The sequence below is a fragment of the Methylobacterium sp. 391_Methyba4 genome, assembly GCF_029691625.1.
GTDB classification, from domain to species: domain Bacteria; phylum Pseudomonadota; class Alphaproteobacteria; order Rhizobiales; family Beijerinckiaceae; genus Methylobacterium; species Methylobacterium fujisawaense.
In genome coordinates this window covers 2,977,501-3,035,171 of sequence record NZ_CP121475.1, presented here as the reverse complement: position 1 = coordinate 3,035,171, position 57,671 = coordinate 2,977,501, and the positions used below count along the sequence as shown (strand labels likewise).

43 protein-coding genes and 1 tRNA gene (1 of these 44 running past the window's edge) are annotated in these 57,671 nt (G+C 70.8%); 24 read left to right on the top strand and 20 right to left on the bottom strand.

The window, feature by feature from the left end; all coding sequences use genetic code 11:
- The 4 genes from P9K36_RS14070 to P9K36_RS14055 all read right to left on the bottom strand — a co-directional run.
- Positions 1 to 3,197, bottom strand: the 5' portion of a protein-coding gene (locus P9K36_RS14070) for a multidrug efflux RND transporter permease subunit (protein ID WP_043380596.1). 1 nt of this gene lie to the left of the window's left edge; only the first 3,197 of its 3,198 coding nucleotides appear in the window; it begins with the start codon at positions 3,195 to 3,197; the stop codon is cut by the window's left edge — 2 of its three bases fall inside, at positions 1 to 2.
- 107 nt (positions 3,198 to 3,304) lie between these two features.
- Entirely contained in the window at positions 3,305 to 4,459 is a 1,155-nt protein-coding gene (locus tag P9K36_RS14065) for an efflux RND transporter periplasmic adaptor subunit (RefSeq protein ID WP_043380594.1), read from the bottom strand.
- Between the two features lie 145 nt (positions 4,460 to 4,604).
- On the bottom strand, positions 4,605 to 4,925 hold the full coding sequence (locus tag P9K36_RS14060; protein WP_043380592.1) for a rhodanese-like domain-containing protein: 321 nt from the start codon (positions 4,923 to 4,925) through the stop codon (positions 4,605 to 4,607).
- Between the two features lie 138 nt (positions 4,926 to 5,063).
- The gene (locus P9K36_RS14055; protein ID WP_043757710.1) at positions 5,064 to 6,344 is read right to left on the bottom strand and encodes a glycosyltransferase family 1 protein; all 1,281 of its coding nucleotides are present in this window, start codon (positions 6,342 to 6,344) and stop codon (positions 5,064 to 5,066) included.
- A 152-nt stretch (positions 6,345 to 6,496) separates the two neighbouring features.
- Here P9K36_RS14055 and P9K36_RS14050 point away from each other — a divergent pair.
- Positions 6,497 to 6,573: transfer RNA gene (locus P9K36_RS14050), tRNA-Pro, on the top strand.
- A 515-nt stretch (positions 6,574 to 7,088) separates the two neighbouring features.
- Here the strand turns inward: P9K36_RS14050 and P9K36_RS14045 are convergent.
- Positions 7,089 to 7,235: a hypothetical protein gene (locus P9K36_RS14045; RefSeq protein WP_278307151.1), complete on the bottom strand. Its 147-nt coding sequence runs from the start codon at positions 7,233 to 7,235 to the stop codon at positions 7,089 to 7,091.
- A 560-nt stretch (positions 7,236 to 7,795) separates the two neighbouring features.
- Between P9K36_RS14045 and P9K36_RS14040 the strand changes: the two genes are divergently transcribed.
- The 6 genes from P9K36_RS14040 to P9K36_RS14015 all read left to right on the top strand — a co-directional run bounded on the left by P9K36_RS14040 (position 7,796) and on the right by P9K36_RS14015 (position 13,378).
- Positions 7,796 to 8,227 carry a helix-turn-helix transcriptional regulator gene (locus P9K36_RS14040; protein WP_043353136.1) on the top strand — a complete coding sequence of 144 codons (432 nt, stop codon included), beginning with the start codon at positions 7,796 to 7,798 and terminating at the stop codon, positions 8,225 to 8,227.
- Positions 8,228 to 8,482: 255 nt separating this feature from the next.
- Positions 8,483 to 10,054 (top strand): EAL domain-containing protein, encoded by a 1,572-nt coding sequence (locus tag P9K36_RS14035; RefSeq protein WP_043761188.1) that lies wholly within the window; start codon positions 8,483 to 8,485, stop codon positions 10,052 to 10,054.
- Between the two features lie 254 nt (positions 10,055 to 10,308).
- Entirely contained in the window at positions 10,309 to 10,974 is a 666-nt protein-coding gene (locus tag P9K36_RS14030; protein WP_043757708.1) for an SCO family protein, read from the top strand.
- An 88-nt stretch (positions 10,975 to 11,062) separates the two neighbouring features.
- The gene (locus tag P9K36_RS14025; protein WP_043757706.1) at positions 11,063 to 12,652 is read left to right on the top strand and encodes a glucan biosynthesis protein; all 1,590 of its coding nucleotides are present in this window, start codon (positions 11,063 to 11,065) and stop codon (positions 12,650 to 12,652) included.
- A gap of 119 nt (positions 12,653 to 12,771) precedes the next feature.
- Positions 12,772 to 13,002: a hypothetical protein gene (locus tag P9K36_RS14020; RefSeq protein ID WP_043353127.1), complete on the top strand. Its 231-nt coding sequence runs from the start codon at positions 12,772 to 12,774 to the stop codon at positions 13,000 to 13,002.
- Positions 13,003 to 13,006: 4 nt separating this feature from the next.
- Positions 13,007 to 13,378, top strand: a complete 372-nt coding sequence (locus tag P9K36_RS14015) for a hypothetical protein (protein WP_043757702.1) — start codon at positions 13,007 to 13,009, stop codon at positions 13,376 to 13,378.
- 559 nt (positions 13,379 to 13,937) lie between these two features.
- Here P9K36_RS14015 and P9K36_RS14010 read toward each other — a convergent pair.
- Entirely contained in the window at positions 13,938 to 14,657 is a 720-nt protein-coding gene (locus P9K36_RS14010) for a Crp/Fnr family transcriptional regulator (RefSeq protein WP_043757700.1), read from the bottom strand.
- A 427-nt stretch (positions 14,658 to 15,084) separates the two neighbouring features.
- Between P9K36_RS14010 and rpoN the strand changes: the two genes are divergently transcribed.
- The 4 genes from rpoN to P9K36_RS13990 all read left to right on the top strand — a co-directional run bounded on the left by rpoN (position 15,085) and on the right by P9K36_RS13990 (position 21,404).
- Entirely contained in the window at positions 15,085 to 16,659 is a 1,575-nt protein-coding gene (rpoN, locus tag P9K36_RS14005) for an RNA polymerase factor sigma-54 (RefSeq protein WP_043353120.1), read from the top strand.
- A 74-nt stretch (positions 16,660 to 16,733) separates the two neighbouring features.
- The gene (gene glmU / locus P9K36_RS14000) at positions 16,734 to 18,110 is read left to right on the top strand and encodes a bifunctional UDP-N-acetylglucosamine diphosphorylase/glucosamine-1-phosphate N-acetyltransferase GlmU (protein WP_274927224.1); all 1,377 of its coding nucleotides are present in this window, start codon (positions 16,734 to 16,736) and stop codon (positions 18,108 to 18,110) included.
- Positions 18,111 to 18,257: 147 nt separating this feature from the next.
- On the top strand, positions 18,258 to 20,084 hold the full coding sequence (glmS, locus tag P9K36_RS13995; RefSeq protein ID WP_278307150.1) for a glutamine--fructose-6-phosphate transaminase (isomerizing): 1,827 nt from the start codon (positions 18,258 to 18,260) through the stop codon (positions 20,082 to 20,084).
- A 168-nt stretch (positions 20,085 to 20,252) separates the two neighbouring features.
- A complete protein-coding gene (locus tag P9K36_RS13990) occupies positions 20,253 to 21,404 on the top strand; it encodes a M20 family metallopeptidase (RefSeq protein ID WP_043757692.1) in 1,152 nt (383 codons plus the stop codon).
- A 195-nt stretch (positions 21,405 to 21,599) separates the two neighbouring features.
- Here the strand turns inward: P9K36_RS13990 and P9K36_RS13985 are convergent, their stop codons facing one another.
- The 5 genes from P9K36_RS13985 to P9K36_RS13965 form a co-directional block, all read right to left on the bottom strand.
- On the bottom strand, positions 21,600 to 22,730 hold the full coding sequence (locus P9K36_RS13985; RefSeq protein ID WP_043380573.1) for a serine hydrolase: 1,131 nt from the start codon (positions 22,728 to 22,730) through the stop codon (positions 21,600 to 21,602).
- Positions 22,731 to 22,874: 144 nt separating this feature from the next.
- Positions 22,875 to 23,852, bottom strand: a complete 978-nt coding sequence (locus tag P9K36_RS13980; protein WP_111474371.1) for an FAD:protein FMN transferase — start codon at positions 23,850 to 23,852, stop codon at positions 22,875 to 22,877.
- Positions 23,849 to 26,002 (bottom strand): 4Fe-4S binding protein, encoded by a 2,154-nt coding sequence (locus tag P9K36_RS13975; RefSeq protein ID WP_347568055.1) that lies wholly within the window; start codon positions 26,000 to 26,002, stop codon positions 23,849 to 23,851. The genes P9K36_RS13980 and P9K36_RS13975 overlap by 4 nt, the downstream gene beginning before the upstream one ends.
- 340 nt (positions 26,003 to 26,342) lie before the next feature.
- Positions 26,343 to 27,350, bottom strand: a complete 1,008-nt coding sequence (locus P9K36_RS13970) for a YVTN family beta-propeller repeat protein (protein WP_043757686.1) — start codon at positions 27,348 to 27,350, stop codon at positions 26,343 to 26,345.
- On the bottom strand, positions 27,347 to 28,582 hold the full coding sequence (locus P9K36_RS13965) for an ABC transporter substrate-binding protein (protein WP_043757682.1): 1,236 nt from the start codon (positions 28,580 to 28,582) through the stop codon (positions 27,347 to 27,349). Before P9K36_RS13965 ends, P9K36_RS13970 begins: the two co-directional genes overlap by 4 nt.
- A 218-nt stretch (positions 28,583 to 28,800) precedes the next feature.
- On the opposite strand from P9K36_RS13965, the gene pedF reads away from it, so the two are divergent.
- From pedF to P9K36_RS13920, 9 genes are all read left to right on the top strand, one after another.
- Positions 28,801 to 29,229, top strand: coding sequence for a cytochrome c-550 PedF (gene pedF, locus P9K36_RS13960; RefSeq protein ID WP_236961383.1), 429 nt, complete (start codon positions 28,801 to 28,803; stop codon positions 29,227 to 29,229).
- Positions 29,219 to 30,079, top strand: coding sequence for a transporter substrate-binding domain-containing protein (locus P9K36_RS13955; protein WP_043757677.1), 861 nt, complete (start codon positions 29,219 to 29,221; stop codon positions 30,077 to 30,079). The genes pedF and P9K36_RS13955 overlap by 11 nt, the downstream gene beginning before the upstream one ends.
- Positions 30,080 to 30,572: 493 nt before the next feature.
- Positions 30,573 to 32,342 carry a PQQ-dependent methanol/ethanol family dehydrogenase gene (locus P9K36_RS13950; protein ID WP_043757674.1) on the top strand — a complete coding sequence of 590 codons (1,770 nt, stop codon included), beginning with the start codon at positions 30,573 to 30,575 and terminating at the stop codon, positions 32,340 to 32,342.
- 175 nt (positions 32,343 to 32,517) lie between these two features.
- Positions 32,518 to 33,177 carry a response regulator transcription factor gene (locus P9K36_RS13945; protein WP_043757671.1) on the top strand — a complete coding sequence of 220 codons (660 nt, stop codon included), beginning with the start codon at positions 32,518 to 32,520 and terminating at the stop codon, positions 33,175 to 33,177.
- A 391-nt stretch (positions 33,178 to 33,568) separates the two neighbouring features.
- Positions 33,569 to 34,060 carry a MarR family transcriptional regulator gene (locus tag P9K36_RS13940; RefSeq protein WP_052083846.1) on the top strand — a complete coding sequence of 164 codons (492 nt, stop codon included), beginning with the start codon at positions 33,569 to 33,571 and terminating at the stop codon, positions 34,058 to 34,060.
- The gene (locus tag P9K36_RS13935; RefSeq protein ID WP_043757668.1) at positions 34,057 to 36,108 is read left to right on the top strand and encodes an FUSC family protein; all 2,052 of its coding nucleotides are present in this window, start codon (positions 34,057 to 34,059) and stop codon (positions 36,106 to 36,108) included. Before P9K36_RS13940 ends, P9K36_RS13935 begins: the two co-directional genes overlap by 4 nt.
- Entirely contained in the window at positions 36,105 to 36,314 is a 210-nt protein-coding gene (locus P9K36_RS13930) for a DUF1656 domain-containing protein (protein WP_043355775.1), read from the top strand. Before P9K36_RS13935 ends, P9K36_RS13930 begins: the two co-directional genes overlap by 4 nt.
- Positions 36,311 to 37,237 (top strand): HlyD family secretion protein, encoded by a 927-nt coding sequence (locus P9K36_RS13925; protein ID WP_043387973.1) that lies wholly within the window; start codon positions 36,311 to 36,313, stop codon positions 37,235 to 37,237. Before P9K36_RS13930 ends, P9K36_RS13925 begins: the two co-directional genes overlap by 4 nt.
- Before the next feature lie 66 nt (positions 37,238 to 37,303).
- Positions 37,304 to 37,591: a hypothetical protein gene (locus P9K36_RS13920; RefSeq protein ID WP_043757663.1), complete on the top strand. Its 288-nt coding sequence runs from the start codon at positions 37,304 to 37,306 to the stop codon at positions 37,589 to 37,591.
- 76 nt (positions 37,592 to 37,667) lie between these two features.
- Here P9K36_RS13920 and P9K36_RS13915 read toward each other — a convergent pair whose 3' ends face one another.
- The 6 genes from P9K36_RS13915 to P9K36_RS13890 form a co-directional block, all read right to left on the bottom strand.
- Entirely contained in the window at positions 37,668 to 39,140 is a 1,473-nt protein-coding gene (locus tag P9K36_RS13915; protein ID WP_052083619.1) for an NAD-dependent succinate-semialdehyde dehydrogenase, read from the bottom strand.
- On the bottom strand, positions 39,133 to 41,145 hold the full coding sequence (locus tag P9K36_RS13910; protein ID WP_278307149.1) for a CoA-transferase: 2,013 nt from the start codon (positions 41,143 to 41,145) through the stop codon (positions 39,133 to 39,135). The genes P9K36_RS13915 and P9K36_RS13910 overlap by 8 nt, the downstream gene beginning before the upstream one ends.
- A 375-nt stretch (positions 41,146 to 41,520) precedes the next feature.
- The gene (gene phaC, locus P9K36_RS13905) at positions 41,521 to 42,651 is read right to left on the bottom strand and encodes a class III poly(R)-hydroxyalkanoic acid synthase subunit PhaC (RefSeq protein ID WP_051045109.1); all 1,131 of its coding nucleotides are present in this window, start codon (positions 42,649 to 42,651) and stop codon (positions 41,521 to 41,523) included.
- Positions 42,644 to 43,474, bottom strand: coding sequence for a poly(R)-hydroxyalkanoic acid synthase subunit PhaE (locus P9K36_RS13900; protein ID WP_043757659.1), 831 nt, complete (start codon positions 43,472 to 43,474; stop codon positions 42,644 to 42,646). Before P9K36_RS13900 ends, phaC begins: the two co-directional genes overlap by 8 nt.
- Positions 43,475 to 43,653: 179 nt before the next feature.
- Positions 43,654 to 44,829: an iron-containing alcohol dehydrogenase gene (locus P9K36_RS13895; protein ID WP_278307148.1), complete on the bottom strand. Its 1,176-nt coding sequence runs from the start codon at positions 44,827 to 44,829 to the stop codon at positions 43,654 to 43,656.
- Between the two features lie 43 nt (positions 44,830 to 44,872).
- Positions 44,873 to 46,525 (bottom strand): acetolactate synthase large subunit, encoded by a 1,653-nt coding sequence (locus tag P9K36_RS13890; protein ID WP_053610259.1) that lies wholly within the window; start codon positions 46,523 to 46,525, stop codon positions 44,873 to 44,875.
- Between the two features lie 263 nt (positions 46,526 to 46,788).
- Between P9K36_RS13890 and P9K36_RS13885 the strand changes: the two genes are divergently transcribed.
- Positions 46,789 to 48,273: a DUF2252 domain-containing protein gene (locus P9K36_RS13885; RefSeq protein WP_081948867.1), complete on the top strand. Its 1,485-nt coding sequence runs from the start codon at positions 46,789 to 46,791 to the stop codon at positions 48,271 to 48,273.
- A gap of 23 nt (positions 48,274 to 48,296) precedes the next feature.
- Here the strand turns inward: P9K36_RS13885 and P9K36_RS13880 are convergent, their stop codons facing one another.
- Together P9K36_RS13880 and P9K36_RS13875 are read right to left on the bottom strand one after the other, a co-directional pair.
- Positions 48,297 to 49,235, bottom strand: a complete 939-nt coding sequence (locus P9K36_RS13880) for a LysR family transcriptional regulator (RefSeq protein ID WP_043357345.1) — start codon at positions 49,233 to 49,235, stop codon at positions 48,297 to 48,299.
- A gap of 971 nt (positions 49,236 to 50,206) precedes the next feature.
- Positions 50,207 to 51,850 (bottom strand): GMC family oxidoreductase, encoded by a 1,644-nt coding sequence (locus P9K36_RS13875; protein WP_278307147.1) that lies wholly within the window; start codon positions 51,848 to 51,850, stop codon positions 50,207 to 50,209.
- Between the two features lie 198 nt (positions 51,851 to 52,048).
- Between P9K36_RS13875 and P9K36_RS13870 the strand changes: the two genes are divergently transcribed.
- Genes P9K36_RS13870 through gluQRS form a run of 3 tightly spaced genes read left to right on the top strand, consistent with a single transcriptional unit; the run spans position 52,049 to position 55,321 of the window.
- Positions 52,049 to 54,079 (top strand): ATP-binding protein, encoded by a 2,031-nt coding sequence (locus tag P9K36_RS13870; RefSeq protein WP_278307146.1) that lies wholly within the window; start codon positions 52,049 to 52,051, stop codon positions 54,077 to 54,079.
- Between the two features lie 46 nt (positions 54,080 to 54,125).
- Entirely contained in the window at positions 54,126 to 54,407 is a 282-nt protein-coding gene (locus P9K36_RS13865; protein ID WP_043388232.1) for a hypothetical protein, read from the top strand.
- Positions 54,383 to 55,321, top strand: coding sequence for a tRNA glutamyl-Q(34) synthetase GluQRS (gene gluQRS, locus P9K36_RS13860; protein ID WP_100793959.1), 939 nt, complete (start codon positions 54,383 to 54,385; stop codon positions 55,319 to 55,321). Before P9K36_RS13865 ends, gluQRS begins: the two co-directional genes overlap by 25 nt.
- Before the next feature lie 9 nt (positions 55,322 to 55,330).
- On the opposite strand, the gene P9K36_RS13855 is transcribed toward gluQRS, so the two are convergent.
- On the bottom strand, positions 55,331 to 57,355 hold the full coding sequence (locus P9K36_RS13855) for a M23 family metallopeptidase (RefSeq protein WP_043757645.1): 2,025 nt from the start codon (positions 57,353 to 57,355) through the stop codon (positions 55,331 to 55,333).
- Positions 57,356 to 57,671 lie beyond the last annotated feature (316 nt).

Sequence of the window (57,671 nt, the reverse complement as noted above, 5' to 3'; positions counted from 1 at the left end):
CAGCCGTGGGCGGGCGCGGCGCCGCCGGAATCACCGTGGGTGTGCTTCTTCCGGAACCGCCCGATCCAGAGCGAGAAGTGGCGGATCACCACGTAGAAGACCGGCGTGAGGAACAGGCCGAAGAAGGTCGCGCCGATCATCCCGAAGAACACCGCCGTGCCGAGCGCCTGACGCATCTCGGCGCCGGGGCCGGTGGCGATCACCAGCGGCAGGGTGCCCAGGATGAACGCGAAGGCGGTCATCAGGATCGGGCGCAGGCGCAGGCGGCAGGCTTCCACCGCCGCCTCCACCGGGCCGCGATGCTCCCGCTGCTCGATGTCGTGGGCGAACTCGACGATCAGGATCGCGTTCTTCGCCGCGAGGCCGATGAGCACGATCAGGCCGATCTGGGTCAGGATGTTGTTGTCCTGGCCGCGGAACTGCACGCCCGCGAGCGCCGCCAGCACCCCGGTCGGCACCACCAGCAGGATCGCCAGCGGCAGCGCCCAGGATTCGTACTGCGCGGCGAGGACGAGGAAGACCAGCAGCACGCCGAGGGCGAAGACCGCGCCCGCGGTGCCACTCGCGGCCTTCTGCTGGTAGGCGATCTCGGTCCAGTCGTAGGAGTAGCCGTCGGGCAAAGCCTTCTTGGCGATCTCCTCCATGGCGGTCAGCGCCTGACCGGTCGAGACGCCCGGCTTGGCCACGCCCTGGACCGGGACCGAGTAGTAGAGGTTGAACCGCTGCACGATTTGCGGACCGGTCACGTCCCGCACCGAGGCGAGGGTGCCCATGGGCACCAGCGCGCCGGTGGAGGAGCGCACCTTGATCTGCGAGATGTCCTGCACCGAGGTGCGGAACGCCGCGTCGCCCTGCAGGCGCACCTGATAGATGCGGCCCAGCGTGTTGAAGTCGTTGACGTAGGTGCCGCCGAGATCCGCCTGGACCGACGAGAACACGTTCGCCAGCGGCACGTTCAGCATCCGGGCGATGGTGCGGTCGATGTCGAGGAACAGCTGCGGCGTCGAGTTGTCGAAGGTCGTGAAGACGCGCTGCACGTCCGCGCTCTGGTTGGCCTGAGCGATCACCTCGCCGGCCGCGGCCATGAGCGGGCCGATATCCGACGACTGGCGGCTCTCGATCTGCATCTTGAAGCCGCCGCCGTTGCCGAGGCCGCGGACGGGCGGCGGCGGGATCACGATGACCCGCGCCTCCTGGATGTCCGAGGTGGCCTTCAGCACGTCTCCGGTGATGACGGCCGCGCTTCGACCGACCTCCGCGCGCTCCTTCGCCCCCTTGAGGGTCAGGAACATCACGCCGGCATTGGTCGTGTTGGTGAAGGTCGCGCCGTCGAAGCCCGCGATGATCACCGCGTTGGCCACGCCGTCGACGGTCCGGGCCTGCTTGGCGGCGCGCAGACACACCTCCGTGGTGCGGTCGAGGGACGAGCCGGACGGGAGCTGGACGACGCCGATCAGGTAACCCTGGTCCTGGTCCGGGATGAAGCCCGTGGGCGTCGTCTGCGCCAGATGGAGCGTCCCGGCGATCACGGCCGCGTAGACCAGCAGCATCACGCCCAGGCCGACGATGCCGCCGGTCAGGACGCGGATCGTCCGGCCGTAGGCGTTCGACGTCGCGTCGAAGGCGCGGTTGAAGCCGTTCGCCAGCCAGTTCACGAACCGCGTCAGGAAGAACTTGGGCTCCTTGCGCGCATGATGCGGGACCAGCAGCAGCTTGCAGAGCGCCGGCGACAGGGTCAGCGAGTTGAAGGCCGAGATCAGCGTCGAGGCCGCGATGGTCAGCGCGAACTGCTTGTAGAACTGGCCCGAGATGCCCGGGATGAACGCCGTGGGCACGAACACCGCGGCGAGCACCAGCGCGATGGCGATGACCGCGCCGCCGACCTCGTCCATCGTCTTGTGGGCGGCGTCCCCCGGCGACAGGCCCTCGGCCATGTTGCGCTCGACGTTCTCCACCACCACGATGGCGTCGTCGACCACGATGCCGATGGCGAGAACCAGCCCGAACAGGGTCAGGTTGTTCAGCGAGAAGCCGAAGGCCGCCATCGCCGCGAAGGTGCCGATCAGCGACACGGGAATCGCGATCACCGGAATCAGCGCGGTGCGCCAGCTCTGGAGGAAGACCAGCACCACGATGACGACGAGGCCGACGGCCTCGAACAGGGTCTTGTAGACCTCGTGGATCGATTCCTCGATGAACTCCGTCGGGTTGTAGGCGATGCGGTACTCGACGTCCGGCGGGAATTTCTTCTTGACCTCCTCCATCACCTTCTTGACCGACGCCGCCGCGTCCAGGGCGTTCGTGCCCGGCCGCTGGAAGGCGCCGATGCCCACCGCGGGCGTGTCGTTGAGGAACGAGTTGGTCGTGTAGTCCTTCTGGCCCATCTCGACGCGGGCGATGTCCTTCACCCGGACGAGGCGCCCGTCCTGCGCCTTGATGATCACCTCGGCGAACTGCTCGGGCGTCTTGAACCGCGCCTGCGACTGAACGACGAGCTGGAACGCCTCGCTCTTGGCCGCGGGCGGACCGTTGAGTTGGCCGGCCGCCACCTGGACGTTCTGTTCCTGCAGGGCCGTGGTGACGTCGGTGACCGACAGGCCGTAGGCGGCGAGCTTGTTGGGATCGACCCAGATGCGCTCGGCATACTCGTTGCCGCCGAAGATCGTGATGTCGCCGACGCCGTCGAGGCGCAGCAGCTCGTCGCGGATGTTCAGGTAGATGTAGTTGGCGAGGTAGTTCTGGTCGTAGGTCTTGTTCGGCGAGAGCAGGTGCACGACCAGCATCAGGTCGGGGGAGGCCTTGCGCACCGTGACGCCGAGGTTGCGCACGTCCGGCGGCAGGCGCGGCTGCGCCACCGAGAGCCGGTTCTGCACCAGCACGTTGGCGATATCGAGGTTGGTGCCGACCTTGAAGGTCACGGTCAGCAGCATGTTGCCGTCGTTGGTCGACAACGACGTCATGTAGAGCATGTTGTCGACGCCGTTGACCTCCTGCTCGATCGGCGTCGCGATCGTGGCGGCCACGGTCTCGGCATTGGCGCCCGGATAGGAGGCACGCACCGTCACGGTCGGCGGCACGATCTCGGGATACTGCGAGACCGGGAGGCTCTCGTAGGCCACGAAGCCGAGGATCAGGAACACGATCGACGTGACGGACGCGAAGATCGGCCTGTCGACGAAGAAATGGGCGAAACGCATCGGTCAAACCTCTGAGGCCCGCCGGTCTCCCGGACGGGGCCCTGCGTCGTCGGTGCGGGGCGCACCCTGGGGCGCGCACGAAGGCATTCGTGACGAGCCGCGCGGGCTCAGGTCTTGCTCGGCGGCAACTCGACGGTCTCGGGCGTGACCTTCGCCCCCGGCCGCACCCGGGCGAGGCCGTTGACCACGATGGTCTCGTCGCCCTTCAGCCCCGACTGGATCACCCGGTAGCCGTCGACCTTCGGTCCCAGCACGACATCCTTCTGCTGGATGACGTTCTCGGGCCCCACCACGTAGACGATGCGCTTGTCCTGGTTGGCGGCAACCGCCTCGTCGGGGACCAGCACGCCCTGGAAGGGCTTCGTCGCCGGCATCGCGACGATGCCGAACAGGCCGGGCTTGATGAACAGGTCCGCGTTCGGGACGGTGGCGCGCAGCAGGATCGTGCCGGTGGCGTTGTCGACGCGGTTGTCGACGAAGTCGAGGGTGCCCTTGCGGGTCGGCTTCGCCTCGCCGGACAGCGAGATCAGGATCGGCACGCCCTTGCCCTGCTGGGTCTGGCCCATCCCGATGCCGAGGCTGTTCTGGTACTTGAGGAACGCCTTCTCATCGACCGTGTAGCTGAAATAAATCGGATCGAGCGAGACGATCGTGGTCAGCATCGTCTGGTCGGCGCTGACGATGTTGCCCTCGGTCACGAGGCGCCGGCTGATGCGGCCGTTGATGGGCGCCTTCACCTCGCTGAAATCGTAGTTCAGCTGGGCGTTGTTGAGGGCGGCCTGCGCGCTGTCGACGTCGGCCTGGGCCGTCTGGGAGGCCTGCCGGCGCTGGTCGGTCACCTGTTCGGAGATGTTGCCGCTGCGGGACAGGGTCTGCGCGCGCTCGAGATCCGTCTGCGAGAAGGACTGGCGCGCCTTGGCCGAGGCCAGCGCGGCCTGGGCCTGCTCCAGGGCCGCCTTGTAGGGGCGCCGGTCGATGACGAACAGCACATCCCCCTTCTTCACCGTCTGGCCGTCGACGAAGTTGATCTTCTCGAGATATCCGGTGACGCGGGCTCGGACCTCGACGTAATCGATCGCGTCGAAGCGACCGGTATACTGGTCCTGCTCGACGATCTGGCGCACCACGGGCTTGGCCACGGTGACCTTCGGCGGCGGCCCGCCCGGCGCCTGGGCGCGGGCCGCCGGGGTGAGGGGACCTGCCGCGAGACCCGCGACGAGGGCTGACAAGAGGGTGAGAAGGCTGGGAAGCCGGCTGCGCATCGGGTCCTGCTGTCCGTTGGCTGACCGTGCGGTCGCGCCGAGCTTGACGATTGTTCCGCCGCGGGTGCGGCCTAACCCGCGCGCCACGCTGTTGCTTGTGCGCGAGCGCACATCACGGTCTCGTGTACCGGATTGAATCTGCAGGTCAGGCGATCGTCTCACCTGCGCTGTACCAGTCCTTGAACCCGCCTTTGTAGTGTTCGGCGAGATCGAGTCCGGCATTCTGCACGGCCATCAGCGCGTGGATCGAGCGGACGCCCGAGCCGCACGAGAAGACCGCGCGCCGACCATCGGCGGCCACGAGATCCGCCACCGCCTGCGGATCGAAGCTGGAGAGCGGATGCGAGACGGAACCGGGAATGTGCCCGGCCTCGAATTCGTGCGGCTCACGCACATCGATGATCAGCATCGAGCCGTCGCTGAGCCCGCGCTTGACCGTGTCTCGATCGAGGTCGACCACCCGCATCGGCAGGATCTCCGTTCCGCCCGCTCTCGGCCAGGCTGGTTGACTGACGCTTTTCCTTATTCGTCAGACCCGAGCGGCGCAACTTGTGCGGCCGGGCGCGCAGGCGGCGCGACCGGACATCGGACCGGAACGGCTCGGTCAGAGCATGGCCAGGGTGGGGGTCACGGCGGCGAAATGCGCGGGCCAGTCCGGCGGTCGATATCCGTCCAGACGTCCCGCCAGTTCGGCGCGCAGGGACGCGGCGGGCTGCGCAAGCGCCTCGATCGCTTCGATCCAGCCCGGCCCGTCCAGAGGGTCGCGGAACAGGGCGAACCCGTCGGCGATCTCCCGATGGACGGGGATGTCGGAGGCGATGACCGGCAGACCCGAAGCCGCGGCCTCGACCACGGGGATGCCGTAGCCCTCCGTGAAGGACGGCATCAGCAATCCCGTGCAGCTGCGCATCAGCGCGGCCAGCCCGTGCGTGGACAATCCCGACGCCTCGATGACATGGGCCTGCACGCCAGGGCAGCGTTCGAGCATGTCGATCGCGCTCTCGGCCTCCCAGCCCCGGCGCCCGACGACGATGAGCCGGGGCGTGGCAGCCCCGTGCCGCTCGGCCAAGTGCCGCCAGATCTGGAACAGCAGCAGGTGGTTCTTGCGCGATTCGATGGTGCCGCAGACCAGGAATGTCGGCCGGTCCGGCCTGAACCGCGGTCCCGTGCGCCCGAAGGCGGGCTCGACCCCGAGATGACCCACGGCCACCGGCGGCCGGCCGAACCCCTCGGCGGCGAGATGCGCGAGGGTGCGCCGGCCGGTATCCTCCGAATTCACCAGGATCGCGGCGGCGTGCCGGCCGATCGTGCGCAGGCGCGCCCGGTGGCGGTCGGCTTCGCCGGACCGGCCGTATTCGGGATGGGTGATCGGGATCAGATCGTGGACGAAGAAGGCGGCCCGCACGTCCCGCCGCGTGTAGAGCCAGTCGAACCGCCGCGGATCGTCGAGGCGCAGATGCGAGGTGTGGAGGTAGAGCGCATCCCGGGGCAGCGTGGCGACCGACCGGCCGCGCAGGGCGATGTCGAGCGTCTTCCGCGCCTGGATCCGCCGCCGGTCGGCGGTGTTGGCCGGCGTCTTCGAGAGGGCTGCCGGTCCCGCGGCCGGATCCCCGCAGAGGGCGGCGAGCCGCCGATAGACCGGGTCCGAGGCGGCGTCCCGGTCCTCGACCCAGCCGGCCGCCACCGCCTCGACGATCTCCAGAGCCTGCGCGCGATCGAGAATGCGCGGTCCGACGGCTGTGGAGACGACGCCGACACCTGTCTCGGCCGAGCCGAGGAAGGCGCGGGCGTAGGCGAGGTCGACGCGGTCGATCCCGGACGGGCTGGCGTGACGCAGGCGCGTGACGAGGCGCGTGAGATCGAAGGCGATCGGTCGGTCCGTCATGATCCTCTGGCAATCGTCGGGGCGGGGGCTCCCCGTAGCGGTCCTGATCCGCAAGTGCCAGCATCTGCCGGCCTCGCGGCGCGGAACCCGGATGCCGGAAGGGGTTGCGCGGGCGCTGCGCGGAGGCTAAGAGCCGCGAGCCTAAGCGGCGTCGGAGTGTAGCGCAGCCCGGTAGCGCACCTGTCTGGGGGACAGGGGGTCGTCGGTTCAAGTCCGGCCACTCCGACCATTTTTTCTGCGACGCTCAGCCGGTCGCGGACTTTCTGTAGCGGCCGCCGTGCCCGCAGGCTCCCTCCATCAAGCCCGACCGAAGTGACGCAGGACGAGCGGCTCGCTCCGGGAGAGCGGAACGCCGCGCGGCTGCGATCGGACCGTGCGTCCGGCGGCGAGGGCAATGCCGACCAGGCCGACCGATCCGGTCATCGCCACGGCTACGCACCACCAGAAGGCGACATCAAGCATGGCTGCTCATTAAGCTCCGACTGAGTTCGGAACTCTCGAGCCGCAGGGTAAACGGACGCTTAAACATCTGCTCAACCGAGGATTGTTTATCCCGGTGACCGCCGGGCCGCACGACCGAACCCTCGTCACGGGTTGGGCGGCCCGGATTCAACGGGACGCGAGCCATGAGGGTCGCGACGCGACATCCCCGCTCCGGTCAGCCTCCGCGCCCCGCCTGCAGGGTTGAGGCAGAGGGTCGCAGGGGCGCACGCGCCGGCGCCCAGGCGGGCACCCGGGACGCACTCAGCCGATCCGCCGCGTCGACGTGGCCGCAGCGAGTTTTCGCAGGATTCGCCGGATATGGGCGCGCAGGGCCGAGATCTCGGCCATCGCATCGGCCCGGAGGACGGAATCGGCAGTCTCCGAGAGGGTGGTCAGAGAGTCGGTCATCGACGCGGGCGCTGTGAATGGACGGCGAACCTACCGCTGGGGTCGGTCAATGAATACATCATTTCATAGATTTCTTTATCTCAAATTTAAAGTGTTCATCCCGCCACATAGGGAAAATCCCGACACCGGCACGGTCCTTGAGCGCGGCTTCAGCGGGCTCATGATCCTCCTGCCGCACCATTAAAGTCCTGAGACGGCACGGTCGGCACCATCCCGGCTACGTCGCCGGCAGTTTCCGCGCCTGATCGGCCCGGTCCTACGCAATTCAACATCTCAGTACTCTTCATCGCTTCCGATTTCCGCTAAATCGTCGCCCGAATAGACTCAGAGTCTCGGTCGATAGCCTTTCGAGGCTGATCTGAACCGCTATTCATTGGAGCCGACAACGCGCCGTGCGCGCGACGAATGGCCCAGCCGCGCCCGGCCAATGGCCAAGGTATGCGTCCCACGCAGACTTGGCACGCGCAACTTGTTGGTGCACTAAGCATTTCTCGGTTGTGTTTTTCGCCGCCACGGCGAGTTAACTCGCGATCAATCCACCACGCCGAAAGCTCTCATCCATGTCATCCTCCCCGAAGCCCAAATCCGCCACCGACGCCGACCGCACGATCGGCGGACGCATCGCGGCGCTCCGGGTGGCGCAGGGGCTGAGCCAGACGAATCTCGGCCAAGCGATCGGCGTCAGCTTCCAGCAGGTTCAGAAGTACGAGAAGGGCCGCAACCGCATCGGTGCCGGCCGTCTCCAGGCCATCGCCGACCTGCTGAAGGTGCCGGTGGATACCTTCTTCGCCGATCTGCAGGAGAGCGGACGGGATAAGGCCGGACCTGCGGCCCTGTTCGATGATCCGAAGGTGCTCGAACTGGTCCTGGCCTTCACCAGCATCCCCGACGAGACGACCCGCAGCGGCATCCTGTCGATCGTCAAGGCGGCGGCCGCCCTTCAGGAGAGCCGCGCGAGTGCGCAGCGCGCGGAAGCCGCGGCCCGGGAGTGAGGGCGGCGGTCCGACACCCCGAACCGGCGGAACGTCCGGACGATCGCCGTTCGGGCCGCCAGCGGGATCCAGAGATGGCGGCGACCCTGCCGACGGCATGATTTGACAGGCGCGATAGAGATGCGCGCCTTAATTCAAATTAAACCAAGACCTTCGCGCGCAACGATGTAAATAGCCGACCACATTGGACATGACATTTACGCCGCCTTAGCGGACAGCATGCTTCAAGATCGTTTCGGGAACCGGGTCCAGAACATGCCGATCGAGACGCCGACCACGTGGGGTCGCGGCGAGCTTTACGAGACCCTGTGCCTGCTCGTCATCGGCGTCGGGATCTGGTTCGTCGGCGTCACCCTCGGGACCTTCGACTACCTCAACGGTCTCGTTGCCGCCTACAACCTCACCGACCTCCTGCTGCTGGCCGCCTGCATGGGCGTCGCCCAATGCGGCGCCAGCATCCGCAAGTCGATCATCCTCCGCCGGCTGATGCTCGAACGCGCCGCCGCCGCCGCGCAGGCCGAAGCGATCGCTCGACATGACGGGCTGACGGGCCTCGCGAACCGTCGCCGCTTCATCGATGCCGTGGAGCGCGCGCATGCCTCGGCTACCGAGGATTCGGCGGTGCTGCTGATCGATCTCGACCGGTTCAAGCCGGTCAACGATCTCTACGGCCATGCGGCGGGCAACGCCGTCCTGTGCGCCGTGGCCGAGCGTCTCCAGCAGCTCGTCCCGCCGGGCGGCCTCGCGGCTCGGCTGGGCGGCGACGAATTCGCCATGCTGGTCCCGCTGCGCTACGAGAGCGAGGGGCTGAGGCGCCTCGCCCAGACTGTCATCGCGCGGATCGCCGAGCCGGTGACGTGGAACCAGAACGACCTCAAGGTCGGCGCGACGGTCGGGGTCGCCGCGGTATCGGCCGACCATGGGGATGCCGACGCGGTGCTGCATGCGGCCGACCTCGCGATGTACCAGGGCAAGAAGGACGGGCGCGGTAAATTCCGGTTCTTCCGCAGCGCCATGGACGCGGAGCTGCGGGCCCGGGCCCGCATGGAGACGGAACTCCGCAGCGCCATCGAGACCGGGGCGATCGAACCCTTCTACCAGCCGGTGGTGTCCTTGCCCGAGCGGGAGATCGTCGGCGTCGAGGTGCTGGCGCGCTGGCGCCATCCGACGCGCGGACTGGTCGCCCCCAGCGAGTTCATCCCGGTGGCGGAGGAGACCGGGATGATCGGCGATCTCAGCTACAACCTGATCCGTCGCGCCTGCCTGGATGCCCGGGCTTGGCCGCCCCACCTGATCCTGGCGGTCAACATCGCTCCGCAGCAGTTCCAGGACGCGTGGCTCGCCCAGCGGATCCTGGGGATCCTGACCGAGACCGGCTTCCCACCGCAGCGCCTCGAGGTCGAGATCACCGAGAGCGCCCTGATCCAGGACCTGGAAGCGACCCGGATGACCCTGCTGTCGCTGCGTGAACTCGGGGTGCGCATCGCGCTGGACGATTTCGGCACCGGCTATTCGAGCCTGTACCACCTGCGTGAATTGAAGTTCGACAAGCTGAAGATCGACCGCAGCTACGTCGACGCGATCACGATGAGCGATGAGCGGGCCAAGCTGGTCGATGCCATCATCAAGCTCGGGGCGAGCCTCGGCCTCTCCACCACCGCCGAGGGGATCGAGACGGACGCGAGTTTCGACTGGCTGTCCGACCAGGGCTGCCAATTCGGCCAGGGCTACCTGTTCGGTCACGCCATGCCGAAATCCGAGATGGACGAGATCCTCGCCACCGCGCAATCCGCGCTCCCGCTTCGGCCTCTAGCGCAGGCCTCGTAAGGGCAGTTGGCCGTCCGAGCGTCGCGGCCTCCCGTCGGCTGGCCCGAGCGGGTGGTCCGCGGGACGGACAGGTTTCGGGGCGGCGCTCCGGCCCCTGCGACGCGCGGCCTCGCGCCGCTCCGGGTGGCCGACCGGAGCCTGGCCAACCGGCTCGGCCCGGACGTAAGACTGGCGCGGCACGGCGCGCCGCGGCCTCACGCCGGTCGACACGAACCCCATATGGGCAGCATCGACGCGCCGTCGCAGGTCACAGCATGGCACCGAGCCCCCTCGCACTCATCGCCTCCGCCGCCCTCGTCGCCGTGGTCGCCACCGGAACCGGGGCGATCGTCCTGCAGCAGGGCTCGCGGTTCAGCCATCCCCGAAAGGTGGGCGGCCCGTTCACGATGGCGGATCTCGAGGGCCGCCCGGTGACCGAGGCCGACCTCCGCGGCAAACCGGCCGTCCTGTTCTTCGGCTTCACCCACTGCCCGGATGTCTGCCCGACGACGCTCGCCACCCTGTCGACCGCCCTCGGCCGGATGGGCCGCGATGCGGATCGCCTCAACGTCGTCTTCGTCACCCTGGACCCGGAGCGCGACACGCCCGACACCCTGCGGGACTATCTCGCCTCCTTCGATCCGCGCATCCGCGGCTTCGTCGGCACGCCCGAGCAGGTCGCCCGCATGGCCGACGCCTATCACGTCGCCTACAAGCGCGTGCCGACCAAGGACGGCGACTACACGATGGAGCATTCCGCCACCGTGGCGCTGTTCGACAAGACCGGCCGCATGGTCGGCGAGATCGGCTACGGCGAGGACGAGGCCAGCGCCTTCGCCAAGCTGATCACCCTGGCGCTGCCGGGCCAATGCCCGCCGGGGGGCGGCGCCAATCTCTGGGCCACCGACGGCAGCACCGGCAGCTGCGGCCCGCGGAGCTGAGCTGCAGCCCGGGAAATTGCGCCGTGGCGCCCGCGTGGCTAGAGGGCGGCGCGGGTCGCGAGGCCCGGCCGAATCCGGGGGTCCCAGCTTGATCACGCGCCGCGTCCTGACTGCCATCGGGCTCCTTGCTCTCGCGCCGTTCCCCGGCCTCGCCAGGGCCGCCTCCGGGGGGCCGCGCCTCGCGCCGCCGGAACCCATGGATCTCGACCGGCTGAACGCTCTCGCCCGGACGTTGCGGGACCGGCCCTATGCGCCGCCGCCCGAAGCCCCGGCCTCGGCCGCCCTCGACGCCCTGACCTACGGACCGCTCCAGGAGATCCGCTACCCGCCGGGCCACGCGCTGTTCGCCGAGAGCCCGTACCCGGTGACGTTCTTCCACCTCGGCAACTTCTTCCGCCACCCCGTGAAGGTCTATGCCCTGGAGGGCGGACAGGCGCGCGAAGTGCTCTACGCCCACGACCTGTTCACCTATCCGGCCGGCAACCCGGCCAAGGACGTCCCGGACGGGGCGGGCTTCGCGGGGTTCCGCTTCCAGAAGGCGCCCGCCGGACAGCCCGGCGACGACGGCGACTGGCTGGCCTTTCTGGGGGCCTCCTACTTCCGCGCCGCCGGAGACGGCGCGCAGTACGGCGCCTCGGCCCGGGGCATCGCCATCGACACCGCGCCGGCACCGGGCAGAACCGAGGAATTCCCGGTCTTCACGCGCTTCTACGTGAGCCCGGCCGCGGACGGCGCCGTGACCGTGCTGGCGCTCCTCGAAGGTCCGAGCTTGACGGGCGCCTACCGCTTCGTCGCCCGGAAGGAGCCGCATGTCGTCATCGACGTCGCCTGTACGGTCTACATGCGCAAGTCGGTGGAGCGGTTCGGCATGGCGCCCCTGACCTCGATGCTCTGGTACTCGGAGGGCATGAGCCGCTTCCTCGCGAGCGACTGGCGGCCCGAGGTGCATGATTCCGACGGTCTGCTGATGCAGACCGGGGCCGGCGAGCTGATCTGGCGGCCGCTCAACAACCCGCACCGCCTCAGCGTCAGCGCCTTCGCGGACCACGCTCCGAAGGGCTTCGGCCTGCTCCAGCGCGACCGCGCGTACGAGAATTACATCGACGACGGCTTCGAGGAGAACAGGCCCGACATCTGGGTCGAGCCGCAGGGCGACTGGGGCCGGGGCAGCGTCCAGCTCGTGGAGATCCCGACCCATCAGGAAACCGACGACAACATCGTCGCCCTCTGGGTACCGGACGACCCGCCTCAGGCCGGATCCGACCGCAGCTTCGCCTACCGGCTGCGCTGGACCGTGGAGGAACCGGTCGCCACCGATCTCGCCCGCTGCGTCGCCACACGGGCCACCAAGGCCGCGTGGCTCGCGGACGGGGACCGGCGCCCGGGCCGCGCCAATCTCGTGCGGCAATTCGTGCTGGAATTCGCGGGTGCGGCCCTGTCGGGCCTCAATCCCGAGACGGCCACGGTGGCGTTGACCCTGTCGCGCGGCAGCGCCGAGGAGGTCGGCGCCACCTGGGCGCCCTACGGCAAGCCGAGCCCCTGGCGGGTCTTCTTCAAGGTCTATGCCGAGGGCTTGGAGCCCGTGGAGATGCGTCTGCAGCTCAAGTCCGGAGACCGGCTGCTCTCCGAAACCTGGGCCTACCGGTACGACCCGCAGGCGCCCGGCACGGTGCTGTGAGCCGGGCGCGGCGGATGCGGGATGCGGCGCGTGGGTCTTGAGGGCCGCAGGGCCTGCGCCCATGTCCGTCTGCGTGCCGCTTCGCCCCGCACAGGCCCCCCGCCGCATCCGAGACCGTCATGACCGGTGAGGGACCGCCAGGCCCGCATCTCCCGGAGGCGCTGACGCGGCTCCTCAAGGCGCCCAGAGCAGCGATCTGGCCGACGCCGGAGGACCGCCATCGCCTGCGCCCCGGCCGGCCGCGCCCCCGCCAGCCGAGCCGCGCCGTGCTGGGTGTCTGGATCTGGGCAATCCTCTACAACGTCCTCGGCTTCGCGATCCTCGCGGCCCTGTGGTGGACGATGCGCTGACCCGATGAGCCGATTTGCCCTGATTACCCGCCGGACGGTCGTCGCGGCGGCCCTGCTGCTCGGCCCGGGCGTCCGGCCCGGCGCGGCACAGAGCCCGGGCGATGCGCTCAACGCCGATGACGGCACCGGGGCGGTCAAGGTCTGCTCGCCTGTGGCGATGCCGCGCTGGCGCTCCATGACCCCGGTGCCCAAGACCTGGACGTTCCTGGACTGCATGGGCTTCTCGGGCGAGATGGGCGCGACGCACTTCCAGCTCGGCTGCCTCTTCGCCAACGTCACGCCCCACGCCCAGAAATACGCCTGGGGCGCGATGGTGCCGATCGAGAAGTCGGCGATGGCCAAGGCCCAGCCCCCGGTCCCGAACTGCGGCTGGTAGAGCCAGGTCGCGCCCGTCGACATCCAAGCCGATCCGGCGTGCGGGCGGGTCATTGCGGAAGAGGATGCCACCGAGCGGGCTTCCGGGCCCGCGTCGCCTGCACCGCGCCGTCCTCTCCGACGGCAGGCCGGTCAGCCTTGAGGCGGAGCCGGGCCTGCCCGGTTTCGCCCGGCACTGCCGCCGCCGCGCGACAGGCCTGGTGACAATCGCCGAATCGCGGCCCTTCCGCGGGGCGGAACAGCCGGCCCTGGCGGCGTCTCGTGCAAGCGCGCCTGGAGGTCCGAGGGGCATGGACCGGTCTGAGGCCGGCGCCTGCCCGGCCCGGTCCAAGCCGGTCCGACGCGGATTTCGGGGCAGAGACGGCGATCGCGGTGCGGACAGGGCCGCGTGTCCCTGACAGCGGGCCACCGCCTGCGCGGCGGGACGCGGCGCATCGGCACCGATACCCGGCCGGCCTCTCTCCGGTGGGGACGTGACCGGCGCGTCGGCACGCCACGGACCTGGCGTTCGGATACGGTCGGGATCACCGATGAACCGGCCTCGTCGGCGCAGAGGTGCCTTACGCCGGCGAATCCTCAGACCGCCGCAGCGGGCCGATCAGGCGCTCGTATTCGGTTTCGGCCGGCCCGTAGGTCTGGCCGGCGGCCTCCTGCAGACGGGCGCGGCTCAAAACCCGGATCCGGCCGCGCCGAGCCCGGATCAGGCCGGCCCCCTCCAGCGTGTGGATCGCCACCGTGACGGTCGGGCGACGCACACCCAGCATGATCGACAGGAACTCGTGCGTCACGGACAGGTCGTCGCCGTCCTGACGGTCGTGATACATCAGCAGCCACCGCGCGAGCCTTTCCTCGGCAGGCGCCCCCGCGTTGGCGATGGCGGTCTGGGCCACCTGAACCAGGAAGGTCTGGACGTAGCGCAGAAAAAGAGTGCGCAGCGAAGCGCTGGCTTTCACCGCGTCGCGCAGCGCCGGCACCGCGATCCGGTGCCCGTGACCGGCAACCTGCATGAAAAGTTGGTACGGGATCGTGTCCGTCCCCAGCAGCAGCGCCGGCGTCGCCATGCCGTCGCGGCCCACCAGGCCGACCTCGATGCGCCCGCCCTGGTCGAGCGTCGACACCATGGAGCACAGGCCGGTGTCGATGAAGATCGCGTACGGGATCTCGGCCGCCGGTTCGACGAGCACATGGCCCAATGGGAGGTCGATCGCCTCGAGATGCGGTCCGAGCAGCGCGCCATCCGCCTCGGATAGGGCAGCCAGAAGACGGTTTTGGTGTCGCATCGGCCGCAAGCGTACGCAGAATTCGGCATTGGCACGCCAGCTCAAGTCCGCGAGCCATTGTGCCCAGGGAGCCATGCTCGGATCATCGGACAATAGCGAGCGGATATCGCATCCCGTCGCGGAACCGTCCGCAACCGAACAAAGCAACGCGCAGCTTAGTCGGACATCTCGGCAGACACGCCGGGATAAAGGGGAACACAGCAGCCCCCGAGACCTGCTCTCAGACTGACCGTGGCCTCCTGGCGATGGAGCGGGAGCGCCACACCCCCGGAACTGCAGTGCAGTTGCCAACACGCCTGTGCAAGGCCGCGCTTTGACCCGCGCCACGGATCGGGCTAGAGAAGGCCTGGCGGAGCAAGCAAGAACCATGCCGTGAGCAGCGTGGCTCAGGCTGGCGAACCGCGCCGGAAGGGCATCGAGGCCTCACATGAGTTTGGTGCAACGGCTGGAAGTGCGTCAGGGCCAGGCCCTGGTGATGACGCCGCAGCTTCTGCAAGCGATCAAACTCCTGCAATTGTCGCAGCTCGATCTCGCGGCCTATGTCGAGGCCGAGCTGGAACGCAATCCGCTGCTGGAGCGCGCCGAGCCGGAACTGCCCGGCCCCGGCGAGACCTCCGAATCGAGCGGCCATTCGGACGATGCCTCCTCCGACGGCCTGGAGGTCACGGAACCCGAATCATGGCTGTCCACCGACCTTAACCCGAGCCGCGGCGAGATCGAGAGCGATTTCGACACGCGCCTCGACAACGTCTTCCCGGACGAGACACCGGTCCAGGCGCGCGAGGCGGGCGGGGGCGACATGCTCTCGCTGACGCCGCCGCCCTACGGCAGCACCGGGGGAAGCTTCGACGCCGAGGCGCCCGATTTCGAGGCGACCCTCACGGCCGAGACCTCGCTGCGCGATCACCTCGCGGGCCAGCTCGATCTCGCGACCCGCGATCCCGCCGAGCGGCTGATCGGCGGCTTCCTGATCGACGCCGTCGACGAGGCCGGCTACCTGCGCGAGACCGTGGAGGACGTGGCCGAGCGGCTCGGCGCCGACCCCGCCCTCGTCGGCCGGATGCTGGCGCTGGTGCAGACCTTCGATCCGCCCGGGATCGCGGCCCGCGACCTCGCCGAATGCCTCGCGATCCAGCTGCGCGAGCGCGACCGGTTCGACCCGGCGATGCAGGCGCTGGTCTCGCGTCTGGACCTCGTCGCCAAGCGCGATTTCGCGGCTTTGCGCCGGCTCTGCGGCGTCGACGACGAGGACCTCGTCGACATGCTGGGCGAGATCCGCCGCCTGGATCCGAAGCCGGGCCGCGCCTTCGGATCGAGCGCCGTCGAGGTTCTGGTTCCGGACGTGTTCGTGCGCGCCGCGCCGGACGGGTCCTGGCTGGTCGAGCTCAACAGCGAGGCGCTCCCCCGGGTCCTGGTGAACCAGAGCTACTACGCCCGCGTCTCGCGCAATGCCGCCGCGGAGGGCGACAAGGCCTTCCTGTCCGAGGCCCTGCAGAACGCCAATTGGCTGACCCGCTCGCTGGAGCAGCGGGCCCGCACCATCCTCAAGGTCGCCACCGAGATCGTCCGCCAGCAGGACGGGTTCTTCGTCCACGGCGTCTCCCACCTGCGGCCCCTGAACCTCAAGACCGTGGCGGAGGCGATCGGCATGCACGAATCGACCGTCTCGCGAGTCACCTCCAACAAGGCCATCGGCACGAGCCGGGGGACCCTGGAGATGAAGTACTTCTTCACCGCGGCGATCCCCGGTGCGGCCGGCGCGGCCGCGCATTCCTCCGAGGCGGTGCGCCACCGCATCAAGCAGCTGGTCGACGGCGAGACGCCGGACGACGTGCTGTCCGACGACGCGCTGGTGCAGAAGCTGCGCGGGGAGGGCGTCGACATCGCCCGACGCACGGTGGCGAAATACCGGGAATCCCTGCGGATCCCGAGCTCGATCGAGCGCCGCCGCGAGCATTTCGCCCACGGTTCGGGCCAACACGCCGCCCTGGCGCTGCGCTGATCGCCCGGATGGGGTTGCGCCGGGCGCGCGTCCGGCCCATCCGTCGTGCCGTTTGCTCGACGCCTGGACCTGCGATGACCCCGACCGGAACGCCCCCGCGCAGCCTCACCGCCATCGTGCTCGCGGCCGGGAAGGGCACGCGGATGCGCTCGGACCTGCCGAAGGTCCTGCATCGGATCGCCGGGCGCAGCATGCTCGGCCATGTCCTGGCCGCCGTACAGGCGGCGGGGGCGGGCCGGATCGCCGTGGTGGCCGAGCCCGGCCGCGACGACGTCGCCGCCGAGATCGCGCGGGCGGCCCCCGGCGCCCGGGTCTTCCCGCAGGCCGAGCGCCTCGGCACCGCCCACGCGGTCCTGGCCGCCCGGGAGATCCTGGCCGAGCCCGACGACGACGTGGTGATCGCCTTCGGCGACACGCCCCTCGTCTCGGCCGAGACCTTCCTGCGCCTCCGGGCGCCCCTGGCCGACGGCGCCGCGGTGGCGGTGCTGGCCTTCGAGACGGCGACGCCCACCGGCTATGGACGGGTTCTGACCGAGGGCGACCGCGTCCTGGCGATCCGCGAGGAGAAGGACGCCAGCGCCGCAGAGCGGGCCGTGACCCTGTGCAATGCCGGGCTGATGGCGCTCGCCGGACGGCACGCCCTGGCGCTGCTCGCCCGCATCGGCAACGACAACGCGGCCGGCGAGTACTACCTGCCCGACGCGGTGGCGCTGGCGGTGGCCGACGGGCTTCCGGTCACGGTCGTGCCGGTGGACGAGGCCGAGGCGCAGGGCGTCAACGACCGGGTGCAGCTCAGTGTTGCGGAAGCCGCCTTCCAGGCGCAGCTGCGTCGCACCGCCATGCTGGGCGGCGCCACGCTGATCGCCCCCGAGACGGTGTTCCTCAGCCACGACACGGTGTTGGGGCGCGACGTGATCGTGGAGCCGAACGTGGTGTTCGGGCCGGGCGTGCGGGTGGCGGACGGGTGCACCGTGCGCGCCTTCGCGCATCTCACCGAGACCAGCCTGGAGGCGGGGGTGAAGATCGGGCCGTTCGTCCGGTTGCGCGGTCACGCCGTGCTGGAGGCCGGCGCGGAGCTCGGCAATTTCGTGGAGCTGAAGAACGCCCGGATGGGTGCCGGCGCCAAGGCCGCGCATCTCACCTATCTCGGCGACGCGGAGATTGGGGCCAAGGCCAATATCGGCGCTGGCACGATCACCTGCAATTACGACGGCGTCCTCAAGCACAAGACCACGATCGGCGCGGGCGCGTTCATTGGCTCGAACTCGGCGCTGGTGGCCCCCGTCACGGTGGGGGAGGGCGCCTACGTGGCTTCGGGCTCGGTGATCACCAACGACGTGCCGGCGGACGCCATGGCGGTGGCCCGCGGCCGGCAGGCGGTGAAACCGGGCTGGGCCGGGAAGAAGCGCGCGGCGCTGCAGGCCGAGAAGGCGCGACGCGGGAAGAGCTGAGGCCCGACGGACCGAACGGGCCGGGGCTGGCCCTGCGCCGCCCCGATCCGGTACAAGTCGCGTTTGGCCCCGCATGAAGCGGGGCGGCCTGGACCTTGCGCAAGACCCTCGCGCGGCCAGCCGGGCACGACAGCGAGAGACACACCCATGTGCGGCATCGTCGGCATCGTCGGGCGCGACGCGGTGGCGGGACAGGTGATCGAGGCCCTGCGCCGGCTCGAATACCGCGGCTACGACTCCGCCGGCATCGCCAGCCTGGAGCACGGCCGGCTGGCGCGCCGCCGGGCCTCGGGCAAGCTCGTCAACCTGGAGGCCAAGCTCGCTGAGGAGCCGCTCACCGGCACGCTCGGCATCGGCCACACCCGCTGGGCGACCCACGGCCGGCCCAACGAGACCAACGCCCACCCCCACGCCACCGCGCGTCTGGCCGTCGTCCATAACGGCATCATCGAGAATTTCCGCGAGCTGAAGCAGGAGCTCGAGGCCGACGGCGTCGTGTTCGAGACCGAGACCGACACCGAGGTCGTCGCCCAGCTCGTCAGCCGCAACATGGACCGGCAGATGGGCCCGGTCGAGGCCGTGGCCGCCGCCCTGCCGCGGCTGCGCGGCGCCTTTGCACTGGCCTTCATCTTCGCCGGCGAGGAGAACCTGCTGATCGGCGCCCGCCACGGCGCGCCGCTGGCGGTCGGCTTCGGCCAGGGCGAGACCTATCTCGGCTCCGACGCCCTGGCGCTCGCCCCCTTCACGGACGCCATCACCTATCTCGACGAGGGCGACTGGGCGATCCTGAACCGGGCGGGCGCCGAGATCCGGGACGCCTCGGGCGCCACGGTGGAGCGGCCCCGACAAAAGATTGCCACGCAGGCCTACCGGATCGACAAGGGCGAGTACCGCCACTTCATGGCCAAGGAGATCCACGAGCAGCCCGAGGTCGTGGGCCGCACGCTCGCCCACTACGTCGACATGGCGCAGGGCCGGGTCGTGCTGCCCGAGGCGCTGCCCTTCGACTTCGCCAAGCTCAGCCGCGTCTACATCACCGCCTGCGGCACCGCCTTCTACGCCGGCCTCGTCGCCCGGTACTGGTTCGAGCAGGTGGCCCGCCTGCCGGTGGAGATCGACGTCGCCTCCGAGGCCCGCTACCGCGAGGCGCCCCTGGAGAAGGACGGGCTGACGCTGGTGATCTCGCAATCGGGCGAGACCGCCGACACCCTGGCCTCCCTGCGCTATGCCAAGAGCCAGGGCCAGCACACGCTGAGCGTCGTCAACGTGCCGACCTCGACCATCGCGCGGGAATCCTCCGTGGTGATGCCGACGCTGGCCGGGCCGGAGATCGGCGTCGCCTCGACCAAGGCGTTCTCGTGCCAGCTCACCGTGCTGCTGTGCCTCGCCATCGCGGCGGGCCGCGCCCGCGGCACCCTCGACGCGGCGGGCGAGCGTCGGCTGGTCGACGCGCTGATCAAGGCGCCGGGCCTGATGGCGGAGGCGCTGACCCACGAGGCGGCGATCGAGGGCCTGGCCCGCGAGGTCTCCAAGGCGCGGGACGTGCTCTATCTCGGCCGCGGCACCAGCTACCCGATGGCGCTGGAGGGCGCGCTGAAGCTGAAGGAGATCAGCTACATCCACGCGGAGGGCTACGCGGCGGGCGAGCTGAAGCACGGCCCGATCGCCCTGATCGACGAGAGCGTGCCGGTGATCGTGATCGCCCCGCACGACGCGGTGTTCGAGAAGACCGTCTCGAACATGCAGGAGGTGGCCGCGCGCGGCGGCCGCATCGTGCTGATCGGCGACGCGAAGGGCGCGGCCGAGCACGGCCTCGACACGCTGGCGACCTTCACCATGCCGGCGGTCAACGCCACCGTGGCGCCGATCGTGTACGCGGTGCCGATCCAGCTGCTCGCCTACCACACGGCGGTGTTCATGGGGAAAGACGTCGACCAGCCCCGGAACCTCGCCAAGTCGGTCACGGTGGAATAAGCGCACCGCCCCCCGTCCGGGCTACGGATGCGCGGCGCCGTCCTTGCTTACCCGGCGAGGCACCTTCGCCGCGGGAAACCGGGGCTCGCTCGAAGCCGGCCCGCAACACACCGCGCACGCTGGCGGGCGCGGCGACCGGGTCCCATCACCCTTGCCCAGGATCGATCCATGACCGCACGCGACGCCGACGTTCTCCAGTGGCTCGACGGGCAGGAGGGCGCGATGCTGTCGCTCCTCGAGGAGCTGGTGAACATCGATTCCGGCTCCTACGACAAGCCGGGCGTCGACGCGGTCGGCATCCGCATCGCGGAGTTCCTCGCCGGCCACGGCATCCCGGTCACGACGATCCCGGTGGAGGGCTACGGCGACGCGGTGAAGGCGAGCGTGGCCGGGTCCGGCGGCGGCAACCGGCCGGTCGTGCTCATGGGCCATCGCGACACCGTCTTCCCGAAAGGGGAGCCGACGCGGCGGCCGTTCCGGGTCGCCGACGGCCGCGCCTACGGGCCCGGCGTCGCCGACATGAAGGCGGGCCTCGTGATGAACGCCTTCGTGCTCGCCGCCTACCACCGGGCCGGCGGCGCGCCGGTGCCGCTCGTCGGCCTGTTCACCAGCGACGAGGAGATCGGCTCGCCGGCCTGCCGCCCGATCATCGAGGAGACCGCCCGGGGCGCCCGCGCGGTGCTGAATTCCGAGCCGGGGCGGCCGACCGGCAACGTCGTCACCGGCCGCAAGGGCGGGGTGTTCATGCATCTCGAGGTGCTCGGCAAGGCGGCCCATTCCGGCGGCAACTACGCCGACGGGCGCAGCGCCATCCTGGAGCTCGCCCACAAGACCGTCGCGTTCCACGCCCTCACCGACCTCGACCGCGGCACCACGGTGAATGTCGGCCTGATCGCCGGTGGCCAGTCGGTGAACACCGTGGCGCCCCGGGCGACCTGCGAGATCGACCTGCGCTACGTGACCCCGCCCGACCGCGAGGCGGCCATGGGCCGGATCGCCGCGATCGTGGCCGGATCGACGGTGCCGGACACCACCGCCCATCTTACCATCAAGGGCGAGTTCCTACCGCTCGTGCAGGACGAGGCCTCGCGGGCGCTGTTCGAGACCTATGCCCGGGTGAGCGCGCAGGGCGGCAATCCCGTCACCGGCGAGTTCGCCGGCGGCTGCGCCGATTCGGGCTTCACCGCCAGCGTCGGCTGTCCCACCCTCTGCGCGGTGGGCCCGGTGGGCGGCAAGGCCCACTCGCCCGAGGAGTACCTGGAGGTGGGAAGCCTCGTGCCGCGGGCGCGCGCGATGGCCGAGACCATCGCGGCGCTCTGACGATTCAGAGGCCGACCGTCGCCAGCCCGGCCGCGCCGCGGCGGTCGCCGTCTCCGGGCGGACGCCGCGGCGCCGGACGCGCCTGTCCGTTCGAGGCGCGGGCGGCGGCCAGGATATCGCGGCCGGCCGCCAGATGCGGCCGGTGCTCAGGAGCTTCGGCGATCACGTCCGGGGCCGCTAGCGCCGCCGGCGCGCCTACGGGCGCAGGGCCGCCACGAGGCGCAGCAGGAACCCGTCGAGGGCCGCCTTGTCGATCCAGCGCAGCACCGCGACGAGGTCATGCTCGGGATCGCACCAGATCACGTTGTTGCCCGCCCCGAGGGCGCTGAAGGCCGAGGCCGGCAGTTGCGGCCTGGCGGCCGCGCCGCGGTTCAGCCACCAGAGGTAGCCGTAGCTGTCCAGCGTCGGGGACGGCGTCAGCATGGCGCGGATCCAGCGCTCCGAGAGGAGCTGCCGCCCGTTCCAGGCGCCGCCGCGGGCGACGAGGAGGCCGAAGCGGGCGTGGTCGTCGGCCCCGATGAACAGGCCGCCGCCCCAGTGGCCGCCGCCGGGGACCGACTGGACCCGCGCGCCCGCGACCTCGACCCAGGCCGTGTCGTAGCCGTGCCACGCCCAGTCGCGGGAGGCGCCGATCGGATCCATGATCCGCTCGCGGAGCACCTCCGGGAGGGCCCGGCCGAAGCGGCGCATCAGGCCGTACGACAGCAGGTTCACCCGGACGTCGTTGTACTCGTAGTAGGTGCCCGGGCGCCGCAGCGCGCGGGCCTCGCCCTTGCGGCTGTTGTCGGCGCCGGGGCCGATCTGCCGGAAATGGTCGACCTGATCGGACTTGCCGAACAGCGTGCCCTGCCACTCGCTCGATTGCTGCAGGAGGTGGCGCCACGTGATCGCGCCATTGTGCGGGCCGTCGAGCAGCGGGTCGGGGACGCTGTCCCGCACCGGCGCGTCGACGTCGGGGATCAGTCCGTCGTCGTGGGCGAGGCCGGCCAGCACCGCGAGGTAGCTCTTGGCGATCGAGAAGGTCATGTCCGGGCGGGCGGTGTCCCCCCAGGCGGCGACGCGCCGGCCGCCCTTCAGGATCACGCCAGCCGGGCCGCCCCGCGGACGCACCGGCCCGTCGATGGCGCTCCAGGGCCCCGTCTCGTTCCACTCGACGATCCCGACGTAGCGCCCGTCGGGATAGTACAGGCTGCGCGGCCACGCGCTCTCGTGGGCCTCCGCGAAGGCGACCGCGTCCGCGAGCCGCCCGGCATCGAGCCCCGCCGCACCCGGGTCCTGCTCGGCCCAGTCCTGCGTCGGCCAGTACGGCCCGGTCGCTTCGGTCACGCGCGTTCTCCCGACGGTCCTCTCCGGTGCGGACGCATGCAGGGCCTGCGCCGCGGATCGGACCATCCGTAGAGCCATCGCCCCCGCGGGGGCAGAGCGCGTGGCGCAGTTCGGGCCTCGCCCCGCGCACCGGAGCCGGATGTGTCAGCCCTTGCCGGTGAAGCGCACGGCGCAGCCCGGACGGGCCGCGACGAGGCCCGCGCCGCGCGCGCGGCCGAGGACCATGCAGGCGGTCGACAGCCCGTCGGCGGCGAGCCCCGTCGGCGCGGTCACCGTTACGGACGACAGGGCGCGCGGCGACCGGCCGGTGGCCGGATCGAAGATGTGATGGTCGGCGCGGTCGTCCGAGAAGCTCATGTTGTAGTCGCCCGAGGTCGCGGCGAAGCCCGTGAACGGGGCGATGACGGCGGCGACCGCGCCGGGATGGCGGGGATCGGCCAGCCCGAGGCGCCAGGGCGTGCCGTCGGGATGCGCGCCGGCGGCGCCGAACTCGCCGGTATCCACGAAGGCATCCGCGATCCCGCGCGCCCGGAGCGCCGCCATGACCTGGTCGGCGGCATAGCCCTGGACCAGGGCGTTCAGGGTCAGGGCCGTCCCGGGCTCCAGGACGACGCGGTCCGTCCCCACCTGCACTCGCTGCCAGCCGACCCGCGCCAGGGCCGCGCGCAGGGCTTCCGCCCCGGGGCGCTCGCCGCGGGCGGCGGCCTGGGCCCAGACCGGCCAGAGCGGCTGGACTGTCGGGTCGAAAGCGCCGCCGGTCTCGGCCGCGAGGGCGAGGGCGAACCGCAGCAGGACGACGAGGTGCGGGTCGGGGGCCTCGAGAACGCCATCGCGATTGAGCCGCGCCAGGGCGCTGTCGGACCGGAACAGGCTGGCCGCGTCCTCCACGGCGCGCATCGCCGCGAACCCGTCGCTCAGCGCCGCCTCGATGGCGGATAAGTCGGGCCCCGCGGCGGTCAACGCCACGGTGGTGCCGAAGGCGAGGCCGGCGCGGGTGCGCAGCGCCAGCCCCCTTGACGCCGCGGAGGCGCGGAACGCCGCGACGCCGCCGAGCGCGGCCAGCCCCGCGGCACCGACGAGCAGCCGGCGCCGGCCGTGCGCGAAGCGGACCGGCGCGCTCATCCGACGGTCACCGGCCGGGGCGCGGCGCGGCGGCCCCGCTTGCGCGCCACCACCTGCGGCACGCACTGCCCGGGATCGTGGATGATCGTCACGCACTCCATGCACTGGAAGCACTCGGCGTAATCGACGCGGCCGGAGGGCGCGATGGCACCGTAGCGGCAGCGGACCTTGCAGAGCTGGCAGGGCGAGCCGCACTCCGCCCGGCGCGGGATCCAGTCGAGGATCCGGACCCGCCCGAGGAGGGCGAGGCCGGCGCCGAGCGGGCACAGGTAGCGGCAGAAGCCCTTGAAGACGAACAGGTTGAGGACCAGCAGCCCGGCCGCGTAGGCGACGAACGGCCATGCCCGGACGAAATACAGGGTGATGGCGGTCTTGAACGGCTCGACCTCGGACAAGGTGTCGGCGAGGGGCGACCCCGCCGCGGCCGCGCCGAGGATGCCGGCGAGGACGACGTATTTCAGCGACCGCAGTGCCCGGTCGAGGCCGGGCGGCACCGCGACCGGGCGGATGCGCAGCGGCCGGGCCAGCAGCGCGACGAATTCCTGGAGCGCGCCGAAGGGGCAGAGCCAGCCGCAGAACGTGCCGCGCCCCCAGGCGACCAGGGCGGCCAGCGCGAAGGCCCAGAGCACCAGCGAGGGCGGATCGTAGAGCAGGAAGGCGAGGTCGTGGGTCACGGTGGCGGCCCGCACGAGGCCGACGAGGGTCACGATCGACAGCTGCGCCTGCGCGAACCAGCCGACGAAGCCGAGGGTCAGCGCCAGGAAGGCGAGGCGGAAGAGGGCGAAGCGGCGCCGGTCCGCCACCAGCCCGCGCTGGCTGCTCAGGACCGGCACCAGCACGGCGAGCATCAGCCCGATCAGCGCGAGTTCGGGCGCCCGGGCCCGCCAGGGGTCGGTCCAGCTCGGCCCGTCATCCGGCCGGATCCGGGTGAACAGGTCGGCGGGCAGGGCGGTCTCGACCGTGAAGGTCCGGGCGATCTTCTCGGACAGGATCTGGCCGCGCTCGCGGACGATCGTCTCGGTCAGCACCCACGGCGCGGACGGGTCGAACCCGGCGGCCTGGTCGATCCGCAGGATCGTCCAGGGTCCGGGCGGCAGGCCCTCGGCGAGGCCGGCCCCGCGGCGCTCCACCGCCATGTCGCGGGCATTCACGATCAGGCCGCCCTGGCTGATCGCCAGCCGGTCGGGAACGGCGCCCAGGACGAACCGGTCGCCGACCGGGTTCTCGGACGCGTCCTCCGGTCCGGCGCTGATCACCATCACGGCGTGGTTGCCGGGGCCGAGTTCGTGCATCAGCGCGTCGTAGCGGGTCGGCCCCAGCAGGTTGCGGCCGATCGCGGGCGGGTCCAGGGCGGCGACGTACAGGTCGGTCAGGGCGGCATCGGGCGGTCCCTCGGACGGGTCCGCCACGCCCGTGCCCCTGAAGGCCGACGCGGCGTCGGCGTTCGTCACCGTCAGCCGCCTCACCCAGCCGCGGGCGAGGAGGTCGGCCAGGGCCAGGGGCTCGTAGAGATCGGGCCTGGCCTCGACCTTCAGCCCGACATTGGCCGCCCCGAAGCCGAGTTTCGCGCGGGCGACCGCCAGGGCCGAAGCGAGGATCGACTGGTTGATCACCCGGGTCGAGGCGGTGGCCATGGAGATGCCGTCCACCGTGGTCTGGGGCGCGGCGCCGGCGGCCCGCGCGTTCGGCCGGCCGACCCGGATCGCCTGCCGGGCCGAGAGGCCCGCATACTGCTCGACGAAGGCGAAGAGCGGCTCCGGGCCGAGGCCTTCGAGGAAGACCGGCTCGTGATGCGAGAGCACCGTCACGTCCCGGAAGGTGCCGTCGGGGGCGAGCGCGATCAGCAGGTCGGGGGGCGTGCCGCCGAAGCCGGGGATCGGCGCGAGATCGACGGATTCGAAGGCGTAGGCGAAGACCTCGTAGGACCCGGCCTGCTGCTTCAGGATGGGCCAGACCGGGAGCCTGTCGTCCTTCTCGCCGACGACCAGCGGAGGCGGGAAGTGTCGTTCGAGGCCGGCCCGATCGAGCTGGCCGGCGGCGGCGGGGTGCGCGACCAGGACAGCGAGAAGCAGCAATGCGGCGCGCAGGAGCAGGCCCGCGCCCCGGCCGCCACCCACCGCGGCCCGGGGCGCGGGCGGGCGCGGAGACACCTCGCCCCGCAGCGGCCGCCCCTTACGCCTGCCTCCGCCCCTGGCAGCGTCGGTCACGCATCCGGGTTGAGCACGGCCGCTGGCGGCAGAGCGCGACGGACCCCCTCTCCCGTGCGGGAGAGGGTTGGGGTGAGGGATCGGAACGTCCAACATGGAGCACGCCGTCGACGTGCGGGTCCGCTGCGCCTCATCCGGATGCCGCACGTCCCTCACCCTGTCCCTCTCCCGCACGGGAGAGGGGACCCGCGCTCCGTCCCGTAGCCGCGTCGCCACTGCCGATGCGTGGATCCGATCGCCCTCACGGGAGCGGGTGATGCGGCCATGCGCAATCGCGGAAGATTCACGGCACCGCACCGGCGGCGCGCCCGTCCGGCGCCTGCGCGGGCGTCATCGGCCGCGACGCCACGCCCCAGGGGAAGCGGCCGACCTTCACGGTCTTGATCGGCTTGAACGTCGCGGCGTCGATCACCGTCACGTCGCCGGAGACGCCGTTGGTGGCGAAGAGCCGCGTGCCGGCCGCGTTCAGGGCGAGCTGCCAGACCCGGCGGCCGACCAGGATGTAGCTCTCGACCGCATAGGTCGCGGTGTCCACCACCGCGACCCGGTCGGACGGCCCCAGGGCCACGAAGGCGTGGCGCCCGTCCTTCGAAAGCTGGATGCCCACCGGCTGGATCCGGTCGGCCGCGATCCCCTTCACGGCGAACTCGATCGTCCGCATCACCTGGCGGGTGGCGACGTCGATCACCGACACGGTGCCGCCGATCTCCGAGGATGCCCAGAGCCGGGCCCCGTCCGCCGTGAAGGCGGCGAAGCGCGGCCGCTGGCCGACCGGCGTGGCGTCCACCGCCGCCAGGCTCTTGGTATCGATCCAGTGGACCATGTTGGTGGTCTCGGAGGTCGTGACGGCGGTGCGGCCGTCCGGGCTCACCGCCACGCCTTCCGGCTCGATGCCGACATCGATCTGCGCCAGCACCTTGCGGCTCTGCGCGTCGACCACCGTGGTGGTGGCGTTCTCCTCGTTGGCGATGAACAGGGTGCGCCCGTCCGGCGCCAGGGCGAACTGCTCCGGATCCTCGCCGGAGGGCAGGTTGTGCCGCACCTCGCCGGTATCCGGATCGATCACCTGCACGGCATCGGAATCGCTGGCGCAGACGTAGAGGGCCCGCCCATCCTGCGAGAAGGTCAGCCCGCGGGGCCGACGGCCGACCGGGAAGGTGCGCAGCACCTCCAGGCTGTCGCCGTCGATCACCGAGACGGTGTTGTCGCGCTCGTTCGAGACGAAGATCTCCTCGGCCCGCGCGGGGCCTGCGAGGCAGAGGAGCAGCGCTAGGGCGGCGGGCCGGCTCATCCTGGTGTCCCCGAGAAGGCGCGGCAGGCACTCTCAGGCTCGTCGAGGCCGAGGGTGTCGAGTTCCGTGCGGTGGTGGAGGAAGCCCTCGATCGGCGCCGTCGCGGTCACGGCCCCGGGCCAGAGCAGGAAGACCGGCTGGCGCAGCTGCCCGTCCCAGACACGGAAGCTCAGGGGGCGCCCCTTGAAGCCGCCGATCTCGAAGCCGGGCGCCGTCAGGGCGGCGCGGACCGTCGCGGGATCGGCGCTGCGCGCCTTCACGGCCGCCTCGCCGACCGCATGCACCGCCATCCAGCCGGCCCAGTCGACGGGCCGCATGGCGCGGCCGGCGAGCTTCCGGAACCGGCCTTGGAGCTGCACAGCGGCCCAGGCTTCGACGGGGCGACCCCAGGCGGCCGGCGCAAGGCCCTGGGTGCCGACCAGGGGGCGGGGGGAGGCGGTGTTGTAGTTCAGGCTCGCGCCGAACGCGCCCGCCTCGTCGGCCACCGCGACCACGTCGTGCTCGGGCCCGCGGGTCGGCAGGGCGAACTCGCGCAAAGCCGTGTCGCGGACGTCGCCGCCCTGCGGGTCGTAGCGCGATTCGGCGACGATCCGCGCGCCGAACTTCCGGGCGCTGCGCCGCAGCGCCTCGGCGTAGAGTGCGTCTGCCGGCGCCGGCCCGGTCACCAGCAGGATCCGGGACCAGCGCTTGAAGGCGAGGAACTGTACCAGCGCGTCGGCCAGCATGGCGCGGGACGGCAGGACGTGGAGCAGGTTCCGCCGGCAATCGGCGTCGCGCAGGCGCGTGTCCGGGGCGCCGATGTTGAGGAGCACGCTGCCCTTCGCCTCCGGCAGGTCGGCGAGGGCGAGGACGTCCGCGGCCGGCGCGTTGAGCACCACGAAGCGGCGGTCGGCGAGATCCCGGAAGGCCTGGCGGATGTCGTCGTCCGGCTCGACCACCTTCGCGTCGAGGCCGAAGCTCAGGCCGAGGAAGCGGCCAGTGGCGTTCGAATCCTTCAGGCCGAGTTCCGCGCCCTTCGCCCCCTCATCGGCGGGGATCGGATCCTCGTTGTTCAGCGGCACCGGCCGCTCGACCCGCCGCTCCAGGTACTGGATCGTCAGGGGCGGACCCGCCGGCGCGGGCGCGGCCCGCCCGGGCGAGACCGGCGCGAGAGCCGCCAGGACGACGGCCAGCCGCAGGGCGGCCTGCGGCCCTCCGCGTTTCCTGGCCCGTCGCGCACCGGAGGACACCATCCCCGCCCGTTTCCTCCAGCCCCGCGTCCCTTGTCGTTGAGCCGGAGTCTAGAAGCGGAGTTGTGCCCGCCGATATTGGACCAAGGTGCACCCATCAATCATGACGCAGCGCAACACAAGTCGTGGATGGCGATCAGCCGATAGATCCGTACCAAAGCATAATGGGTCCGCTGCCCGAACCTTGCTAACCCTCGTCCAACAACGAGGGGAGGCGGCGGATGCGCACCATGAAGACGGCGGCGGGCGGCATGCTCGCGGCGCTGGGGCTGGCCCTCGCCGCCGGCAGCGCCCTCGGACACGGCGACGTTCAGCCCCAGCCGGTCAACACCGACGGCCTGAAGCCGCTCGGCACCGAGTGGGTCGCCGAGAACCCCTACAAGGGCGACAAGCACGCCATCGCGATCGGCGCCTCGGGCTTCAACCAGAACTGCGCCCGCTGCCACGGCCTGGAGATGATCTCCGGCGGCCTCGCCCCGGACCTGCGCTACCTGCCGCAGGGCAAGGAGGGCGACGAATACTTCGTCGAGCGCATGAAGCACGGCGCCGTCATCAACGGCGTGACCAAGATGCCGGCCTTCGACGGGGTGATCTCGCAGGAAGGCCTCTGGGCGATCCGCAGCTACATCGAGTCGAAGCATGAGGAGTAGCGCGCGGCTCCTCCTCGCCTGCGGATTGCTCCTGGCCCTCCGGTTCCAGCCGGAGGCGGCCGCGCGCCCGCTCGATCAGGTCGTGGCGGACGGCACCCTGCGGGTGGCGGTCTACGGCGACAACGCGCCGTTCTCCGACGCCGGGACGGGCAAGGCCCGGGGTATCGATGCCGATCTCGCGCAGGCCATCGCCGACAGGCTGAAGGTGAAGCTCGACCTGCGCGTGGTCGATGCCGGCGAGAACGTGGATGGCGACCTGCGCCTGAACCTGTGGCGGGGCGATCTCGCCGGCACGCCCCTCGCCGACCTGATGCTGCACGTGCCGACCGACCGGCAACTCGCCCTGCGCAACGAGCAGGTGTTCTTCACCGCCCCGTATGTCGAGCAGGAGATCGCCTTCGCGTACCGGAAGGACGCCCTGGAGGGCTTCGACAGGCTCGACGACATCGGCGACAGGACCGTCGCCCTGGAAGGCACCAGCGCCGCCGACCTGATGCTGCTGACCGCGCAGGGCGGTCGCTTCCGCCCGAACCTGAAGCATTACAAGAGCTTCGAGGAGGCCGCGACGGCCTATCTCGCCGGCGAGGCGCCGATCCTGGCGGGCACCCGCGCGGCGATCGAGGCCGCCCTGTTCGCCGCGAAGGCCCCGAAGGACGACAACCCGATCGCCACGATCCCCTCGACCGGGCTGGTGAAGACCCGCTGGGAGATCGGCGGCGCGGTGCGCACTGATTCCCGCGACCTCGCCTACGCGGTCGGGGACGCGATCACGGCGCTGAACGCGGACGGCGGCCTCAAGGCGATCTGCGAGACCTACGGCGTCACCTACACGCCGCCGAAGGGGTACTGAGCGGCGCTGAGCCGCTCTCCGGCGGAGGACGATGAAGGGAAGGAGAAATCACGGTCCGAAGCCGGATCTCCAAGTCTCAACGGCATCCTGAGGTGCTGCGCAGCAGCTTCGAAGGAGATCTGCAGGGATGGCCCGACCAGCTGGAGGTCTCCTTCGAGGACTCCACTGTGCTCCGGCGCCTCAGGATGTGGTCGTGGGTCGGATCTCAGCGTCCCTCGACCGGCCCGTTCGAGACCGGCGCGTCGAACGGACCCGGCCGTGCATTCCGTCCCCGACCGGCGCGCAGCGCCGGGGCGGCAGCTGTTCTTGGTTCACCGAATACTTTCTTCTCGGCCATTGAACCGATCGTCTTATTGGACCAATGGCCAATAAGACTTTCCTGAGAACAGCGATAGCGTCGTTCTCCAAGGGGGCGCCCCGCGACTCGTGCGGATCGCGCCGAAACCCGAAAGCTCCGGCCGCAGGGACCGGAGACGATCACGGAGGAGACGTCATGAGAATGCGGACCCGGTTCCTCGCCGCGGTGGGCGTCGCCGCCCTCGTGGCGGGCGGTGCCCTGCCGGCCATGGCCCAGGGGGTGAGCGAGCAGGACATCATCAACGACGCCAAGACGCCCGGCGACGTCGTCACCTACGGCCTCGGGCCGCAGGCCCAGCGGTTCAGCCCGCTGAAGACCCTCAACCGCGACAACATCAAGAGCCTCGTGCCGGCGTGGTCGTTCTCGTTCGGCGGCGAGAAGCAGCGCGGCCAGGAGAGCCAGGCGCTGGTCAAGGACGGCATCATCTACGTCACGGGCTCGTATTCGCGCATGTACGCGATCGATTCCCGCACCGGCGAGAAGAAATGGGAATACGATGCCCGCCTGCCGGAGGGCATCCTGCCCTGCTGCGACGTGGTGAACCGCGGCGCCGCCCTCTACAAGGACAACGTCTATTTCGGCACGCTCGACGCCAAGCTCGTCGCCCTGAACACCAAGACCGGCAAGGTCGTCTGGCGCAAGGACATCGACGACTTCAAGGCCGGCTACAGCTACACGGCCGCCCCGATCATCGTGAAGGGCAAGATCATCACCGGCGTGTCGGGCGGCGAGTTCGGCGTGATCGGGCGGATCGAGGCCCGCGACGCCGAGACCGGCGAGGTGGTCTGGAAGCGCCCCGTGATCGAGGGCCACATGGGCGAGCTCAACGGCAAGCCCTCGACCATGACCGGCAAGGTCAACGAGAGCTGGCCGGGCGACATGTGGAAGTTCGGCGGCGGCGCCACGTGGCTCGGCGGCACCTACGACCCCGAGACCAACCTGATCTACTTCGGCACCGGCAACCCGGGCCCGTGGAACTCCTGGCTGCGGCCGGGCGACAACAAGTGGACCTCCTCGCGCCTCGCCCTCAACCCCGACAACGGCGAGATCGTCTGGGGCTTCCAGACCACCCCGCACGACGGCTGGGACTTCGACGGCGTCAACGAGTTCGTGCCGTTCGACCTGAACAAGGGCGGCAAGACCATCAAGGCCGGCGCCACCGCCGACCGCAACGGCTTCTTCTACGTCCTCGACCGCACCAACGGGAAGTTCATCTCGGCGACGCCGTTCGTCGAGAAGATCAACTGGGCCAAGGGCATCGATGAGAACGGCCGCCCGATCTACAACGAGGTGAACCGGCCCGGCGACCCGAGCAAGGCCCAGGGCGACGACAAGAAGGGCAAGTCGGTCTTCGCGGTGCCGAGCTTCCTCGGCGGCAAGAACTGGATGCCGATCGGCTACAGCCCCGACACCAAGCTGTTCTACGTGCCGTCCAACGAGTGGGGCATGGATATCTGGAACGAGCCGGTGAACTACAAGAAGGGCGCCGCCTATCTCGGTGCCGGCTTCACCATCAAGCCGGTCTTCGACGACCATATCGGCTCGCTCAAGGCGATCGACCCGGCCTCCGGCAAGGTCGTCTGGGAGTACAAGAACAAGGCCCCGCTCTGGGCCGGCGTGCTCACCACCGCGGGCAACCTCGTCTTCACCGGTACCCCGGAGGGCTTCCTGAAGGCCTTCGACGCCAAGACCGGCGAGGAGGTGTGGAAGTTCCAGGTCGGCACCGGCGTGGTCTCCTCGCCGATCACCTGGGAGCAGGACGGCGAGCAGTGGGTCGGCGTCGCGGCCGGCTGGGGCGGCGCGGTGCCGCTGTGGGGCGGCGAGGTCGCCAAGTCCACGGCCGGCATCAACCAGGGCGGCAGCTTCTGGGCGTTCAAGCTGCCGAAGACGGTGGCGGCGCGCTGACGGCGCGCAACCGAAAGCGTGTCGGCCTTCCCGGGCCGGCACGCCTGGGCCTCGGGGCGCGGCGTTCGTCTCAACACCCGCTTGCGCCCCGGGGCCGCATCGATCACCCTTCGGACCTCCCGCCCGCGGGTTCGGCGGATCCTGTGAGGATCTCGAGCGAAGGACCGAGGTCTGCGTGAATCTCCTCATCGTCGACGACCACCCGCTGTTCCGCGACGCCCTGGCGGCCACGATCCGCCTCGCGCATCCGGACGCGGTCCTTCACGAGGCGGACGGGATCGAGGCGGCCTGCGCGGTGCTCGCCGCGAATCGCAGCATCGACCTGACGCTCCTCGACCTCTCCATGCGGGGCGTGACCGGCTTCGACGGGTTGATCACCATCCGGGCGAGCTTTCCGCGGATCCCGATCCTGATCGTCTCCGGCCACGAGGATCCGCGCATCGTGCGCGAGGCGCTGCAGCACGGCGCGGCGGGCTTCGTCCCGAAGGCCATGGACAAGGCGACGCTCACCCGGGCGATCACCGAGGTGATGCGCGGGGCGCTGTTCCTGCCGCCGGGTCTCACCGAGGCCACGACGCCCGCACCACGGAGCAAGAAGGCGCCGCTCCCCGAGCGCCTCGCCCGGCTGACGCCGCAGCAATTGCGGGTGCTGATGATGATCCGGCAGGGCAAGCTCAACAAGCAGATCGCTCACGAACTGCAGGTCGGTGACTCGACCGTGAAGGCGCACGTCTCGGAAATCCTGCGCAAGCTCGAGGTCATCAGCCGGACGCAGATCGTGATCGATACGGCGTCGCTGGACTTCGACCAGATCCACAACACGCATCCGGCCTGACGGCGCGGCTGCGAGACCGCGACGCCCTTGATCGGCGCCCCCCGCTCCACCTCATCCTGAGGTGCCGGAGCGCAACGGAGGCCTCGAAGGCGGGCTCCAGCCAGCCGCGCGATCCCCAGAGCCCGCCTTCGAGCCCCGCTGACGCGGGCACCTCAGGGTGAAGGGGCGGGATGGACTGGCCCGCTCACCGTTCCGCACACGTGCGTGCCGGACCCTGAGCTGCATTCCGCTGACGCTGCACACCATCGGGACGAGGGACGTGCCCATTCGTTGCCCGCAACCCTGACCGACCACGATGTCACCCTGTCCAAATCGATATGATGCTATCTATCAGTATGTGAACTGATTGATCCGGCGTCTTCGCTGGGTCCTCGCGGCGGGGGATCAGACCGTGACCGACATCGACGATCCCAGGACGCGCGAGCGGCTGCAGCAGGCCACCACGCACGCGTTGCTGACGACGGGACGCCACTGGCGGCGCGCCGCCAACAATGTCGCGGAGGCGCATGGCCTGTCCGACGCCACCGCGCACCCGCTGATCATCATCGGTCGGATGGAAGAGGAACCGCGCCAGAACGTCCTGGCGGAGGCCGTCGGCATCGAAGGCCCCTCGCTGGTCCGCCTCCTCGACCAGCTCGCCGCCGCCGGGCTGGTGGTCCGCCGCGAGGATCCGTCCGACCGCCGCGCCAAGGTGCTGGGTCTGACCCCGCGCGGACGGCAGGTCTTCGAGGAGATCGAGACCGCGTTGTCGACCCTGCGCGCGCGGGTCTTCGCTGAGGTCGACGACGCCGATCTCGAAGCGAGCGTGCGGGTCTTCGCGGCGCTCCAGCGCTACGGGCGGGAGGCCGCCGCGGCCGCCCCCGAGCTGGAGCCGGCGTCGTGACCCTCCCCGGATGGCGCGACTGGGCCTTCGCGCTGAAGACCTACGCGGCGGCGATGCTCGCCCTGTTCGTCGCGCTCTGGATCGACCTGCCGCGGCCCTACTGGGCGGTGGGCACCGTCTACATCACCAGCCAGGTCCTCTCGGGCGCGACGCGCGCAAAGGCCGTCTACCGCGTCGGCGGCACGGTGCTCGGCGCGGCGGTGAGCGTCGTGCTGGTGCCGAACCTCGTCAACGAGCCGATCCTGCTGAGCCTCGCGGTGGCCCTCTGGGTCGCGCTCTGCCTCTACGTCTCGCTTCTCGACCGCACACCGGCGAGCTACCTGCCGATGCTCGCCGGCTACACGGCGGCGCTGATCGGCTTCCCCGCCGTCGAGGATCCCGGGGCGATCTTCGACACCGCGGTGGCGCGGGCCGAGGAGATCTCCCTGGGGATCCTCTGCGCCAGCCTCGCCGCCACGCTGATCCTGCCGCAATCGGCGGCCCCCCTGATCGTCGGGCGTCTGAATCTCTGGCTGGCGGAAGCCCGTGCGTGGATCCAGGGTGCCCTCGCGGCGGCCCGGGCGCCGGAGGCTTCCGGGACGAGCCAGGGCCGGCGCCTGCGCCTCGCCTCGGACGCCCTCGGCCTCGATGCCCTCGGCCTCGCCCTGCGCAACGAGGCGACGGGCGCGGAGCGCGCCGCGGAGGCCTTCGCGCCGGTCCGGCAGCACATGCTGATGGTCCTGCCGATCGTCGCCGCCGTGGCGGATCGCGTCGAGACCTTGGAGCGGGCGGGCGCGCTGCCGGCGCGGGTCCGGTCATTCCTGTCGGACCTCGCCGTCTGGCTCGCCGACGAGGCGGATGATCCGGAGCGCGCCGCGCATCTGCGCGGCCGGATCGACGGGTTCGAGCCGACCCTCGGCCGGAATCCGGACTGGACCACGCTGCTGCTCGCGAGCCTCGCGGCACGCCTGCGCGACGTCATCGACCTGCGCCAGGACCTGCGGGCACTCCGTGGCCACCTTGCCGCCGGGACGCCGCCGCGGGCGCCGCTCGCCTTCGCCTACACGGCCCGGGTCCGGTCCATCCGCCACCGCGACCATGGGCTGGCGGCGTTCTCGGCCTTCGGGGTGTTCGTGGGCCTGCTGGTCTGCTGTGCGATCTGGATCGCCACCGGCTGGCCCGACGGATCCGCGGCGCCGATGATGGGTGCGGTCGCCTGCTGCCTGTTCGCCGCGCAGGACGATCCCGCGCCGCAGATCCTGAGCTTCACCAACTCGGCGCTCGTCGGCGCCCTCGGCGCGGGCCTCTACCTGTTCGCCGTGCTGCCCCTCGCCACCTCCTTCGAGATGCTGGCCCTGGCGCTCGCGCCGGCCCTGATCCTGTGCGGCCTGATGATGACGCAGCCGCGCACCGCCCCGATGGGCATGGGCGCGGCGCTGAACGGCGCGACGCTTCTGGCGCTCCAGAACGGCTACAGCGGCGACTTCGCGCCCTTCGCCAACGGGGTGATCGCCTCGGTGGTGGGCATGTGGGTCGGGGCGGTGGTCACCCGGCTGATCCGCTCGGTGGGCGCCGGCTGGAGCGCCCGGCGGCTCGTGCGGATCAACCGGCAGAGCCTCGCAGCCGCCGCGGACGGGCGCGGCACCGGCCACGGCCTCGAACTCGCCGCCCTGATGCTCGACCGCATCGGGCTGATCGCCCCGCGGCTGGCGACGCTGCCGGCCGAGACGTCGGCTTCCGTGGGCGACCTGCTGGCCGATGTCCGGGTGGGCATCAACCTCGTGGAGGTCCGTCGGGTGCGCCGGCGGCTGACGGGTCCGCCCCGGACCGCCGTCGACCGGGCCCTCGCGCTGGCGGCGCGCCAGCTCCGCGACCGGACCGGCCGACCGGATTCGGCGCTTCTGGCGGCGCTGGACGACGGGCTTGACGCCGTCGCGGATGCGGCCCCCGGGCCGGAACGCCGGGCCGCCCTGATCGGACTCACCGGCCTGCGCCGCGGGCTCTTCCCCGACGCGCCGGCCTACCGGGCGGCGCCCCCCGCGCGGGACGACCGGGAGATGGCGGCATGATGGGCGAGATCGACCTCTACGGCGTGTTCGTGCCGGGCCTCGCGCTCTGGATGGCCATCGCCTTCGCGCTCAGCCTGCCGCTCCGCCGTCTCCTGTCGGCGACCGGCTTCTACCGCCTCGTCTGGCACCGGCCGCTCTTCGACCTCGCCCTCTACGTCGTCCTGCTCGGCGGCGTCGTGACCCTCGCCCACCGGACCCTGCAATGACCGCCCTGTTCTCCGTCCTCGGCCGCCTCCTGGTCACCCTCGGCATGGTCGCCGCGGCGCTGATCGTCGGCCTCGGCCTGTGGGATTACTACATGGATGCCCCCTGGACCCGGGACGGGCGCGTGCGCGCCGACGTCGTGGCGGTGGCCCCCGACGTGTCCGGCCTCGTCACCGAGGTGCTGGTGGAGGACAATCAGGTCGTGCGGAAGGGCGACGTCCTGTTCCGCATCGATCCGGACCGGTTCCGCATCGGGCTGCGGCAGGCGGAGGCGATGGTGGAGGGCCGCAAGGCCACCGCCGAGCAGACTGCCGCCGACTATGCCCGCTACAGCAAGCTCTCCGACGCGGCCGTCTCGCAGCAGAAGGTCGAGGCCACCAAGGCCGCCGACCTGTCCGCCCAGGCGGCCTACGAGCAGGCCCTGGCCGACCGCGACCTCGCCAAGCTCAACCTGGAACGCTCGGCGGTGCGGGCCTCGGTCAACGGCCGGATCACCAACATGGAGCTGCGTCCGGGCGCCTACGTCACCACGGGCCGCGGGGTCATGGCGCTGATCGACCGCGACACCGTCCGGATCGAGGGCTATTTCGAGGAGACCAAGCTGCCGCGCATCCGCGTCGGCGCGCCGGTCAACGTCCAGCTGATGGGCGAGGACGGCGTGCTCACGGGCCGCGTGGCGAGCATCGCGGGGGGCATCGGCGAGACCGGCCGCAGCGACGCCACCAACCTGCTGGCGAACGTCAACCCGACCTTCTCGTGGGTGCGGCTGGCCCAGCGCATCCCCGTGCGGATCACCCTCGACGGCGGCCCGGCGGACCCGCGGCTGGTCAGCGGCCGGACCGCGACGGTGTCGATCGCGCCGTCGGCGGGCGGGGAGGCCCTGCGCTGGCCCTGGACGGCGTGGCGGGAGGCGCTCGCCCGCTAAAGGCGACCGAACATTCCCGGCGCCGCCGGGTTGCCCTGACACGACCCACCATTGTCAGGAGTCCCCATGAAGACGATCCTCGCCCTCGCCACGTCCCTCGTGCTCGCCACGTCCGGCGCGGCGCTGGCTCAGGCCCCCCAGACCGGCGGCGCCAACCAGGGCAACGTCAACAAGTCCGGCGCGGTGGGCGGCACCGGGACGGGAGCCGGCTCCATGGAGAGTACCGGCTCCACCGGCGCCGGCATGGCGCCCGGCACCAGCGGCGGCCCGCGCGTCAGCACCCCGGGCGCGCCCGCCGGCAGCAGCTCGGGCAACGGCGCCACGGGCAGCGGCGCGGCGCCGAGCGGGAAGTAAGACGCACCGGTTCTCCCTCCTCCGCGGGGGAGGGAGAACCAATCAGGCCCCGATCCGGGTCGACGTGGGCCCGGCCCTACGCACCGAGGCCGCCCACGCAGAGGTACTTGGTGTTCAGGTAATCCTCGATACCCTGGTACGAGCCCTCGCGGCCGAGGCCGGATTCCTTCACGCCGCCGAAGGGCGCCACCTCGGTGGTGATGATCCCCTCGTTGATCCCGACCATGCCGTATTCCAGCGCCTCCGCGACCCGGAAGGTGCGGCCGAGGTCGCGGGTGTAGAAGTAGCAGGCGAGCCCGTACTCGGTGTCGTTGGCCATGCGGATCGCCTCGGCCTCGTCGCGGAACCGGAACAGCGGCGCCAGCGGCCCGAAGGTCTCCTCCCGGGCCACCGCCATGGCGGGCGTGGCGCCGGTGATCACGGTGGGCTCGAAGAACTGGCCGCCGAGCGCGTGCCGGTGGCCGCCCGCGATCACCCGGCCGCCCTTCTCGAGCGCGTCGCGGATATGCGCCTCGGTCTTCTCCACCGCGGCCATGTCGATCAGCGGCCCCTGGGCGACGCCGTCCTCGACGCCGTTGCCGACCTTCAGGCGGTTGGCCGCCTCGGCCATCTTCTCGGCGAAGGCGTCGTAGATCCCGTCCTGCACCAGGAAGCGGTTGGTGCAGATGCAGGTCTGGCCGGAATTGCGGTACTTGGCGAGCATCGCGCCGGCCACCGCCTTGTCGAGGTCGGCGTCGTCGAACACGATGAAGGGTGCGTTGCCGCCCAGCTCCATCGAGACCTTCTTCACCGTGTGGGCGGCCTGCTCCAGCAGCACCTTGCCGACCTCGGTGGAGCCCGTGAACGTGATCTTCTTGACGAGCGGGTTGCCGGTCATCTCGGCGCCGATGGCGCGGGCCGAGCCGGTGAGGATCGAGACCGTGCCGGCCGGGAAGCCGGCGCGCTCGCACAGGACGCCCCAGGCGAGGCCCGAGAGCGGGGTCTGCGAGGCGGGCTTGATCACGATCGGGCAGCCGGCCGCCAGCGCCGGGGCGATCTTGCGGGCGATCATGGAGGACGGGAAGTTCCACGGCGTGATCGCCGCCACCACGCCCACCGGCTCCTTGGTGACGAGGATCTTGCGGTCGCCCCAGGGGGAGGGGACCACGTCGCCGTAGACGCGGCGCGCTTCTTCCGCGAACCACAGCACGTAGGCCGCCGACATGGCGACCTCGCCGCGGGACTCGGTCAGCGACTTGCCCTGCTCGGCGGTGAGGATCTGGGCGAGGTCCTCCTGATGCTCGGTGACGAGCGCCGCGAGCTTGCGCAGCAGCACGGCGCGCTCGTTGGCGGTCTTGGCGCGCCAGGCCGGGTAGGCCGCGTGGGCGGCCTTGATCGCCTGGGCCGTCTCAGCGGCGCCGGCATTCGGCACCCGGGCGATCAAGGCGCCGGTCGCCGGGTTGGTGACGTCGATGCTGCCGGAGCCGGCCTTCGACCATGTGCCGCCGATCAGGCAGGCATCGACCAGCAAGGCGCGGTCCGTCAGGGCGGGGGTCTCGAACTCAGGCATCCAACGGTTCCTTCGGCGGCTGCGATCTGTCGGGCTGGGACAGGCCGGGGCGCGGCTTGAGGGGCACGCTCTGGGCGGTGTTCCGCGCCTGCGCCTCGGCTTTGGTCTCGAAGACATGGGGAGCCAGATCGCGGCTCGCCAACGAGGCGCCGAGTTTCAATCGCAGGAACGCGCTCGTGGTGTACCGCGACGCGGTCTCGTAATAGCGGTTCTCGAGATAGGCGATCGCCGAGAAATAGGCGTCGCTCACCGTCGGGTCGATCTCGAACCCGTCGTAATTGGCGATCAGGTGGACCTTGCGGCCGATCTCCTGGCAGGCGCGCTCGTATTCCCGGCGCACCAGCTCGACGTCGTCGATGGTCCGCACCTGGAAACCCTCCAGGTTCGAGAACAGGATGTTGCGCTCCGGGTCGTAGCTGATCCGCTCCGACAGCGAGAGGCCCAGCAGCCAGGGCTCCAGGGCCATCACGGCCTCGCGGAACAGGCGCGGATCCATCGGTTTCGGGTCCTGCACGATGGGCGCGAAACCCATCTGGCCCAGGATGTCCCGCGCGACGTCGATGCCCGGCGCGACCTCCACGAGCTCCATGCCGGCCCGCGTCCGCCGGAAGACGCAGCGCTCGGTCACGTAGAGCACCGGCTGGCCGCGCTCGGCCGCGTAGGCCCCCGAGAAGGTCACCTGCTCCACCGCGGCGATGAACTTCCGGGAGCGGCCCTCGGTGAGGATCCGGATGCCGCCATCCTCCACCGCGACCTTGAGCCCGTCGGCCGTGAAGGTGCCGGCGAAGACGAGGCTCTTGGCGTTCTGCGAGATGTTGATGAAGCCGCCCGCGCCCGCGAGCCGCTTGCCGAAGCGGCTGACGTTGACGTTGCCCTCCGCGTCGCACTGGGCGAGGCCCAGGCAGGCGAGGTCGAGGCCGCCGCCGTCGTAGAAATCGAACTGCTGGTTCTGGTGCAGCACCGCGGCCGGATTCAGGGCGGCGCCGAAATCGAGCCCGCCCTGCGGCAGGCCGCCGATCACGCCGGGCTCGGCGGTGAGCGTCAGGTATTTCAGCACCCGCTCCTCGGCGGCGACCGCCGCGACGCCCTCCGGCATGCCGATGCCGAGATTGACCACGCCGCCCGGCGGCAACTCGAAGGCGCAGCGCCGGGCGATGACCTTGCGGGCATCGAGCGCCATGGGGGCGATCCGGTCGAGGGGCACCCGCTGGCGGCCCGTGAAGGCGTGGTTGTAGGGCGTGCCGTAGGTCTGGCGGTGGTTCTCGGGCTGACTGAGCACCACGCAATCGACCAGCACGCCGGGCACCTGCACCTCGCGCGGGTTGAGCGAGCCGGCCTCGGCCAGCCGCTCCACCTGCGCGATGACGAAGCCGCCCGAGTTCTTCGCCGCCATGGCGGCGGCGAGGTTGTCGAGGGTGAGCGCCTCGCGCTCCATGGTGATGTTGCCGGCGGGATCGGCCGTGGTGCCGCGGATCAGCGCGACGTTGATGGGAAACGCCTTGTAGTGGAGCCAGGATTCGCCGCCGAGCTCGACCACGCTGACGAGGTCCTCGTGCGTCACGGCGTTGAGCTTGCCGCCCTCCAGCCGCGGGTCCACGAAGGTGCGCAGGCCGACCTTGGTGATGTGGCCCGGCGTGCGGGCCGCGATCTCCCGGTAGAGGTGCGAGACCACGCCGAGCGGCAGGTTGTAGGCCTCGATCAGGCCCTCGACCGCCATGGCGCCGAGCTTCGGCACCAGGGCCCAGTGGCCGCCGACGACGCGGCGGACGAGGCCCGGGAGCGCCAGCCGGTTGAGGCCGCGCTCCTTGCCGTCGCCGGGGGCGGCGGCGAACATCAGACCGAGCCCGTGCGGGCCGGCGCCGGATTCGAAGCGGCGGGCGAGCGCCAGGATCAGCTCGTCGGGCGTGCCGATGCCGACGAAGCCCGACACCGCCACCATGTCACCGTCCTGCAGGATGGCGACTGCCTCGTCGGCGCTGACGATCTTGTTCTTCAGGCTGCCCATCGGGTGATCCTCGGCGCCCGGGATGCGGCCGGAGCGGCTGCGCTCGCCCTTCTCCGGGAAGCGACGATGTCCATCGGCCCGGATTGAACGCTGGCCTCCGCGGCAGATCGCGAGGCGCCCCCTCTCCCGTGCGGGAGAGGGTCGGGGTCAGGGACGGGCCGCGTCAGGATGGAGCACGCCCTCGAAGCGCCGTCAGGTCGCGCCTTTATCGGACGGACCTGATCCCTCACCCTGTCCCTCTCCCGCACGGGAGAGGGGACCCGCGCTTGATCCCGCCGCCGCGGCGCAGCGCACGATGGGTGTGTCCAGTCGCCGTCCCCACAGCGGGGGGAGGGGAGGGGCATCGTGCTCATCGAGAATCGTCGGGCCGACATCCTACCCCCGCTGGCCGAGCCAGTCGGCGATGCCCGACCCAAGCAGCTTCTGGGCCTTGCCGCCGACGAACACGCCGACATGGCCGCCGGGCAGACCCATCTCGGTGTAATCCGCGGTGCCGATCTTGTCCTTCAGCGCCTGCGAGGTGGCGGGCGGGATGATGTGGTCGTCCTGGGCGAAGACGTTCAGCACCGGGCAGGTGATGGCCTTCAGATCCACCGTCCGGCCGCCGAGCTCGAAGGCACTCTGGACCAGCTTGTTGTCCTGGTAGAGATCCTTGAGCCACTGCTTCGCCGCCTCGCCGGGATGGTCCGGACGGTCGGCGATCCACTTCTCCATGCGCAGGAAGTTCAAAAACTTCTTCTTGTCGTCGAGGGCGTCGAGCAGGTCGAGGTTGTACTTCGTCAGGGTGCGCATCGGCGTCATCATGGAGAACACCGAGCCCATGAAAGCGCCGGGCAGGGAGCCCTGCGCGTCGATCAGCCGGTCCACGTCCTCGGGCGTCAGCGAGCGCGTCCAGACATTGATGAAGCCGTGGCCGGCGCGGGCATCCCGGGCATCGGCATGGAAGTCGATCGGCGTGATGGTCAGCACCATCGCGTTGACGGTCTCGGGGTAGAGCGCCGCGTAGCAGGTGGTGAAGACCCCGCCCTCGCAGATCCCGAGCAGGCTGATCCTGTCGCGCTTCGCCGCCTCCTGGATGACGGCGACGCACTCGGCGAGGTAGCCGTCCACGTAATCGTCGATGGTGACGTAGCGGTCGGCCCGGCCGGGATTGCCCCAATCGACCACGTAGAGGTCGAGGCCGAGGTTCAGCAGGTTGCGGACCAGCGAGCGGTCCTCCTGCAGGTCGGCCATCGTGTAGCGGCCGATCAGGCCGTAGACGATCAGGACCGGCGGCAGGCCCTTGCTCTCGGCGAGGGGCCGGTAGCGGTAGAGCCGGACCTTGTCCTGGCTCCAGACCAGATCCTTCGGCGTGGTAGCGATCGCGACGTCGGCGTCGCTGACATCGGCGAACAGCTTGGCCCCCTCGCTGATCCGGCGGCCGAGGGTGCCGACTTCGGCCAGCAACGCGGCGGGTGTGAGATTCAGCGGAGCGGCCGGCCCCTTCGGGCTTTCCTGGTCAGCCATGGGCTTCCTTCCCGACCTCTGAACCACCCGCCTGCGCGACCTTGCCGGCCTGCCGGCGCTCGCGGCGGAGCGCCCGCACCTCGCGGCGCAGCTCGGTGAGGCTCTTGTGGACGTCGTCGAGCTCGGCCCGGGTCGGCTGGCCGTAGAGCTCGGACAGGAAGGCCGCGACGTCCTGCTGGGCGAGCCGCAGATCGGTGGAGGCCCGCAGCACCGCCCGCTGCGAGGCCAGGAACTTGTCCGAGCGCTGGACCTCCAGCAGGACCGCGTTGGCGGTCTCGATCCAGCGCGTCATCATCTCCCGGGCGGAGGCGAAGCTCTCGCCGCGCTCGGCGCGGGCATTGGCCTCCTGGGCGAAGGTGCCGGCGGCGCGGGTCCAGGCGTCGAGCATCACGGCCTGATGCTCGCTCTGCGCTCGCCGCAGCGTCGCCCAGGCGGTGAACAGGGCCGCGTAGCGTCGCTCGGTCTGCCACAGGTCGGCGAGCTGCGGGCCCTCGGCCATGCGGGTCAGCGCGGCGTCGAACTCGCCCGAGCCGCCGAGCCAGGCCTGGGGATCGAAGATCCGGGCGAGCACCGCCCCGGCGGTCGGGTCCGGCGCCCCGGGGCCGCCCTGGAGCGATGTCGCGAGTGTCTGCGAGAGGGTGTTGGCGGCGGTCCAGGCCTCGGTGAGCTTGGACTGGGCGGCGGCCATGCCGGCGAGATCGGGTGCCGGAAAGGTCGGCCAGCCGAAGCCGGGCGCGGATGGCCCCAGACCCTGCGTGAAGAAGCCCGTGCCCGCCCGGGTCCAGAACTCGCCCATCGCCCGGAACGCGTCGAACTGGTCCATGCTGGCGTTTCTCCTCACAGCCCTAGGGCTGAAACGTCGCCTCCGTCCTTGCGAGCGGAGCGAAGCAATCCAGCAGCGTCTCGCTCGGCGAGGTCGCGCTGCCCTGGGTCGCTTCGCTGCGCTCGCAATGACGGCGTGGCCGGGACTGGCCGAGCGGCAGTCCAGCGCCGCTTCCGCCCTCACGCCGCCGGGCGTGCCTCGCCCAGTGCCTCGGCGTAGATCGCGAAGGCGTCGTCGTAGGTGACCTCGCGCGGGTTGTTCACGAGGAGCCGCGTCTGCTTCATCGCGTCGGAGGCCATGCGCTCCAGGTCCTGCCGGGCGACGCCGACCTCGGCGAGGGACGCCGGAACCTTGCAGTCGCGGCAGATCGCGTCGAGGCTCTCCACGAAGCGCTTGGCGGCCTCGGACGGCGGCAGATCCGCAGCCGCGGGATCGAGGATCGGCGCCAGCTCGGCGTAGAGCGCCTCCGCGTGCGAGAGGTTGAAGCGCATCACCCCCATCAGCACGAGCGCGTTCGAGAGCCCGTGCGGCACGTGGAAGATCGCCCCGACCGGGTAGGCCAGGGCGTGGACCGCCGCCACCGGCGCGTTGGCGAAGGCCATGCCGGCGAGCATCGAGCCGAGCAGCATGCCGGAGCGCGCCTCGAGATTCGCCCCGTCCGTGCAGGCGGTGCGGATGTTGGCCGAGAGCAGCGCCAGCGCCTGCTTGGCGAGCTGGTCGGAGATCGGGTTCTTCTTGTTCTTGCTGGTGAAGGCTTCGATGGCGTGGACCATGGCGTCGATGCCGGTGGCGGCCGTGACGTGGGACGGCAGGCCCAGCGTCAGCTCCGGGTCGAGCACCGCCCAGTCGGGCAGCAATTTCGGGGCGACGACGCCCTTCTTCTCGGTGGTCGGCGTCGTGACGATCGAGATCGGCGTCACCTCCGAGCCGGTGCCGGCGGTGGTGGGAACGAGGATCAGCGGAAGCCGGTCGCCCGTGGCGAGGCCGACGCCGTAGATCGCGTCGAGCGGCTCGTCGGACTTGGCGAGGTAGGCGACCAGCTTGGCGGTATCGAGCGCCGAGCCGCCGCCGATCGACAGGACCAGATCGGTCCCGAGCTCCCGGGCGCGCTTGGCCGCCGCCTCGATCACCGTGGAGGGCGGATCGGCCACCACGTCCTCGTAGACGTCGAGGCTGACGCCGGCCTCCGCCAAAGCCGCCTCGGCGGCCTGGGTCAGCCCGGCGCCGCGCACGCCCTTGTCGGTGACCAGCAGGACGCGCTTCGCCCCGAAGCGGCCGACGATCTCGGGCAGCTTCCTGGAGGCGCCGGCCTCGAACAGCACGTTCGGCGTGGTCTGGAAGGTGAACGGGTTCATCGCGCTGCCCTGTCTTGGTCCCGACCCAACTGCGACACCAGCCTTACTCGGCCGGCTCGAAATCCTTCACCTTGGCGCGCAGCTCGTCGACCAGCACGCGGGTGTTTTCGGAATAATCGATCGGGACCGCCACGAGGTGGACGCCGCCCGCCGCGAAGGCCCGGTCGAGGGTCGGCACGAGGTCGTTGACCGACTCGACCCGGTGGCCGGTGGCCCCGTACGACTTGGCGTAGAGCACGAAGTCCGGGTTGCTGAAGGTCATCCCGTAATCGGCGAACTTGTCGACCGCCTGCTTCCAGCGGATCATCCCGTAGGCCGAGTCGTCCAGCACCAGCACCACGAGGTTGAGCTTGAGGCGGACCGCGGTCTCCATCTCCTGGCTGTTCATCATGAACCCGCCGTCGCCGCACACCGCCATGACGCGCCGGTTCGGGTAGAGCATCGCCGCCATCATGGCCGAGGGCAGGCCCGCGCCCATCGTGGCCAGCGCGTTGTCGAGGAGCAGCGTGTTGGCGACGTAGGTCCGGTAGTTCCGGGCGAACCAGATCTTGTACATCCCGTTGTCGAGGCAGACGATGCCGTCCTCGGGGATCACCCGGCGCACGTCGCGCACGAGCCGCTGCGGCGTCACCGGGAAGCGGTCCTCGCCGGCCCGGTCGGCGATGTGGTTGAGGATGTGCTCGCGCAGGTGGAGCAGGGCGCCGGCGTTGGGGAGCTTGCCGTCGAGTTGGTCGGCGAGCAGCTTCAGGGTGGGGCCGAGGTCGCCCACCACCTCGGCGTCGGGATAGTAGACCTGCTCGACATTGGCCGGCATGTAGCTGATGTGCAGGACCTTCTGGTCGTGCTGGCCCATGAAGAAGGGCGGCTTCTCGATCGTGTCGTGGCCGATGGCGATGATCAGGTCGGCCCGGTCGATCGCCTCGTGGACGTAGTCGCGCTCGGAGAGCGCCGCCGTGCCCATGTAGAGGTTCGTGCCGCTCGCCACCGTGCCCTTGCCCATCTGGGTGGTGAAGAACGGGATCTGGGTCCGCTGCACGAAGCCGCCGAGTTCGCCGGTGGCCCGGGGGCGGCTCGCGGCGGCGCCCAGCATGATCAGCGGGCGCTCGGCCTTCAGGATCATGGCGGCGGCGCGCGCGATGGCGGTGGGATGGGCCACCGGGATGTCGATCGGGTGCGAGGGCACGAGGTGGGCCTCGGCCTCCTCGGCCGCGATGTCCTCGGGCAGCTCCAGCAGCACCGGGCCCGGCCGCTCCTCGGTGGCGACCCGGAAGGCGTCGCGCACGATGGTGGGGATCGAGGAGGCCGAGACGATCTGCCGGGCCATCTTGGTGATCGGCTTCATGGAGCTGATCACGTCGACGATCTGGAACTTGGCCTGCCGCGACGACAGGATGCCCTTCTGGCCGGTGATGATGATCATCGGCATCGCGCCGAGATGGGCGTAGGCGGCGCCGGTGGAGAAGTTCAGGGCGCCGGGACCCAGGGTCGAGAGGCAGACGCCGGGGCGGCCGGTGAGGCGGCCATGGGTGGCGGCCATGAAGCTCGCCGCCTGCTCGTGGCGGGTCAGGATCAGCTCGATCTTGGAGTTGCGCAGGGATTCGACGACGTCGAGATTCTCCTCGCCGGGAATCCCGAAGATTCGGTCGACCCCCTCGTTCTCGAGGGCGGCGACGAGGAGATCTGAACCCTTGGGCATGCGAAGTCTCGCTGATGCAACGGCGTTCCCGGAACGCCCCGTCCACTTCCGGAACTCTGATCGCGACGCTGTGAACGGCCCGGCACCCGGAAACGCCCCGCGAATACTCGGTTCGTTAGAGGGCTCGCCTATAGAGTGGTCAAGGGCCGTTCGGGCCCGGGACGTCACAGAGCGGGGCCGATGCTACCGTATGGAAATCGCTCCCGGCTCGGGGGGGAGACCCGTACGGCCGCGGCCGCCCTGCATGCCGCGATGGGACATCGATGGATCGCATCGAGAGCGACAGGACTGCCCCGGAAACCGGCGTTTCCGACGCCCCGGGTATGGACTCGGTGCTCGCGCCGGTCGCGGAGTTTCCGCGGATCGACCTCCGCGTGGGCGTCGAGGCCTGGGACAAGCGCCGCAAGGCCGGCAAGCGGCTGCGCGCCGAGGTGCCCCATGCGAGCCAGGCCACGCTGGATCCCGGTCCGGACCGGCCCGACCCGATCGCCCTGATCGAGGCCGCGCATAAGGGCCGTCAGCCGCATCTGATCCCCTTGCGGGTCGCCCGGATGGCATCCTCGCCCTTCGCGTTCCTGCGCGGGGCCGCCCATGTCATGGCCTGGGACCTGTCGCGTGGGCCGCGCAGCGGCATCGACGTGGTGATGAACGGCGACGCGCACACGGACAATTTCGGCCTGTTCGGTACGCCGCAGCGCGACGTCGTCCTCGACCTCAACGATTTCGACGAGGTCACGATCGGCCCGTGGGAATGGGATCTCAAGCGCCTCGCGGCCGGCCTCGCGGTCGCCATCGCGGATGCGGGCGCGCCGGCGGCCGAGCGGCGCGCCTCCGTCATGGAGGCGGTCTCCGGCTACCAACACACGATGCGGCGCCTGGCGCCGCAGGGCTCCCTCGACGTCTGGTACCAGACCACGCGTGCCGACGCACCGCACATCGCCGGGTTGCAGATGGATGCCGAGGCCCGGGCCGTGGTGCGGCGGGCCGTCGACAAGGCGCGGCGGCGGAACAACCGCAGCCTCCTCGCCCAGGTCGCCGAGCGGCGCACCGACGGCAGCTGGCGCCTGCAAACCGATCCGCCGATCCTGACGCCCGTGGACGAGGCGACCCGCGAGGGCGTCGTCACCGGTCTGGAGCGCTACGCCGAGACCCTGCCGCGGGAGCGGCGCTTCATGCTCGACCGCTACCATGTGGTCGATGTCGCCCATCGCGTCGTCGGCGTGGGCAGCGTCGGGACCCGCGCCTACCTGGCGCTGCTGTTCGGCAATTCCGACGCGGACGCACTCTTCCTCCAGGTCAAGGAGGCGGTCCGTCCGGCGCACGCGCCGTACCTGCCGCGGGTGCCGGCGCCCTTTTCCGGGCACGAGGGCGAGCGCGTGATCTACGGCCAGCGCCTGCTCCAGGCGGTGGGCGATCCGCTGCTCGGCTGGACCAGCATCGCGGGCCGCCCGTTCTACGTCCGGCAGATGAAGAACCTGAAGGGCGCGATCCCGCTGGCGCGGATGTCCGGCGCGCCGCTCCTGACCTTCTCGTACGCCTACGGCACGCTCCTCGCCCGCGCCCATGCGCGGACCGGCGATGCGGCGGCGATCGCCGGCTATTGCGGCAGCGGCAAACACGACGACCTCTGCGCGGCGATCGCCGACTGGGCTGCGGCCTATGCGGAGCGCAATGCGGCCGATTTCGCGCTGTTCCGCGCGGCGATCGCGAGCGGCCGCCTGGAGACCGCGGACGATCCCTGCCTGTGAGCGCCGAGCTGTGAGCGCCGAGCTCAGATGATGCCGGGGGCGGGCGGTTCGTGGGCCAGCCGGACCAGCAGATCCCGGAGCCAGCGATGGGCCGGGTCGTGGTCGTACGAGGCGTGCCACAGCATCGACACGGCCACGTCGTCGAGGGGCACCGGCACGGGGCTGACGCTGAGCGCGAGAGCGTTGGCGAAGGAGGTGGCGAGCCGGGCGTGCATCGTGGCGATCACCGGCGCCGCCCGGACCATGAACGGGACGACGAGGAAGCGTGGGGTCGTCACCGCCAGGGTGCGCGAGCGGCCGATCAACGCGAGGGCGTCGTCGACCACCCCGTGGGCGGTTTCGCGCAGGGACGTCAGCACGTGGGGGAAGCGCAGGTAGTCGTCCAGCCCGATCGGCGGCTCCAGGCCGATCAGCGCGGCGTTGAACAGCACCACGTAGCTGTCGCGGTAGAGGAGGCGCTGCTTGTGGTGGAGCTGCCCCTCGGAGAACAGGCCGATGGCGAGATCGACCTGGTCGGCGTCGAGTTCGTCGAGGATCCGGGTCCGGTCGACCGAGCGCAGCAGGAGCCGGATGCCGGGCGCATCCCGGCGGAGCTGCGCGATCAGCCGCGGCCCGAGCAGCGCTTCGACGCTGTCCGGCAGGCTCACCGTGAAGCTGCGCTCGACGGTGGCCGGGTCGAACCGCTCCTCCCGATGCACCAGCGCCTGCACCTGCCGGAGGGTGGCCCGCAGCGGCTCGGCGATCTTGAGGGCGCGGGGTGTCGGCCGCATCCCGTCCGGCGCCCGGGTCAGGAGTTCGTCGTCGAACAGGCGTCGCAGGCGGGCGAGGCTCGAACTCATCGCCGACTGACCGATCCCCACCCGTGCGGCCGCCCGCGTGACGCTGCGCTCGTCGAGCAGCGCATCCAGGGCGACCAGCAGGTTCAGGTCGATCCGGCTGAGATCGATATGGTCAATGGCCACGGGCGGCGCGATCGATGAGGATTCGGACCGCCGACATAGCAGACGCGGCCGCTTCCCCGTCATCCCGGTGTTGCTGCGCGGAGCCCGGGATCCGGACGCGCCGACCGCGGCACCGGATTTCCGGCGCGCCCGCGGCGCCCCGGAATGACGGCGCGGGGACGTACGGAAAACCGCGGCGGACAGGCCCAGTCCCGCGTGCCGCGCCGCCCGCACCTTGACAATGTTCCTATTTTGTGCTTCCTGACCGCACCTGTCCGCGGCGGCCCGGGAGCGATCCCGGGGCGTCCTTCGGGGGCCCGCCCGGTGGCTGACCGGGCGGGTCCGGGGGCGGGGCGGCGCCCGCGTCGGTGGCTTTCAGCCGCCATCGCCCCGGGCGGCGGACCGGTGCGGGGCGTGTCTCGGAAGCGGGCGTGAGACCGGGCGGCAGTTTGCCCGGCGGGGTCGAGGAAATGCCCCCGCGCCGACCCGCCTCTGGGCCGACCCTGAGCGACCTGCGGACCCGCCCACTACGAGGCGGGGGGCGGCTGGAAGGCCACGGCGCTGATGCGGGTTCCGGAGGTGCGGGCACGGCGTGCCTGGGCCTCGCCCGAGACCGCTAACAGGGAGTCGCAGGACCGGGGCGCTGGAGACGCCGCGACGAGAAAGACGGCACCGGCCGGGGCAGGCGCCCGGTCGATGCCGCGGGGCGCCGCGGGGATCGGATCCCGCGCGACTTTGGCCGACACCTGGGTTCCCGCGGCGTCCCGCGTCCCTCGTGTTCGCTCCCGGGCCATGCCCCCGGCGCCACCGGCGCGCGGGGACGATGACGCACATCCGAAGCCGGCCCCGCATCCCGAGGTGCCGGAACGCGGCGACCTCGGGAGAGCTCTCCACAGGTCGCGCGCGTCCTGGAAGCCGCCTTCGAGGCCCGCCGGCGCGTGTACTTCAGGATGCGGCGCCGGGCGGGAGCGGTGTTCCGCGCCCCCCGATCCTCAGGCGGGCAGCGGCTCCCGCGGCTCGGTGTGATCGAAAAGCCGGGGCGGCGCGATCGCGTCCCGGGCCCCCATCCGGGCGACGAGATGATCGGCGACCCGCAGGGCGTTGGCGATGATGGTCAGCGTCGGGTTCACGGCGCCGATCGACGGGAAGAAGCTGGCATCGGTCACGTAGAGGTTGTCCAACTCGTGCGCCTTGCAGTTCGGATCGAGCACCGACGTCTTCGGATCCTCGCCGAACCGCAGGGTCCCCGCCTGGTGGGCCGTCCCGCCGATCGGGACGTTCTTGCCGAGATAGAGCGAGCGGTCGAACAGGTGCGGGTGGATGTCGGTGAAGCTGCAGATCTCGCGCAGCTTCTGCCGGAGCCGCTTGTGCGCCTCGACGTTCGTCTCGGTGAGGTCGAGATGGACCTTGCCGTCCTTGTAGAAGATCCGGTTCTGCGGGAGCGGCACGTCCTCCGAGGTCAGCCAGAAATCGACGGAGTGCTTGGCGATCCAGTCGAAGGGCTTGTCGGGGAACCATTGCAGGAAGCCCGGCAGGCCCTCGCCGTGGATCTGGGCCCCGTCCGATTTGCCGACCATCTGGATGTGGCCGAGGGGGAACTCCCAGCCGTCCTTCGGGTCCGGATCGCCGAAGTAGAAGTCGTTGAGGCCGAGCGTCTTCTGGAACCGGGTCGGGTTCGGGACCTTCGAGATCGCCAGCACCGTCGAGTTATTGTGGCGCATGTAGTTGCGCCCGACCTGGTCCGACCCGTTGGCGAGGCCGTTCGGGTGTCGGTCGCTGGCCGAGCGCAGCAGCAGCAGCGCCGAGGAGAGGGCGCCGCAGGCCACCACGACGAGGTCGGCCGAGGCCTCGAAGGGCGCGCCGTCGCGCGCGCCGACGATGCCCGTGACGGTGCGGCCGGAGGGGTCGGTGACGAGGCGCTCGACATAGGTGCGGGTGAGCAGCGTCAGGTTCGGGCAGTCCCGCAGGGCCGGGTCCACCACCATGGTCTGGGCATCGGACTTGCCGTTGGTGGGGCAGGGGAATCCGTCGAAGGATTCGCACTTGATGCAGGGCGAGGTCGGCACCGCGCGGCCGTCCTTCTCCACCAGCCGCACGCCCACCGGCAGGTGGAACGGGTGGTGGCCGGCCCGCTTCAGGTTGTCGAACAGCTCTTGGATCCGCGGCTCGTGCGCCACCGGCGGATGGGCGTAGGGCTTCGTCGACCAGGGCTCGGTCGGGTCCTCGCCGCGCAGCCCGTGGACGTGGAACAGCTCCTCGGCCGCCTGATAGTACGGCTCGAAGACGTCGTAGCCGACGGGCCAGGCCGGCGCGACGCCGTCCTGGTGGCGGATCTCGGAGAAGTCCTTCTCGCGGAGGCGGAAGAGGATCGATCCGTAGAACTTCGAGTTCCCGCCGACATAGTAGTGAAGGCCAGGGTGGAAGCTTTTGCCGTCGGAGGAGTACCACGTCTCCTTGGCCTGGTAGTAGCCGTCGACGATCACCGCCTGACTGTCCCAGTTCCGCGGCTCCCGCAGCAGGTAGTCGCCGCGCTCGATCAGCAGGATCCGCTTGCCCGTCTGGGCGAGGCGCCACGCCATCGTGCCGCCGCCGGGACCGGACCCGACAATGATGACGTCGTAGTGCTCACCGGGCATGTCGCGTCTCCGTCCGGACCTGCGTCCTGGCAGGCAACTCGCGAGCCGCTTTTCGGATCACCTCACGGTTCCGTTAAGCGCGCGCGGCGTCCCGGGCTCCGCGAAGTCTGCAACCGGCGGTTAAGCGCCTTTCCCAACGCGGCCTTCAGCTTCGGCTGCGATCCTGCGGCGGACCGGCCTGAAGCCGGGGAGGCCGGAATGATCGACATGATGGCGCCTGTCCTGGCGCTCCTGACAGCGGCCGCGCTGGGCCTCGGCCTCTGGCGTGTGCGCGGAACGCGGCGCGCCGAGCGCGAGACCGAGCGGCTGCAGGACCGCATCTGGCGGATCAGCGAGAGCGAGGACCGCTATCGCGCCCTGGTGGCCGCCACCACCGAGATCATCGTCCAGCGCGATGCCCGCGGGCGCATCACCTACGCCAACGAGGATTTCGCCCGCCTGCTCGGCCGCGAGCCGATCGCGCTGATCGGCTCTCAGGACGATCTCGAGATCCTCGACCGCAACGCCGTGGAGATCGGGCCGGACGGGGTCCGCCGCCTGGAGGCGCAGGTCCGGGCGGCGGACGGGCGGGCGCGCTGGTTCGCCTTCGTGGAGATGCCGGTGGCGCACGGCGACGCGACGCACTGGCTGCGCGCGGGCCGGGACGTCACCGCCCGGGTCGAGGCGATCCGCAGCCGCGACGCGGCCCTGGAGCGCGCCGAGGCGGCCAGCGTCGCGAAATCCCGCTTCCTGGCGACGGTGAGCCACGAGATGCGGACGCCGCTCAACGGCATCCTGGGCATGGCCGACCTCGTGCTCGGAACCGAGCTGAACCCCGAGCAGCGCACCTACGTGGAGGCGGTGCGCACCAGCGGCCAAGCGCTGCTCGGCCTGATCGACGGGGTCCTCGACTTCTCGCGGATCGAAGCCGGGCGCCTCGACCTCGCGGCCGAGCCCTTCGACCTGCCGGCCCTCTCCGAGGGCGTCGTCGAGCTGCTCGCGCCCCGCGCGCAGGACAAGGGGATCGAGATCGCCCTCGACGTGACCGAGGACTTTCCGGCCGCCGTTCTGGGCGACGCCGACCGGGTGCGGCAGATCCTGATCAATCTCGCGGGCAATGCCATCAAGTTCACCGAGCGGGGCGGCGTCGGCGTCAGCCTGAGCTTCGTGCGGACCGCAGCCGGCGGCGAGGTCGTGCTCGCCGTGGCCGATACCGGCCCAGGCATCCCGGAAGAGAGGCTGCCGATCCTGTTCGAGGAATTCGAGCAGGGCGACGGCAGCGCGAGCCGCAGCCATGAAGGCACCGGTCTGGGTCTCGCCATCACGCGGCGTCTGGTGACCCGCATGGGCGGCCGGATCGAGGCGGAGTCGCGCCTCGGGCGGGGTTCGACCTTCCGGATCCTGTTGCCGCTGGCCGAGGTGGCCGGCATCGGTGACGGCGGACGGGTCCCATTGCCGCCGCTCTCCGCGCGACGCTGTCTGATCGTCGCCGACTCGCCGTTCCAGGCGCCGTACCTCGCCCGCAGCCTGTCCCGGGCCGGAGCCGCCACCGTGATCGTCGACAGCCTCGAGTCGGGCCTCGACGCCCTGTCGGGCGCCGCCTTCGACGTGGTGCTGGCCGACCGGGCGCTGGGCGACGGTGCCGTGCGGCAGATCGCCGATGCGGCGCGGGCCTGCGGGGTTCGCACGAGCCTCGTGCTCCTCTCGCCGTTCGACCGGCGCGGCTTCGGGGCGCCCGGTGCGGCGGGCTTCGACGGCTACCTGATCAAACCGGTCCGCCCGCGCTCCCTGTTCGAGCGCCTGCTCGCATCGACGGGCCCGGTCGAGGCCGCAGCCGCCCCGCCCGAGGCCCCCTCGCATACCGGCAGCCACCTTCGGGTCCTGCTGGCCGAGGACAACCCGATCAACGCGCTGCTGGCGACCCGGGCGCTGGAACGGCTCGGCGCCACGGTGGTCCATGCGGCCGACGGCGTCGAGGCCCTCGAGCGGTTTGAGTCGGACGGCCCCTTCGACCTGGCGCTGATCGACGTGCGGATGCCGCGCCTCGACGGGCACGAGACCGCCCGGCGGATCCGCGCGGCCGAATCGGGCTGCGCGCACCGGCTCCATCTCGTCGCACTGACCGCCAATGCGGGCCGCGAGGACGAGATCGCCGCCCGGGCGGCCGGCTTCGACGAGTTCCTGGCCAAGCCGCTCAATCTGAAGCTGCTCCCCCCGCTGCTGGAGCGCCAATCCGCGCGTGCGGCCTGAGGGCGCGCGTTGACAGGCGGGCGAGTCCCGCGCCAACAGGACGCCCATGTCGACAACCAGCCCTCTGCCGCCCGCACCGCGCTCGTCGAGCGGCGCGCTTGCCGCCTGGGGCATCGCGGTCCTCGTGATCGCCACCGTGCTCATCGGCGCCCTGGCGCCCGCCCGTCACCCAGCACCGCTGCGCTCGGCGGCCGAGGATCCGGCCTGCCTCGAATGGAGCGACGGCTGCAAGGTTTGTCAGCGGCTCGCAGACGGCCCGGCCTGCTCGCTCCCCGGCTTCGCCTGCCAGCCCGGCGCGCTGCAATGCCTCCGCCGCCGCGAGGGCTGACGCCGCACCCGCGCAGACCGGCCGATCCGGGCGCCTCGGCGGAGCGGCTCAGAAGTGCGGGAGGGCCGGTCCTGCGTTTCGCGCCGAGCCCGAATGGACGCCTGCACCTCGGCCACGCCTACTCGGCGCTTCTCAACGCGCAGTTCGCCATCCGGCTGGGCGGCCTCTGCCGCCTGCGGATCGAGGACATCGATCCCGCGCGCTCGAAGCCGGACTTCATCGACGGGATCGTCTCGGACCTCGCCTGGCTCGGGCTGAGCTATCCCGAGCCGGTGCGGCGTCAGTCCCGGTATATGGATGCCTACCGGACGGCCCTCGACGGGCTCGTCGGCCGCGGGCTCGCCTATCCCTGCTTCTGCTCGCGCGGGCAGATCCGGGCGCGGATCGCGTCTGCGGGCGAGTTCCCCTGCGATCCGGATGGCGTGCCGCTCTATCCCGGCACCTGCCGGCACGAGTCCCCCGTGTCCGTGGCGGACCGTCTCGCCAGGGGCGATCCGCATACCTGGCGTCTCGACATGGCGGCCGCCCTGCGCGGCGCCGGCTCGACGCTCGGCTACGTCGCCTTCGACGAGGCGGGAGAGCGCTGGATCGCGGCCGATCCGGGGCGCTGGGGCGATACGGTGATTGCGCGCCGCGACGTGCCGACAAGCTACCATCTCGCGGTGGTTCACGACGATGCCGCGGAGGGGATCACCCATGTGGTTCGCGGCCGCGATCTGGAGGCCGCCACCGACCTGCACGTGCTCCTGCAAGCGCTGCTCGGCCTGCCGACGCCGCGCTACCACCACCACCCGCTGCTGCACGACGCTGAGGGCGAGAAGCTGTCCAAGTCGCGCGGCTCGCAATCCCTCGCCGACCTTCGGCAAGCCGGCCAGACCCCCGGGGACATCCGCGCCCGGCTCGGCTTCGCCTGAGCGATCGCCTCAGCGCACCGCCGCATCGCGCTGGGCGATGGCGGTGGCGCTCTTCGACTTCTGCATGGTGGCGTCGATCTGCTCCCGCTGACGCTTGAACTCGGCGAGCAGGCGCCCGTCGAGCTCCCGGCCACGCGGGACACGGATCTTCATCGGATCGACGAAGTGGCCGTTGATGATCACCTCGTAGTGAAGATGGGCGCCGGTCGACAGGCCGGTCGAGCCGACATAGCCCACGACCTGCCCTTGCCGGACCTTGACGCCCTCCCGGATGCCGCGGCCGAACCGTGACATGTGGTTGTAGGTCGTCACGTAGCCGTTGACATGCTGGATCTCGACCCGGTTGCCATAGCCCGAGGTCATCTCGGAGCGGATCACCACGCCGTTGCCGGCTGCCATGATTGGGGTGCCAATCGGATTGGACCAGTCGACGCCGGTGTGAAGCTTGGCATAACCCAGGACCGGATGGCGCCGGTAGCCGAAGCCGGAGCGCATAATCCCGTCGGCGATGGGCTTGCGCAGCAGGAATTTCTTCAGCGAGCGGCCCTGCTCGTCGAGATAGTCGATCGTCCCGTCATCCGGGGATTGGAAGCGGTAGACCTTGCGGGTCTCGCCACCGAGCGTCAGCGCCGCGTAGAGAAGATCCGGACGGTCGGCGCTGGCATCGTCGTCGGTGCTGTAGAACACGTCGAGCCCGTCGCCGCTGCTGATGCGGCGCTGGAAGTCCAGGTCGTAGCTGAACACCCGGACGATATCCTCGACGGCGGCCCGCGGCAGGTCGTGGCGCGCGGCCGTCTCGTAGAGGCTCTGATACAGCCGCGGCCCCGAACCGGAATCCGCATCCTCGTCTTCGCCGGGTTCAGCCTGAGCCTGCGGCTTGGGGGAGGGGGATTCCTCGGAGGGCGGCGCCACCGAGACGAAGGCGCCGCGATCGTTCAGGGCAGCGATGCCCTCGATGCCGTTCTCGCCATAGAGCACGACGCGGGTCACCTGGCGCGGATCGCCGGGATGAGGGCCCGGCGCGATCTGCACGCGCATCGGCTGGCCCTCGTTGAGGGCGGCCGTGCGGGCCTTGCCGCCGAGCGCCGCGACGATGCCGCGGATCGCGTCGTCGCTGGCGAAGCCGATGGCCTTGAGGGTCGATTCCAGGGTCTCGCCGCGCTTCAGCGCGAGGTCGCGCTCTTCGACGAGGGGCGCTTCATTGGGCTTGAGTTCGACCTTGGCGACCTTCGTGACGTTCTCGGGGACGACCAGCACCTCGATCGCCTTGAACGGGTTGGCATCCTTCGGCGCCGTGCCGTCACCATCCCCCGTCGCGCCCTGCTGGAGCGTGCGCGACAGCATGATCTGCGGGGCGATCGGAATCGCGGCACGACGGCCCGCCTCGGCGGCGATGCGGCGCTCCTCCTCCACCTGCGCGGTGACGTCGTCGTCGGTGAGTGCGGGTGCATTGGGGTCGACGGCGGCCTCAGCCAGATCGCGCTTCACCACGGTGACCTCGGCGCCGGGGGCATCGGCAGAGGCCTCGGGGGCACGCTCCAACGGTTCGTCGGATACGAACTTCATCGGATCGAAGCGGGGGGGCTCGCTCGCGTAAACGCCCGTCGTCATCGACAGGGGTGTGGTGAGCCGTACGAACGCCTTAGCCTTGATGATCTCGCGATCCCCGAGGCGAACCGTGACGGGCGCCCGGAAACTCTGCTTGGCCGACGCGATCATCAGGTTGCGGATCAGTCGGTCACCCTTCCGGGCGATATTGGCGCCGCTTTCGCTCGGCTGCGGTCGCGGCAAGACCGTCGCCTTCTCGGGAATGGCCGCGAAGGACACGTCCCCCTGAAGGGAAACATGGAGAGCCGCCGCGATCAGGCCGGCCCCGGTCAGGCCGGTGAGGCTGCTGGCGCAAAGCCATCGCAGGTTGACGGCGCGACGGTCGATCTGGGTCGCCGTTGCGCCGAGATGATCGAGGGGCGCCTGTACTCCACGCGCCGGGGAGAGGGCGGCCACATCGCCGATCTTGAGTCGCTCGCGCTTCACTCGAAGGCCCTGAAAACACAACGGCGAACGGGCGTCCTCGCAGGACTCGAGGCGCTGAAGCCGAATCTGATGATGCCGGAAGCGGCATCTGTCCCTATGAACTCATCTCACGGCCCAGCGTGTCGAGATTGAGGCGCCTTGACCCCGGGCCGTTGGAGGACGCCGACATGTTGGCCAAGGCCGGCGAGAACGGGACAACGCGGCGGTTCGGAACGGAATCGCGAAACGCCGGTTGACGGGCCGAACTCGAGGGCCTATACCCCGGCTCATCGGCGCCGGCCGCGGAAGTGGACCGGGCGCTGAGGCATCTTCTGAC

What these genes read in the sequence shown, in the direction of transcription:
- P9K36_RS13875 (WP_278307147.1), bottom strand. Translation starts at nt 51,850, where the DNA reads ATGCCCGGTGAGCACTACGACGTCATCATTGTCGGGTCCGGTCCCGGC.
- P9K36_RS13925 (WP_043387973.1), top strand. Translation starts at nt 36,311, where the DNA reads ATGACCGCCCTGTTCTCCGTCCTCGGCCGCCTCCTGGTCACCCTCGGC.
- P9K36_RS13980 (WP_111474371.1), bottom strand. Translation starts at nt 23,852, where the DNA reads ATGAGCGCGCCGGTCCGCTTCGCGCACGGCCGGCGCCGGCTGCTCGTC.
- P9K36_RS14035 (WP_043761188.1), top strand. Translation starts at nt 8,483, where the DNA reads ATGCCGATCGAGACGCCGACCACGTGGGGTCGCGGCGAGCTTTACGAG.
- P9K36_RS13890 (WP_053610259.1), bottom strand. Translation starts at nt 46,525, where the DNA reads ATGCCCAAGGGTTCAGATCTCCTCGTCGCCGCCCTCGAGAACGAGGGG.
- P9K36_RS13950 (WP_043757674.1), top strand. Translation starts at nt 30,573, where the DNA reads ATGAGAATGCGGACCCGGTTCCTCGCCGCGGTGGGCGTCGCCGCCCTC.
- P9K36_RS14065 (WP_043380594.1), bottom strand. Translation starts at nt 4,459, where the DNA reads ATGCGCAGCCGGCTTCCCAGCCTTCTCACCCTCTTGTCAGCCCTCGTC.
- rpoN (WP_043353120.1), top strand. Translation starts at nt 15,085, where the DNA reads ATGAGTTTGGTGCAACGGCTGGAAGTGCGTCAGGGCCAGGCCCTGGTG.
- P9K36_RS13895 (WP_278307148.1), bottom strand. Translation starts at nt 44,829, where the DNA reads ATGAACCCGTTCACCTTCCAGACCACGCCGAACGTGCTGTTCGAGGCC.
- phaC (WP_051045109.1), bottom strand. Translation starts at nt 42,651, where the DNA reads ATGGCTGACCAGGAAAGCCCGAAGGGGCCGGCCGCTCCGCTGAATCTC.
- P9K36_RS13970 (WP_043757686.1), bottom strand. Translation starts at nt 27,350, where the DNA reads ATGAGCCGGCCCGCCGCCCTAGCGCTGCTCCTCTGCCTCGCAGGCCCC.
- P9K36_RS13915 (WP_052083619.1), bottom strand. Translation starts at nt 39,140, where the DNA reads ATGCCTGAGTTCGAGACCCCCGCCCTGACGGACCGCGCCTTGCTGGTC.
- P9K36_RS13900 (WP_043757659.1), bottom strand. Translation starts at nt 43,474, where the DNA reads ATGGACCAGTTCGACGCGTTCCGGGCGATGGGCGAGTTCTGGACCCGG.
- P9K36_RS13870 (WP_278307146.1), top strand. Translation starts at nt 52,049, where the DNA reads ATGATCGACATGATGGCGCCTGTCCTGGCGCTCCTGACAGCGGCCGCG.
- glmU (WP_274927224.1), top strand. Translation starts at nt 16,734, where the DNA reads ATGACCCCGACCGGAACGCCCCCGCGCAGCCTCACCGCCATCGTGCTC.
- P9K36_RS13885 (WP_081948867.1), top strand. Translation starts at nt 46,789, where the DNA reads ATGGATCGCATCGAGAGCGACAGGACTGCCCCGGAAACCGGCGTTTCC.
- P9K36_RS14055 (WP_043757710.1), bottom strand. Translation starts at nt 6,344, where the DNA reads ATGACGGACCGACCGATCGCCTTCGATCTCACGCGCCTCGTCACGCGC.
- pedF (WP_236961383.1), top strand. Translation starts at nt 28,801, where the DNA reads ATGCGCACCATGAAGACGGCGGCGGGCGGCATGCTCGCGGCGCTGGGG.
- P9K36_RS13865 (WP_043388232.1), top strand. Translation starts at nt 54,126, where the DNA reads ATGTCGACAACCAGCCCTCTGCCGCCCGCACCGCGCTCGTCGAGCGGC.
- P9K36_RS14015 (WP_043757702.1), top strand. Translation starts at nt 13,007, where the DNA reads ATGAGCCGATTTGCCCTGATTACCCGCCGGACGGTCGTCGCGGCGGCC.
- glmS (WP_278307150.1), top strand. Translation starts at nt 18,258, where the DNA reads ATGTGCGGCATCGTCGGCATCGTCGGGCGCGACGCGGTGGCGGGACAG.
- P9K36_RS13920 (WP_043757663.1), top strand. Translation starts at nt 37,304, where the DNA reads ATGAAGACGATCCTCGCCCTCGCCACGTCCCTCGTGCTCGCCACGTCC.
- P9K36_RS14045 (WP_278307151.1), bottom strand. Translation starts at nt 7,235, where the DNA reads ATGACCGACTCTCTGACCACCCTCTCGGAGACTGCCGATTCCGTCCTC.
- P9K36_RS13990 (WP_043757692.1), top strand. Translation starts at nt 20,253, where the DNA reads ATGACCGCACGCGACGCCGACGTTCTCCAGTGGCTCGACGGGCAGGAG.
- P9K36_RS14030 (WP_043757708.1), top strand. Translation starts at nt 10,309, where the DNA reads ATGGCACCGAGCCCCCTCGCACTCATCGCCTCCGCCGCCCTCGTCGCC.
- P9K36_RS13965 (WP_043757682.1), bottom strand. Translation starts at nt 28,582, where the DNA reads ATGGTGTCCTCCGGTGCGCGACGGGCCAGGAAACGCGGAGGGCCGCAG.
- P9K36_RS13955 (WP_043757677.1), top strand. Translation starts at nt 29,219, where the DNA reads ATGAGGAGTAGCGCGCGGCTCCTCCTCGCCTGCGGATTGCTCCTGGCC.
- P9K36_RS14040 (WP_043353136.1), top strand. Translation starts at nt 7,796, where the DNA reads ATGTCATCCTCCCCGAAGCCCAAATCCGCCACCGACGCCGACCGCACG.
- P9K36_RS13930 (WP_043355775.1), top strand. Translation starts at nt 36,105, where the DNA reads ATGATGGGCGAGATCGACCTCTACGGCGTGTTCGTGCCGGGCCTCGCG.
- P9K36_RS13910 (WP_278307149.1), bottom strand. Translation starts at nt 41,145, where the DNA reads ATGGGCAGCCTGAAGAACAAGATCGTCAGCGCCGACGAGGCAGTCGCC.
- gluQRS (WP_100793959.1), top strand. Translation starts at nt 54,383, where the DNA reads ATGCCTCCGCCGCCGCGAGGGCTGACGCCGCACCCGCGCAGACCGGCC.
- P9K36_RS14020 (WP_043353127.1), top strand. Translation starts at nt 12,772, where the DNA reads ATGACCGGTGAGGGACCGCCAGGCCCGCATCTCCCGGAGGCGCTGACG.
- P9K36_RS14010 (WP_043757700.1), bottom strand. Translation starts at nt 14,657, where the DNA reads ATGCGACACCAAAACCGTCTTCTGGCTGCCCTATCCGAGGCGGATGGC.
- P9K36_RS14060 (WP_043380592.1), bottom strand. Translation starts at nt 4,925, where the DNA reads ATGCGGGTGGTCGACCTCGATCGAGACACGGTCAAGCGCGGGCTCAGC.